Below are 55,389 nucleotides of genomic sequence, written 5' to 3'. Positions count from 1 at the left end.
CGGCCCGCGTCGTAGCGTCGAAGAATGGACGCCAGAGACGAAGCGGGCACCCCGCCCATTCCCGGATCATCGCCCACCGGCGGCCACCTGCCCGCCACACCGGAGGAAACAGGAGGGTCGCTCGGGGCCGACCACGCCCGCGTCCCCGAGCTGCTGGAGGCCACCCGCGCGTACGCCGTGCGCCTGCTCGGCGGGCTCGGCGACCGGCCGGTGGCGCGGACGCCGGTGAGACCCGCGCCCGTACCCCTGCCGGAGACGGGGATCGGCCTGGAAGGGGCGATGGAGGAGTTCGCGAAGCGGTGGGAGCCGGGCTTCGCGGCCGGCGCGGGCCCCCGCTATCTGGGCTTCGTCACGGGCGGCGTGACACCCGCCGCACTGGCGGGCGACTGGCTGACCGGCACCCTCGACCAGAATCCCACCTCGGGCCTGGACTCGCTCGCCCCGGACCTCGAACGGGAGACGGCCGCCTGGCTGCGCGACCTCTTCGGCCTGCCGCCCGAGCACGAGGGGACGTTCGTCAGCGGCGCGACCATGTCCACCTTCGCGGGCCTGGCGATCGCCAGGGAGTGGCTGGGCGAGCGGCGCGGCGTGTCGCCGGCCGAGGAGGGCGTGGCCGCGCTCGGGCCGGTGACAGTGCTGTCGGGAAGCCCGCACTCCAGCGTCGTCAAGTCGCTGTCCATGCTCGGCCTGGGACGGTCGGCGATCCGGCGGGTCGGCCTGCTGCCGGGCCGGGAGGCGGTGGACGTGGCCCGGCTCGCCGAGGAGCTCGACCGGCTGGACGGCGCCCCGGCGATCGTGGTCGCCAACTCCGGCACGGTGAACACCGTCGACTTCGACGACCTGCGCGCCATCGCGGCCCTGCGCGAGCACCACCCGTTCTGGCTGCACGTGGACGCCGCGTTCGGCGCCTTCGCCGCGCTCTCCCCCGAGCACGCCCACCTCGTCGCGGGCCTCGGCGAGGCCGACTCGGTCTGCGTGGACCTGCACAAGTGGCTGAACGTGCCCTACGACAGCGCGATCCAGTTCACCCGCCGCCGCGACCTGCAGGCCCGCGTCTTCCGGAACTCCGCCGCCTACCTGGGCCCGGTGGGCGACGACCCCGACTTCGTGCACCTCACGCCGGAGAACTCACGCCGCCTGCGCGCGCTGCCGGCCTGGTTCGCCCTGGCCGCGTACGGGCGCGAGGGGCACGCGGAGATCGTCCGGCGCGACGTCGCCCTCGCCGCCGGGCTCGGCGAGCGGATCGCCACGATGCCCGCCTACCGGCTGCTCGCCCCCGTACGGCTCAACGTGGTCTGCTTCACCCTCGCCGGCTCCCCCTCCCCCGCCCGGATCGACGAGGTGGTCGACGCGATCACCGCGTCCGGCGAGGCCTTCCTCACCCCGACCATCCACGAGGGGGTGCCCGCGCTGCGCGCCGCGTTCAGCAACTGGCGTACGACGGAGGCGGACGTGGAGCGGGTCGCGAAGATCCTCCAGGAGGTCGCTTCCCGGCCGTGAGACGGTCGACGCGGCCGTCCGCGATGTGAAGCGGCTCGTCGCAGAAGAGGGTGTGGTCGGGGTCTGCCGGTTTTCGAGGTCGCCGGCACGGGTTTTCACGCTCGGCCGCCCTCCTGTCCGGGCGCGACGACACGTGCGCCGGGAAACGAGCTACGCACCGTCGTTGCCGTCGCGCAGGGAACGGATCATGCTCTGCAGGATCCGGAACGCGTCTGACCGCTCGGTCTCTGTCATGCCGGCCAGCATTCTGACCTCGACGGACCGGACCGCCACGGATGCTTTCTCGAGGCTCCGTCGGCCGCGAGGCGTGAGCCGCGTGGGGAGAACCTTCCCGACAGGCGCCTCCGCGGGCCTGGTCACGTAGCCCTCTCGTTCCAGTGCCTGGAGCAGCACGTTCATCGACTGCCGTGTCACGAACGCGCGCCGCGCGAGCTCGGAGTTCGACAGGCCCGGTCGTTGAGCCAGCAGCTCGAGACAGGAGTAGCGCGTCACGCTCATCCCGAGCGGCCGCAGCACCTCCTCCATGGCCGCGCGGAGGGCGCTCGACGTCTCTTTCAGCAGGTAGCCCAGTGACGTCTCCAGGTCGACGCCGACATCGTCTTGACTCATGTCAGCATTCTGACATAGATTGACCCGTGTCAGAATCCTGACACGCAAATAAGGAGCATCGTCATGCCCGTCACCGGCCCCGACTTCATCTCGCTCCAAGCGCGCGACCTCGACGCTTCACAGGCGTTCTACGAGCAGTACCTGGGCCTCGTCCGCTCGCAGGCCGGACCTCCGCACGCGGTCGTCTTCGAGACGAAGCCGATCGCGTTCGCACTCCGCGACGTCGTTCCCGGCACCGATCTCGCATCCGTCGCCCAGCCCGGCGTCGGTGCCGCGATCTGGCTCCACGCCACAGACGTCCAGGCCATTCACGATGCCCTCGTCACCGACGGTCACACCATCGTCTCCGCACCGATCGACGGCCCCTTCGGCCGGACATTCACCTTCGCCGACCCCGACGGCTACCAGGTCACTCTCCACGACCGCGCCTGATCGGCCAAACGCCACCGGACGATCGACCACGGCGGCTTCAGGCCCCGGCCACACCCTCTTCTGCGATGGGCCTGTGAAGCACGGCCCCTTCCGGCCGACGAAGAACAAGCGACCACCCGGAGCAGACATACCTGATCGCCGCTACGCGGTGAGGAACAACGACCCGCCTGCCACGCGGGCGACCACCGGTGAAATCACGCGGGCAATCGCCGGTGGAATCACATGGCGAAGACATTCGAGAACGGCCTGCCCCAAACGCCGAACTTGCCGAACAACGTACAGCGGTCGAGCGAGTGGCGGAACAGCGGTCGATGACCCACTCACCTCGTTCTCCAATCGGCGGCCGGCTCGATCTTCTCGCGGAACGGAAGCGGGCACCGATCACAGCGGCAGTGACCGGGCAGATCGACGTGACCACGACACGATGGACCGAAGCCTGAACGACAGCCTGAACGGCCGGCGCCCCCCGATGGCCGCAGCACATAATGGGCATTGGGCGGCCGGAGCCCTCAACTCCTCGGGATGAGGGCTCCGGCCGCCCAGGGCCTGTTTCGCGCCACTCCTACTCGGCGGCAGATGCGAATCCCGCGTGCGCCCGCGTCGAGATTGAGCGCGCGCTGATCGTCAATAACCGGGGCATGGATTGTTTCGTGTGTTCTCGCCGAGGTTGTCCAGACGTTCGCCCCACTTCTCTCGGCCTTCGGGGGTCTTCAGGCTGTTGATCTCGTCCCGGACCTTCTTGCCCGCGTAGGCACCTCCGAGCGCTCCGGCTACTGGTTGCCCGGTGGCAACGCCGAGGGCCGCGACTTTCACCCCGACCGTTGAACCGGCAACCGTGGCTACGGCGTCGATGATGTCGTGAGCCAAGGGGGTCTTCTTTTTCTTTCCCATATCACCCCTTCTTTCGCGACCACTATGGTCGATTGAACGTACCTGCACGGTAAAACATAGAATGATTTATGGCGACGACAGGCCATGTGTTTATAACTTCCCGGCTAGGGTGCTGAATATTGACATAGATCATGTAATTTGCTGACAGCGATGCGACATTAACTCGATTCCCCTTTGCGCCTGCCCGCCCGGTCATCGACGCGATTATCGATTCCAGCGATTGGCCGCAGCCATCAGACTTCTCTCGCGTATGGCGACGGAAATCTCGATACGGTCGACGATGTCGACGGTGTCATCGTCGTTGTCGTCGATGATCCGTCCGGCATGGGCCGATCGCGTGTCGTCGTGTTCGCGTGTTCCCGTCACCCCACCGGACTCGAAGACACCGTCGCGCCCCGCTCGCCGTCCACCTCGCCCTCCACCTCGCCCTCCACCTCGCCCTCCACCGGGGCCCACCGGCTCCTGACCGCCCCGAGAACGGACCCGGCGAACATCCGATTCGCCGCCCGGGACTATCCGACGGCCCTGGACGACTTCGAGGAGTCGATCCCGGCCCTTTACGCGATGCTCCGGGCAGGGCACCGGGCCGTCCTGGAATGCCGCCACAACCACTACCGCCGATCCGGCCATCGGGATGGCCGGGTCGGCGGTAGTGGTCCCGGCCTGTACGGAACCGCTGAGAAACGGGGCTGCCGGGGAACAGGACCTCTAGGGAACCGTGTCCGCGCCGCCGACACCGGCGCCCGCCGACGGCGGGGTGGCGGACGCGGATCCCGCCGAGTAGGAGTACGACGGCCGCGAGACGGCGCCGTCGGCGCGCAGCCAGTCGCTCATGGTGCTGCCGCTGCTCTGCGCCCGCCGGATCGTGGCGATGTCGTAGTAGTTGCTGCCCGCCCAGGTGAGGCTCGCGTTGCCGAAGTCCTCGGTGATCGTCTTGGCGCCCTTCACGTGGTTGCTCTCGGCGTAGATCTTTCCGTTCACGCCCAGGCCGATGAAGTAGTCGTCGACGTCCACGTAGTTGGCGAACACGTGGGCGTACCCGAACCGCACCCTCGGGTGGCGGGTGTTGGACCCGTCGAACCAGTTGTGGTGGTAAGTGACGTTCAGATAGCCGGTGTCCTGGGAGCCGTTGCTGTCGCTGTGGCCCAGCAGCATCGACTTGTCCGTACCGACATAACGGTTGTACGAGACCGTCGCCAGGTCGGATCCCCGCTTGATGTCCACCGAGCCGTCGGCGGCCGGGTAGAACGTGTTGTGGTCGATCCACACGTGGTGGGAGTAGCACTGCACGTTGACGGAGTCGTCCGGGGAGTTCCTGAACGAGAGGTTCCGGATGATCACGTTCTGCACGTGGGTGAACCTGTCCCGTTCGGCGGGGTCGCAGAGGTCGCCGCCCCAGGCGACCTCCTCCGGGCCCCAGCCGTTGACGTCGAGCCCGAACCCGCTGATCGTCGCGTTCGTCCCGACGCCGATGATGGTCTTGTTCGACCCCACGTCCAGCATGTCCGCGCCGGTACCGGTGATCGTGCCCGACACCCGGACGATCCGGGGGGTGTCGTCGGCGACGGCCGCCGCCAGCTGCGCGTAGGTGCCGACGGTCACCGTCTGGCCGCCCGAGCCGCCGTTCGTGCCGTTGCGGCCGTACTTGTCAAGGGTCGCGAAACCCACCAGGCCGCTCGCGTTGCCCGGATTGCCGGGGGTCGGAGTGACCGTGGGAGTGGGGGTCGGGGTGGGGGTGGGGGTGGCCGTCGGGTCGGGGTTGCCGCCGCCCGCGGGGGCGAACCGCCACTGCTTGGTCGCCACCGAGTCGCAGGAGTTCTGCTGGATCAGGGCGCCGGAGGAGGTGGAGTTGTCCTTGGTGTTGAGGCACTTGCCGCCGTTGGCGTTGACCACCCGATAGTTCGACCCGGAGGCGGCCAGGCTCCAGGTCTGGGAGGAGGCGCCGGTGCAGCTCTCCTGCTGGACCGCCTTGCCCGCGGAGGTGCTCGCGCCCTGGACACCGGCGCACTTGCCGCTGTGCGCGGCCTTGAGCTGGAACCCGCTTCCGGCGGCGGCCAGGTTCCAGGTCTGACCGGCGGCGCCACAGCCGGACTGCGTGAGTTGCACGCCGTCGGAGCCGCCGGCACCGGGGACGGTCAGGCACAGGCCGCTGCTCGCGTTGACGAGGGTGTAGGCGCCGGGTGCCGGATCGGCCGCGGCGGCGGAGGTGCCGAACGCCCATCCGGACGCGGCGACCGCGCCGACGATGACGACGGCCGCGACCCTCCTGACGAATCTGCTCTTCACAGCCGAACTCCTTGCTGGTCCGGCAGGTCCGAATGACCTGCGCTCCGGATTCCCCCCAGCGAGTGCGCACCGCTCACATGTGTGAACACGTCCGTGTTGGCGGACAATGAACACCATAGGAAAGCGCTTTCCAACTGTCAACGAACACCGTCGGCGAACCGGGAAACTTTCACTCGGACCGCCGTTCGCGGGGTCGCGGCTTGGCAGGTCTGGCCGTCACGATCCTCGTGACGTGCTTCTACCGTGCTGTCATGGACACTCCGGACCTCCTCATCAGGAACGCCACCCTGCGCGGCCGCCCCGGCAGGTGGTCGCTGGCCGCCACGGACGGGGTCATCAGCCTCGTCGCCGAGGACGACCCCGATCTCGGCCCGGCGGCCGACGTGACCCTCGACGCCGACGGCGCCCTGGTCACCGAGCCGTTCGTGGACGCCCACCTGCACCTGTGCAAGGTACGCACCCTCGACAGGGCCGGGCCCGCCGCGCTCTCGGAGTACACCGGGGGCACGATGGGGGCCGCGATGGGCGCCATCGAGACGGCCGCCGCCGTCAAGACCGGCCAGACCGCGAAATCCGTCCTCGAACGCGCCCGGCCGGTGCTCCTGGAATCCGTCCGGCACGGCGTCCGGGCGGTGCAGGCCTTCGCCGACATCGACCCGAAGGCGGGACTCAGCGGGGTGGAGGCGCTGCTGGCGCTGCGCGAGGAGTTCCGCGGCCTGGTCGACGTCCGGGTGGTGGCGTTCCCGCAGGACGGCCTGCTCCGCGAACCCGGGACCGAGGAACTCGTCGCCGAGGCCGTACGGCGCGGCGCGGACGTGGTGGGCGGCATCCCCTGGATCGAGTGGACCGACGCCGACGCCGCCGAGCACGTGAGACGCATGGTCGGCCTCGCCCAGCGGCACGACCTGCGCGTCGCCATGCTGGTCGACGACGCGGGGGATCCGGGGCTGCGCACGGCCGAGATGCTGGCGCGGGAACTGCTGGAGCGGAACATGATCGGACGCGGCAGCGCCCAGCACGCCAGGGCGATGGCGCTCTACCCGGAACCGTACCTGCGCCGCCTGGCCGGACTGTGCCGCGCCGCAGGACTCGGTTTCGTCAGCGATCCGCACACCGGGCCGCTCCACCTGCCGGTCTTCCGGCTGGCCGACGCCGGGGTCCCGGTCGCGCTCGGCCAGGACGACATCGAGGACGCCTACTACCCGTTCGGGCGGCACAACCTCCTGGAGGTGGCCTTCCTCGCGGCCCACCTGCTCGACGCCCGCACCGACGCCGCCCTGGAGCGGCTGTACGACATGGTCACCGTCGACGCCGCCCGGGTCGCCGGCCTGCCCGTCCACCGCCTGGAGCCCGGGGCCCCCGCCGATCTCGTCGTCCTTGAGGGACGGACCCTCCGCGAGGCACTGGCCCGGCACGCGCCACCCCGGCACGTCGTCGTCGCGGGCCGGGTCGTGGCCTCCTCCACCCTGCTCACCTCTTTCGGCCCCGGTGTTCCTCGCTGACGGGCACGGGCACGGGCACGGACTCCGGGCACCGTACCGGCCCGGAGGTGGAGAGCCCCGCACGGCGGGGGGAACGGGCAAGGCTGGGGAAACCAGGGCGATGACGAACCCGCGAAGCCGGAAAAACCAGCAGGGCGACGGACTCGCGAAGCCGGGAAAACCGGCACCGGGGCGCCGCAGGGCCTCGGATCAGCGGGATTCTTCCCGCGAAAACCGGCATTCGAGCGGAGACGATCTACTGAACTCTGGCGGTTCCGGCGCCGAGAACATCCTTTCGGGGCACGAGCCTCCGGCGGGACCCGGTAGCCGAGCGTTACCGACCGCCCCCTTTCCGCTCCTTTCCGCTACCGACGGGTAATCCGACCGCCCCAAGGCTTGGGAATCCGCTAGCAGACTCCCCCACCCCCCTCCACTTACCGTGAGGGTAGGTTACGCATCGTGTCGGCGTCTTCCTCGACGCGGCACGGCGCTCCGCCAGCCCGGGCATCGCCCAGGGCTCGACCGATTCGACACCGATTCGACGTGGAGTGATCTGCCATGACCATGATCAGGAACGCCCTCGCAGCCGGAGCCGTGATGGCCTCCGCTCTCATCATCCCCGCGACGATGCCGACCTCGTCCGCTGTCGCGGGCACCGTGACCGTGACCACCCCGGCCGTCGCCTCCTCCGTCCTGAAGCCCTGCCGCGAGCACAAGGACCCCGAAAGGTGCCGAGCCCGGCGCGAGTACCGGCGTGAGCACGGGCGGCACCACCGGCACGAATACGGACGCGAGGAGAGGCGCAGGCACAAGGGCATGCACGAGTACAAAGGCGAACACCGACGCAAAGGCATGAGCGAATACAAAGGCGAACGCCGACACGAGGGCATGAGCGAGCGCACCGGCAGAGGCGCGGGTGTCGGCAGCGGCATCAGCGACAACGTCGGCGGCCGCGGCACCGGCCGCGGCGTCAACAACTGACAGGCGGCCTACAGGCGACCGGCACGGCGGCCACCGGCGGCCAGGCCGGAAAGCGGGGAAGCCAGGAGGCCGGAAAGCCGGAAAGGCGGAAGACCGTCACCGTGACCACGAGCCGCGCGCTCACCTCGCCGTGAGGCAGATCCGGCCCGAACGCTCGCCCCCTCAGGGGGCAGTCCCGGACCGCACTTTCGCCTCGCCGTGAGGCGGGCCGGATCGCACACTCGCCTCCCTGTGAGGCAGATCCGGCCAGGCTCGCGGAAGATCCGTCCCAACGACGGGCGGCCCGCCCACCGAGCATTCGGGGGCGGACCACCCGTCGTCCCGTGCCCGCCGCCCCTGCCGCCCCGTGGTCCGTGCCCGCCCCTGTCGCCTCGTGGTCCCGTGCCCGTCACCCCGTCACCTCATACCCGGTGAGCTCGCCCGCGTGCGCCCGTCGCCGCGAAACGAAACCGGTCACGGTGAATCCCCGCGCCCGCTGTGCTCCCTGCGCGTACTACGGCCGGTGCACGGCCTCGTGAGCGTCGACGAGCCGTTTGGGAGCCGTCAGGCACCAGGCCTCGGTGACCAGCTCGAACAGCTCATCCGCGTCGATCTTCGCGAGGTGCACCACGACCCAGCCGAACCGGCCGATGGTGAACTGGACCTCGAACACCTCCGGCCGCTCCGCCACCAGCGCGATCTGCTCGTCGATCGTCGCCTTGAGCCCCACGGTCTCCGTCTTCTCCCACAGGTAGCCGAAGCCCTTGCCCCGCACCTTCAGCGAGACCCAGTCGCCGCCGTCGCTCTGCTCGGTCTCGGGGAGTTGCTTCAACATCTCCAGGAATTCATCCACGCTCACACCCATGGCCACGGTCTACCAGAACGCACCGACATTTCTCCCCGCTCCCCTCTACCCCGGCCATCCCCGGGGCCGTCAGCCCGTGATGCCGGGCTCGCCGTTCTCGATGTGTCCCATCAGGCGGCGGGCGAAGGCGGTGTCCCCGGCGTCCCCGGCGTCCCCGGCGTCCCCGGCGTCCCCGGCGACGGTGATCCACAGGTCGTACCATCCGGTCGCGGCCCGCCACGGCACCCGCGTGGTCTCCCCGGCCGCGAGCCGCAGCGTCCGCGCCGTCCCGCCGTAGGCCAGGGGCGAGATCGTCACGTCGGCCGGTTCGTCACCGGTGTTGACGACGACGATCTCGATCGTCCGCGTGGCCGCGTCGATCACGCTGGACGTCTCCACCGGGTCGTCCGTCCCGCCCCGGAACTCCCTGCGGAAGCCGTTCGGCCCGGTGAGGACGAGGGCGTAGGTGGGACACGGGAAGTAGACCACCTCGCGGGCGTGGCCGAGCACGTCGAAGTGCAGCGGCCGGACGAGCTCGCCCATGTAGCCGTACAGCGCCAGGTGTGCGCTCTCCGTACCGGTGTTGCTCATCGCGATCTCGACGGCGCGGCCACTGGTCCGCGCCGAGGCATCGGGCCGGTACGGCAACGCGCGGGCGGGCCTGACGCCCGGTTCCCTGCCGGGCATCCGCTGCTCGGCGGGGGCTTCGGGGTACCAGCGGCCGGTCGGTACGCCCTGGATGGCCGAGATGCTCCGGGCGGGCGAGGTCCCCTCCGGGCCGCCGGAAACCGGCACTTCCCGCCCTCCCGGTGCTCCCGGCGTTTCCAGCGGGTCCGGCGAGTCCGGTGTGGGCCACGCCTCCGGGCGGGCGAAGTCGAAGGCGGAGGTGAGATCCCCGGCGACGGTCCGCCGCCAGGCGCTGATGTCGGGGGCCCTGATGCCGAGCCAGGTCTCCAGGAACCGGACCGTCGAACTGTGGTCGAAGGTCTGGGAACAGACGTGGCCCCCCACGCTCCAGGGCGACACGACGATCATCGGGACGCGCATGCCCAGCCCGATGGGCCGCCCGGCGACGAACTCCCCCGGCGTTCCCTCGGGCGGGACGGGCGGGGGGACGTGGTCGAAGAAGCCGTCGTTCTCGTCGTAGGTGATGAAGACCGCGGTACTCGCCCACACCTCCGGACTCGACGCCAGCGCGTCGAGGATCCGGTAGACGACCTTCCCGCTCTCCACGGCCGAGGACCCCTCCGGGTGCTCGGAGTCGGCGAGCGAGGTCACGACGTACGAGACCGCGGGGAGGCGTCCGGCCGCCACGTCGGCGGCGAACCAGTCGCCCAGCCCGCCCGTCCGGGTGCGGCGCAGCGCCCGGTCGTGGAGCAGCCGGTCGGCCGGATCGAGGCGTGCCACCCTCTCCTCCAGCTCGGCGAGCATCGGCGCGGGGTCCTCGGACGCGCGTACCTTCTCGTAGAAGGAGTGCATGCTGCTCTGTCCCAGCTTCGCCATGACCGCCTTGAACGTGGCGAAGAACTCCAGGTTGTTGCACTGGTAGTTGTCCCACTCCTGGTAGACCTGCCAGGAGTGCCCGGCCCGGGTCAGCAGCTCGGGCACCGTGGTCCACGAGTAGCCGGGGTGCCCGTCCTCCTCGCAGGCGCCGTTGTCGACGGCCCGCTGTTCGGTGCCGGGCTCGTGGCCCGTGTGGCCGGAGACGTGGTAGTTGCGGTTCGGTGTCGTGGAGCTCAGCGCCGAGCAGTGGTAGGCGTCGCAGATCGTGAACGCGTCCGCCAGCTCGTAGTGGAACGGGATGTCGTCGCGGTCGTAGTACGCCATCGTGGACGGGCCCTTGTTGGGCACCCAGGCGTCGTTCCAGCCCGTCGCCCAGGCGTTCTGGGTGCCGAGCCAGCTGTGGTCGTGGGTGTCGAGCAGCATCGGGTCGGCCCCTGCGCGCTCGGCGGCCTCCCTCAGGGAGAAGGGCAGGATCCCGTCCTGCTCGAAGACCGGCCGCAGGGCCCGGGTGGACACCGCGTTGCGGTCCTCGTAGCCGCGCACCCCGCGCATCCGGCCGAAATAGTGGTCGAACGACCGGTTCTCCTGCATGACGAAGACGACGTGCTTGAGGTCGGAGAGGGTTCCGGGAGGTGCGGGCCGCGCCAGCAGGCGCACGAGAGAGGGGGGAAGTACGGACGGTGCCGACATTGACGCATCCCTTTAACGGCATTTCAGGCAAGCCTCAACCTAACAACCCGGCTCCATCCTTCCTGCACCCGGGACGCGGCCTCGCTATCCCGTCCGCTCTCACCACCATGGCGACGGGAACGTGGTGGATCTTGTCGGCATGGATGGTCGAGGCGGAGGCGTGTGGTCAGTTGTCCGGATGCTGTAGCCGCCGGATCTGGAGGCGCAGCTCCTGTTCGCGCCTCAGGTGCCGCTGCTCGCGGCGTAGCTCCGATTCCTCGGCGGCACGCTCGTCCCAGCGCGTCCGGGTCCCCTGGATCTCGTACATGACGAGGCGGGACAGCCACATGACGCCGATCGCGACGGCCATGAGCACGGTCATGTGACCGGCGAGGAGCAGTACGAAACCGGCGACGAAACACATCCAGTACGCGGTCTTGGCAGCGATTTCTATCGCGTCGATGTGCTTTTCGAACAACGACATGCGTTACTCCGAGGATGGTGGGTGGAGTAGTCGTTCCAGCATGAGAGGGAATGACCGAAATACCAGTTCCGTCCGCTCGTGTGGCAATGGCTCCACCGGCGGAAGCGCGATGCCGAGCGGGTACGGGACTTGCCGACCTAGACGATCAATACCTACTCTGGTATGCGACTTTCTTCCTTCAATACGGGGTCACGAAAAGGGCGGGGGTGGCGTGGCCGAGCGGATGGTGCCCAGTCCCCGGTACGAAAGGCTGAGGCAATTGCTCGTCGAAGCCGAATACCGGGCCGACGAGGTGCGGCAGGCATACCAGCGCGCCTCCTCGGCGATGCGGTCGGGACAGGTCTGGACGGGGCCGACCGCCGCCACCTGGACCGCCGAGCTGGAAGACCGGCACCAGCGGCTCGGACGGCTCGCCCAGAGCGTGGTGGACGCGGTCGAGGAGGAGCTGCGCCGCTCTCCCCCGCTGGTGACCGAGGCCGAGGCGAACGCCATGCGCCGGGAGATGGCCGGACGCACGTGACCGTCATGAGCATGAGGGGGAACGTTCCATGGCACCGACCGCCGAGTTCTGCGGCATCGACCCCGACCAGATGGGTCAGCTCGCCACCTCCCTGCGCGGAGCCGCCGACAGGCTGACCGCCTTCAGCAGGGAGTTCGAGGGAAAGCTCCGCCAGAACGGGGTCGAGACCCCCGCGCTCCGGGAGATCACCGACATCGCCGACTGGGGCGGGCGGCAGGTCTCCATGCTCCACGGCCGGATCGACCTGATCAACGCCCTGGGCGACGGCGCCCCGGAGCTGGGCGGGGCGGGCGGCACGGCCTCGACGGCGGCGGGCGGGCGGGGGCTCATCCGCCTCCCCGACGAGCTGAAGGACTACGACCTCGCCCAGGGCCTGGCCAGGATGTACGGCGAGGACATCCTCGTGAACTTCCACAGCGACCTGCAGGCCAAGCTCATCCACGAGCACATCGACGACGTCGCCAAACTCGCCGAAAACCCCCAGGCCGCCGCCGCCTTCTTCGCCCTGCTCTCCCCGAAGGTCCGCGACGCGCTGCCCAGCGTCATCGCGGCTACCGGCAGTAAGACCGCTAAACAAGATCTGGCCGCCTTCAGCAAGGCCCTCGGCGCGGCCCTGAACGCCCCCGCCCTCATCCCGGCCTTCGCCAAGGTCAGAGACGACCTGGTCAAACCGGTGGACGGCAATATCGTCGCGTGGAACCGGCTCGCACTGCTCAAGGGCGCGAACGCCCCCTCTTCCATCCGCAGCGCGGCGGCCCGCGCGCTGGTCCTGGACGAGTTCGCGAAGAGGCCCGCACAGGAATGGCGCGCCGGATCTCTGGGCGGCAAGAAGTACGACCTGCCTGACGACCTGGTCGCCATGGGCCTGGAGGTGCTCAACGGAGACGGTGTGGCTGTGCGCGACGCCTTCTCCAAGATGGGCGGGGCCGACGTCAAACTCAGCCAGGCCGACAAGATGAAACTGTTCCTCGACTACGCCAAGGGCGTGGGCACCGGGGACGAGGTGGCCGACGCCTTCGGCCGGGCGATGGAGGCGGGCACCGAGGCCAGGACCGAGAAGGCCGGCCAGCACAGCCCGGAGGCCGCCACGTTCGCCCTGGACTTGATAAAAGTCGCGGGCTCCTTCGGCGCCGACCTGCCATGGCCTGCCAAGGATTCCATGGGCGTGGTCGCGAATTCGTATGTCCATGAGTTGGTCTCGGGCGGACGCTTCGACAGGGCCGCCGACCGCTCCTCCGGCATGCAGGTCCCCCAACATTGGGAAGCCTTTCCCGGGGTGACCCCCGCTTTCTACCTCAGCCCCGGCGACACCTATCAATTCATGAAAACCTTCGTCGGAGAGGACAAGGTCGCTGACGCGTTCGACTCGACGGTGGCGAAGTTCCGCCATGACGCCTTGTTGGGCGCTGCCAGATTGGACGCACAGGGCAACAGCGATTACTTCCGCGATATTTCACTGATGTTCGGTGATTTCGGTAGCGTCGCGTTCAAGACGGCAAAAGACGTACTCGGCGAAGAAGACGCTATCGCCGATTTGACCCGAGACATCACTAAGAACACCGTCGGTTTGATGCTCGGCGGGGTCAGCTTCGTGCAGCCGGTCGCCGAAGTTGGCTGGGAGTTCGCTCAGGCGTACATCGTCAGCACCGCATCGGATATGTGGGCCGACAGTTTCGAGACACAGGTCCAAGCGGCTACCGAGACTCGGGCCGACTTGGCCAAACGCATAAAGTACGAGATGGCATACCTTCTCCACAGTGGCGGCTACCCGGCGAGCGAACCTCCCAACGAACTCCTCAGCGCGACCACTGGCACTCTCAAAACATACGACGAGCTCGTGGCCGAGGCCAGGCGCGAAGCCACCGGCGGCAAGAAATGGGAGCAGCTACTTCAAGGGAAGTTGGACGCTTACGAGAACTGGATGGACGATAACGCAAACCTCGACAAAAAGGTCGAGCATTCCTCGCGTTTCCAAACCAGCGACCTGGCCGAAAATCTACTGAAGACCCGGAACTGACATGGAAAGATCTCTTAGCGTGGAAGGCAAGCGGTCTGTGCGTGCAGTCGCCAGGTAGGTGCCTCCGGCGCCACATAAACGTTCACCACCACCCCCACTTCCTTGCTGCCATAGATAAACCGCCCCTCTGGATCATCTACCTGACTTATGTCGTACTCCACCTTGTAACCCAAGATTCGAGAAAGCGTATTCTCCATGACTCTTTGAGCTTTATCTAGGCGAGAATCTAGTGATTCGTCGATGCGTTCCTCATCGGCTGTTGCCCGCAATACGCGCTTGACCTTATCTTCCCCGCAAGGAAGGTCTGTATCCGGGCGCTGCACGATTCGTAGATTCATAAGCGGGTTCTTGAAGACGTCGTCGGTTTCCAGTCTCTGCGTGTCCTTCTGCAACTCCGCTGCTGCATCCTTCAAGGATGGTCCGGAAGCACATCCCGAGGCCACTATCACCAGCGCCAGACCGACGGCCAGTAACCGAGTGGAGCGCATTCAGGACCTCCAGGGGTGGTGGACGCCGGGACCTACCAATCTTTACCCACCCGGCCCGCCTTCGCCACACCCTTCCCATACTTGTTCGTCGAACAAGGGCAGTTGCCAGGTCACGCCGATCACTGTCGTCAGCCAGGGCAGGAACATGCCTTCGCGGGTTGGAGCCGTGATCCGCTCGGCCGACGGCTTGCTCGTCGTCATGGTTTCGCCTTTCGAATGCTTTCCGATGCTCGCGACAGGAGACCAAAAGAGGGCTATCTCATTCATATCCGACCCGACTCGCCTCCGGCCGGAAAAGTGGTTTACCGCTTTCTTGTCAACACTTTCACGAAGAGGATTCCTGTGCCTAGAATGCCTTATCGGTAGTCGATCGACTACTGGATAGGCAACCCAGGATAGAGCGGACCATGACAGCCGCTGGTTTGCCTGGGCTGGATTCGATATCACCAGCCGACCATTGAGTCCGTTTTTTCTAATTCGGGAGGAAATGTGATGGAAGGTGTGCCGCCCCTCGATCCTGGATCTCCTCGCGTGCGGTTCGGTGCCGAGATGCGTCGGCTGCGGGAGGCGGCGCAGCTCTCGCAGTCCGCCGTGGCCAGGCGCCTCGGCTGCACCCAGACTCAGGTCAGCCGTCTGGAGGGTGCCACACGCACGCCGTCGAAGTCCGACGCCGAGAAGCTGGACCAGCTCTTCGGGACCGCTGACGGCAACGCCTTCACTCGCCTCCGTCAGCGCATCCTGGCTCAGCCCGGTGGCCCGATCTGGTTCCAGAGCTGGGTCGAGGAGATCGAGCCGACCGCCCTCGTCCTACGCTCCTGGGATCCTCTCCTCGTTCCCGGCCTTCTCCAGACGGAGTCCTACGCCCGTCACGTTCTCAGCCAAGAACCCCGCATGACCTCTCAGGAAGTGGAGGAACGCATTGAGGCCCGAATTCAACGTCGCTCCATCCTGGAGCGGGACAATCCACCACTATTCCTGACTCTCATCGACGCCAATGTGGTGCGCCGTCCAGTTGGGGATCCTGAGGTTATGCGCGGTCAGCTCGACTACCTGCTGGAGGTTGGCCGGAATCCCGCTGTTTCTATCCAGCTCGTCGATCAGCGATGCCTGTCAGGCTTGCTGGGGGCGTTTATGATCGCTGAGCTTCCGGACGGGCAGCCGGACGCGATCCACGCCGACTCCTCAGCAGAGGGGCACGTCTCAACCGATTCGAGTCTTGTAGCCTCTATATGGAACCGATATGAGGCGATACGACGATGGGCTTATCCTGATCACATGTCCCTCAAAATGATCGAGGATGTGAGGCAGGAATGGACCTGAGTGCCGCCGTGTGGCAGAAGTCATCACGTTCCGGATCGAACGGGGGTCAGTGCGTGGAAGTGGCTGCCAACCTGCCCGGGGTGGTCGCCGTTCGCGACAGCAAGAATCCCAATGGTCCCAAGCTGCTCTTCGCCCCCGCCGAGTGGAAGTCGTTCATCGGCGGCGTCAAGACCGGCGAGTTCGACACTCTGACCTGACCTTTCATCCCTTCGGCCCGTCGATCGCCACGTCTCCGGACCGGTCCTAGGTCCATGGTCCGATGTGGCAGAAGCGGGATGGGACATAACGTCGGCCTCTCGTCCACAGAGAGGTAAGACAATGACGTTTCTGGTGACCGGAGCGACGGGCAAGGTCGGTCGGCATGTGGTCGGCCACCTGCTCCGCGCGGGTCAGAGGGTGCGTGCGCTCACCAGGGATCCGGCCGGGGCCGGCCTGCCGGAGTCCGTGGAGGTGGTGCGGGGCGATCTCACCGATCCCGGCACGCTGAGGTCGGCCTTCGACGGTGTCGAGGGCGTGCACCTGCTGACCGCGGGCGGCGACGACTACGCCACGCTGCGGACCGGACCGGAGTTGGCCAAGCTGGCGGAGAACGCCGGAGTGCGGCGGGTCGCGCTGCTGTGGAACGGCCAGGTGGGTCCGGTGGAGGAGGCCTTCGCGGCGAGTGGCGTCGAGTGGACCAGGCTGCAGCCGGTCGACTTCATGAGCAACACACTGGCCTGGGCGTCGGCCATCAGAGCGGAGGGCGAGGTACGCGAGCCGTTCGCCGACGTTCCGGGCGGCGTCGTGGACGAGGCGGACGTCGGCGCCGTTTCGGCGACGGTGCTCGTGCGCGGCGGCCACGCGGGGAGGACATATGTGCTCACGGGGCCTCAGGCGCTCAGCCAGCGTCAGCGCCTGGCCGCGATCGCGGAGGCGACAGGCAGTCCGCTCCGCCTCGTCGAGCTCACCGAGGAGCAGGCGCGCCGGCGCTGGCGGCAGGCGGGACACGGTGAGGAGCTCATCGAGCTGCTCACTTCCTGGCAGCGCAACCCGCCGCCCGAGTCCACCTCCGTCTCGCCCGCGGTGCGTGAGATCACCGGTCGCGAGCCGCGTTCGTTCGCGGAGTGGGCCGCCGAGCACGCCGCCCACTTCGGCGCGCAGGCCGCGAAATCCTCGAATGCCTCAGAGGCACCGGAGGCACCGAAGGTGTAGGACCTGGGTCTGGGCCTCCGTGCCGATGTGGGTCGTGTCAGTGAGCCACTTCGAGTGGCAAGTATCAGTGAGCCGCTTCGAGCAGGTCTAGATCCAGCCCCGCCGGGTGGCCTCCATCGCGACCTGGAAGCGGGTCTGCGCCCCGACCCGGTTCATCAGCTTGGTGACGTGCCGTTGCACGGTGCGCTCGCTCCAGCCCAGGGCCCGGCTGGCGGCCTTGTCGGTCGCTCCCGACGCCAGCAGCGTGAGCAGTCTCGCCTCCTCCTCGGAGAGCACCTCCGAATCGGGTGAGTTCAGCTGGACCGGGACGCTGCGCGTCCACGTCATCTCGAAGAGGGCCACCAGCGCGTCCAGGAGCGGGGAGGGGTGGATCACATAGGACGCCGCGACCATGTCGTCCACGGGGCGGAGCAGCGGGATGATGGCGAGGCGGTCGTCGGAGATGGCGAGTTTCATCGGCAGGTCCGCGGCGATCCTGGCCTGCTCCCCGTGTCGCATCCCGGCCGTGACGTCCTCCAGCCAGCCGGGAAGCGCGAGCGCGGTCCTGTCGTAGATGACCCGGTACTTCACCCCCCGCTTCAGCAGGGCGAGCTCCACGTGGTTCGGTTCCGTGTGCGCCTGCGGGGCGGCGTAGGGCGGGCGGTCGAACCCCCGCATCTGGGTCCGGGTGTTCTGCTGCATCTGCACCCAGTGGTGGTTGACCTCGTCGCGCCCCGAGACCATCTCTATCAGGTCGCCCGGATGAGCGAACCGGGTGCCCGCGCGGTACATCTTGACCAGTGTCCCGATGTGCAGGCGGACGTCGCGCAGCCCGGCCTCGCGCTCGCGCAGCACGGCCTCCAGCCCGCTGTCGGGTGAGACGGCGACGTAGCGAACGGGGCGTCCCGTCGAACGGGTGGCGAGGCCGAGGTCGACGAGCGACCGCAACGTCCGCCTCGCGGCCGACACCGGGAGATGACAGTCATGAACGAGTTCGGAGACCGTCGCCTGCGTCCTGCGGACGAGTGCGTCGTACACCGCCTCGTCCTGCTGACTCAGCCCGATCGCCTCAAGCATCACACTCTCCTTGCCTGTTCGGTGAGTTCCGGCACCGGGAACAGCCCGCCACTTCGCCTGTCGTGTTTACGTCACCTGACAGGAACTCGCCTCTGACCCAGCTTGTCAGGGGATGACCGCTGATGCCAGCGTTCAGGGGCACCACAGCGCGCACCTGAACGAAGGAGCCCCTCCATGTCGCTGTCCGCCCTGCGATCTCGCGGGCAACGCCTGTCACTCGCCGCACTGCTCGTCCTGGGCTCACTCGCCACAGTTCTGCCCTCGACCCCGGCCACGGCGGCGAGCCCGGCCACGGCCGAGACGCCCCCCACTGAGCCGGGCCGGCGAGGAAAGATCGCCCCCGAGCTGATCGACCGGACGAAAACCGCCGGAGCCCGTGCCGACGGCCGTGTCGAGGCCGTCGTCGTGCTCGGCGCGGCCTCCGGCCTCCGGTCGACGGCCCCCTCGCCGAGCGAGGCGCGGAAGGCCCTGGCCGAGACGGCCGACGCCGTGCAGGCTCCCGTCGTCCAGCTGGTCGAGTCCCACGGGGACCAGGTGCTCAACACGTTCTGGATCAAGAACATGGTCCTCGTCCGGGCCAGGCCCGCCACCCTGGAGGCGCTCGCCGCGCTCGACCTGGTGGACCGGATCATCCCCAACTTCGAGCTCAAGGCCCCGCCCACGCCTCGCCGCGCCGCGAAGGCCGGGGAACGGGAAGGGGAGTCGGCCTGGGGCATCGAGAAGATCGGCGCCGACCGGGTGCGGAAGGAACGCGGGCTCACCGGTGACGGCGTGCGCGTGGCGGTTCTCGACACCGGTGTCGACATCGCCCACCCCGACCTCACCGGGAAGCTCGTCACCGACGACGCGTCCGACCCGTCCTACCCGGGTGGCTGGATCGAGTTCGGTCCGGACGGCAGGCCGGTGCCCTCCTCGCCCCACGACAGCAGCTACCACGGCACGCACGTGGCGGGCACGATCGCCGGCGGGAACGCGTCGGGCACGCAGATCGGCGTCGCGCCCGGCGCCGAGCTGATGGCGGGCCTGGTCATCCCCGGCGGCAACGGGACGCTCGCCCAGGTGATCGCCGGCATGCAGTGGGCGATCGCGCCGTACGCCGCCGACGGCAGCCCCGCCGGGAAGCCCGCCGACGTCGTCAGCATGTCGCTGGGCGCGGAGGGCTACGCCGACGAGATGGTCGAACCGGCCAGGAACATCTACCTGGCCGGTGCCTTCCCCTCCTTCGCCATCGGCAACGAGTGCCTCGAAGGCGGGTCGGGCAGTCCCGGCAACGTCTACGAGGCCGTGTCCGTCGGCGCCACCGACGCGGGCGACGACGTGCCGGAGTTCTCCTGCGGCGGTGTGGTCCGCAGGACCGACTGGATCGACGCCCCCGCCGAGTGGCCCGAGTCGTACGTCGTCCCCGACATCTCGGCGCCCGGGGTGGACGTGCTCTCGGCCCTGCCGGGCGGCGAGTACGGAATGCTGAGCGGCACCTCGATGGCGACCCCGCACGTCTCCGGCACGGTCGCGCTGATGGTCGAGGCCCGCCGCGACCTCGGCGTCGACGAGACGCTGGACATCCTGGCCGGTACGTCCTTCTTCGACGGGCGTTACGGCGAGCGCCCGAACGCGCGCTTCGGCGCGGGCCGGATCGACGCGTACGCCGCCGTCGCGGAGGCGGCTCTGGCGAGCGGTGTCCGGGGCGTCGTCACCGACGAGAAGACCCGCAAGCCGCTCGCCGGGGTGACGGTCACCCGGACGGACACCGGCCGGGCCGTCGAGACCGACGAGCTCGGGCGGTTCGAGATGCGGCTGGGCGCGGGCACGTACGACCTGAAGCTGTCCAGGTTCGGTTACCGGCAGGAGCCCTCCAGGGTCCGCGTCACGGCGAACCACTTCTCCGACGTCAAAATCGCGCTGGAGCAGACCCGCAGGGGGGAGATCTCGGGACGGGTCACCTACGGCCCGACCGGCTCGACGGTGCCTGGCGCGACGGTCACCGTGCTCGGCGTGCCCGACAGCCTCGTGGCGACGACGGACCTCAACGGCCGGTACACGATCCGCGACGTCCCCGAGGGCGACTACCAGGTCGCCGCGTCGGCTCCCGACGTGTCGAGGTCGGAGCCCGCGAAGGTCACCGTACGCGGGACCAAGGGGCCCGCGCGGGCCGACTTCGCCCTCCCGCGGCCCTCGGCCACCGAGCGCGTCTCGTTGACCTCGGACGGCCGTCAGGGCAACGGCGAGGCGTGGTGGCCGAAGATGAGCACGGACGGCGAGGTGGTGACGTTCGCCAGCCCGGGGTCCGGTTTCGTCTCCGACGACACCAACAACGACCTCGACATCTTCGTGACCGACCTGCGTACCCGGGCGGTCGAGCGGGTCTCGGTGGCCTCCGACGGCACCCAGAGCGACGGCTTCTCGCTGAGCCCGACCCTCAGCGCGGACGGGCGCCTCGTCGGGTTCGGCAGCGGGGCCACCAACCTCGTACCCGGGGACACCAACGGTCAGACAGACGCCTTCGCGCACGACCGGGAGACGGGGAAGACCGAGCGGGTCTCGGTGGCCTCCGACGGCACCCAGAGCGACGGGCTCTCCTCGTCCCCCTCGTTCAGCGCCGACGGCCGCTTCGCCGTCTTCAACAGCGACGCCACCAACCTCGTGCCCGGGGACGTCAACGGGAAGACCGACGTCTTCGTCCGCGACCGGACCACCGGGAAGACCGAGGCCGTCTCGGTCGGGGCGGGCGGCGTCCCGGCCGACGGGAACTCGCGCGAGCAGTCGATCAGCGCCGACGGCCGCTTCGTCGCCTTCGAGAGCCAGGCCACCGACCTCGTACCGGGGGACACCAACGGGCACGGCGACGTGTTCGTCCGCGACCGGCAGACCGGGAAGACCGAGCTGATCCCCGCGCCGGAGGCGAGGGAGGCGAGCAGCCCGTCGATCAGTGCCGACGGGCGGATGGTGGTCTTCACCGCGAGCGGCGGGCTTGAGGGGTACCAGATCTACGTCCACGACCGGCAGACCGGCACGCGGAGGCTCGCGTCGGCGGCGTCCGACGGGAGCATGGCCAACGACTGGTCCTTCGCCCCGTCACTGAGCGCCGACGGGCAGACCGTGGCGTTCTACACCTACGCCACCAACCTCGCCGGTGGTGACACCAACGGGCGGACGGACGTGTACGTGCGCGACTTCGAGGCGGGCACCACCACGCGGATCTCCGGTGGTCCCAAGGACGTCGAGGGTGACGGCTCGGCCGGCATACCGTCGATCAGCGGGGACGGGCGGTACGTCGCCTTCGAGAGCAGCTCCGCCAACCTCGTCGGTGACGACACCAACCGGAAGTCCGACGTCTTCGTCCGCGACCGGACCCCGGGCCCCGAGCCCCGCTTCGCCCTGACCGGTCTCGACGTCAGCCCGTCCACCACCCGTCCCGGCCGCCCGGTGCGGATCTCCGCGTGGGTGAAGAACGTGGGCGAGCGCGCGGGCGGGTACGACGCCGTCCTGCGGGTCAACGGCGAGGTCGAGCGGCGGCAGACCGTCCAGGTCCGCGCCGACAAGGCGGTACGGCTCTCCTTCGACGCGCGCCGGAGCGGTGCGGGGACGTACACCGTGGAGCTGGGCCCGCTCACCGGCCGGTTCGTGGTGACGGGCCACTGAGGGACCGCTGGGGGCACTGAGGGGCCGCTGATGAGCGACTGAAGGACCTCTGAGTGGCTCATTCGCCCAAGCAGTGCCGGGCCCCCGGACGGACCGGATATACCGGATATACCGGACGGTGGCCGGACATCATGACACGCTCTCGACCGGCCGCGGCGCACCAGGCCCGCGGCCGGTCGGGGGTTTGGTGCGCCGTGGCCGCATTCCTGGCGGATCGCCCCGGCCACACCGGAGGGGAGGCCCGGGATGAGGTTCAGGACCTTCTGCCGCGTCGCTGGGCGATCCACAACAGGGTCATCGGGATGAGCGCGCCCACGGCCGCGCCGGTGAGCAGGCCAAGGACGGTGCTCAGGTCGCCGTCCAGCTCGCCGAACCGGAGCAGGGCCGCCACCGCCAGCGCGAGCACGACGAGGACTCCGGCGACGAAGGCGTAGAACCTGGGGCTGAGGAAGATGCCCCGGTCGGGAGCCCCGGGAGGAGCGGTCAGTTTCGCGGCGGGTCCCAGGCTGGCGGCCCGAAACCGATCCGGGCGCAAGGGTGAGGGTTCCCACGCCGAGAAAAAGGGTTGAGCGGGAGCGACGGACGCGAGCAGGATCGGCTCATGGATCTCGTCGCGTCCCTGCCCGCCTTCGCCGTCGCCGTCGTGCTGATCTCGGCGTCACCGGGTCCCGCGATGGCGTTGATCCTGCGTCGTGCCGCGCTGCACGGCTTCAGGGGAGCGGTGCCGACGGTGCTGGGCCTGGAGGCCGGTCTGTACGCCTGGGCGCTCTTCGCCGCCGTCGGCCTGGCCGCCCTGGTGGCCGCCTCGGAAGTGGCCTTCGTCGTCCTGCGCGTGGTCGGCGCGGGCTTCCTGCTCTACCTCGGACTGAAGGCGTGGCGTACCGCGTGGCGGATCCGGAAGGCCGGGCCCGCGCAGGAGTTCACCGAGGACACACCGCCCGGCCGGAAGCGAGGATGGTGGCGGGCCTTCGGCGAGGGCGCTCTCGTGATGCTCGCCAACCCCAAGGCCGCGGCCTTCATGATCGCTTTCTATCCCCAGTTCGTACCGGCCGACCAGCCGCTGTTCTCCACCACCGCGCTCCTCGCGCTCCTGCAGGTGGCCATCGAGATCGTCCTGTACCTCGCCCTGGCGGCGGTGGTGGGGCGCGCGGGCGCGTGGTTCCGCAGGCCCGTGATCCGCCGCCGTCTGGAGGCCGTCAGCGGCACCGTTCTCGTCGTCCTGGGCCTGCGCATGGCCGCCGCGACCCGCTGACGCCGCGCGGGCGAACGGGCTCGCACCTCCCTGAGGCGCTTGCACCTCCCCAGGATGCTGCGCCTCCCCAAGACGCTGCGCCTCCCTAAGACGCTTGCGCATCTCCCTGGAGCGCTTGCATCTCCCCCAGAGGGAGGCGCGAGGGTGGGGGGCATGGACGGCGACACGCTCTACTCGATCGGTGATCTGGCCCGGCGGACCGGGCTCACGGTCAAGACCGTTCGGTTCTACTCCGACCGCGGGATCGTGCCGCCGACCGGCCGCAGCCCGGCCGGTCACCGCCTCTACGGCATCGACGCCGTCGCACGCCTGGACCTCGTACGGACGCTGCGCGACCTGGGAGTGGACCTTTCCACGATCCGCAGGGTCGTGGACCGGGAGGTCTCGCTTCCCGAGGTGGCCGCGGCGCACGCCGAGGCACTCGCGGTGCAGATCCGGACGCTGCGCCTGCGGCGCGCGGTGCTGACGGCGGTGACCAGGCGCGGGTCCACCCCCGAGGAGATGGATCTCATGCACAAGCTGGCCAAGCTCTCCGAGGACGAACGCCGACGCCTGATCGGCGACTTCCTCGACACCGCCTTCGGCGGCCTGGACGCCACCCCCGAATTCACGGGGGTCAGACGCTCGATGACCCCCGAACTGCCCGACGACCCCGCACCCGAGCAGGTCGAGGCCTGGGTGGAACTGGCCGAGTTGTCGCAGGACCCGGGGTTTCGCGGCGTCATGCGACGCCTGGCCGAGCAGCACGCGGCCGAGCGCGCCCGGGGCGACGCCACCGGCCCGCCGCGCCGCGATCCCATCGCGATGGTCCGTGACCAGGCGGGCCCCGCCATGGTGGCCGGTCTCGACCCGGCCTCGTCTGGGAGTGACCCGGTCGTCGCGGCTGTCACGGCCCGGTACGCGCACGTCGTCGGCCTCCCCGACGACGCCGACCTCCGGCGCCGGTTGCTGGTACGGCTGGAGAGCGCGAACGACCCTCGCAGGGAGTCGTATCTCTGGCTGCTCGCGGTGATCAACGGCTGGCCCGCGCCGGAGAGCCTGACGCCGGTGCTCGACTGGTTCATCCGGGCCCTGAGTGCCCGGACACCGGCGTAACGGACCGCTCACGAAGGCGTCACTAGGCCGTACGGGACGCCGGGCGACGGAACAGCGGACGGAACATGAGACGCGGAGCGGACGGAGACGGGCGAGACCGTGAACGCCGGATTTCCGGGTGGAACAATCAGCGCATGACAGGCTTCAAACGGCTCACCGTCGAGGAAGCCCGCACCCTCGGCCGCGCAGAGCTCCTGCCCCTGATCGAGGACGAGCAGAAGCACTGATATCGGCTCATGAACCACATGGAGGTGCAGCGGGTACGCGACCGCTGGTTCTCGGGGTCGCGGAATCCGTACACGTCCCGGGCGACGTCCAGATCACCCGGCCGGCGCCCCCGGAACCCGCGTTGGTGATCCCGGTCCGCAGGAACACGAGGATCCCGGTCCGCCGGATCCCGGCCGTGGAGGCGAGCCGATCTCGGCCGTGGAGGCGAGCCGGGCACCCGGCGCTTCACCGTCATCGAGACCGCGTCGCGCGGAGGTCATGGAGTCTGATCGGCGGGGCGGGACCACTCGTTCCACCGTGCCCACCTGTACGGCGGTGCCACGCTAAGATCGCGTCCCATGCTCTCGGCTGGCTTATGGCGAATTATCAGGATCGGATTAGTAAGCCTGGTTCTTGCCGCGGCGGTCACGGGCCTGGTGCTCGGCGACGCCTGGCTCTGGGTGGCCGTCGAATGGTCGCCACCGGCTTATGCGGAGTTCTACGCGCGCGACGGCTTGGACACTCTGACGACCGTGGCGCTGCTCGTGGCCGCCCTGGTGAAGGCCGCGCTCCTGTGGCTGATCCTGCGTACCCCCGCGCCGGGACCCCTGGACCGCCGGGAGCAGGCGCTTCGCCGGCTGCTGTATCTGGCGGTGGCATACACCCTTGTGCTGTGGTATCCGCTCGGCCTGCTCCCCGGTGCGGTCGAGGCGACGATCCAGCTCGCGCTGTGGACCGCGATCGACGTCCTCTACCTGCTCGTCATCCGCTGGCGGTCCCGCACGCTGCGCGCGGCGGCCGGAGCGATGTTCGCGGTCGAGCTGGCCGGGATGGCCAACGAACTGCTCGACGAACTCGACCTCCCGGAGTTCGGATCGGGCTACGTCGTCGAACTGGGCTTGATGCTGGCTGGAGTGGCGGCGACCGTCATCACGATCGTCGGGCAGCGGCGCGACGGCCGGTGGAGCCGCGGCACGCTGGTCGCCGGGGGGTTGTCGATGGGCGTCTACGCGCTGGCGATCCCGTTCAACATCTTCTTCTTCACAAGGATCCCCAGCGGCAATCTCGCGATACCGGTCATGATGGACGCGGTGGGGCTCGTCGGCACCGTGTGGATGGCGGCGACCGCCCGCGAACTGCCCGTCGAGGACCGCCCGGCGGCCCCTCCGCCCGCGCCGCGGCGCGCGGTCCGCGTCACGGTGGCGGCCGTGGCCCTGCTACCGGTCATCGCACTGATCCACCCGGAGCAGACCCCGCACCTCACCTACACCGGCTGGTCGATGGACTGTTACAACCGGCCCAGCTTCGGCGACCTGAAACCCGCGGAACGCGACGCCGCGTTCCTGTGCCGGGCGCGGAGCACAGATGGCGTGGGTCCGCCCATGTTCCCGGAGGACCTGTCGGACCAGCAGATCCTCGCGTCCGGGCGGGCGCTGTGCCGTGCGAAGGACGACGAGGAGCAGAAGGCGATCCTGACGCGGGCCGGGAGCGCGCGGCCCGCCTGGGGCGCGAACCCGTGGGACCTCGTCTACGTCTGCCCGGAGATCGTCGGCGCGACCCATCCCGAGCTGCTGCGGTCGTCCGCGGAGACAAAGGCGGCGAACACCGCCTACATCGCCGAGAAGAACGCGGCGTGCCGCGACCCGTGGCCCCGGACGAAGGGGGTCGTCCAGGCCACGGCCAACTACTTCCTGTTCGCCGACGGCGACCACGGCTATCAGGTCCACGACCCCGAGGACGAAGTGACCGAAGAGGCTTGGGAACAGGCGATCGACAAGATGTACGACGACGGCACCCTCATCGGGACGACCCGCACCGCGGTACTCGTCGGGCACGTCGAGGACGTCATCGATCTGTGCCTCACGGTGAAGGCCTTCCGCACCGCGCCGCCACAGCGGACGGCCGGGTGGAAGCAGGTCAACGAGGTACCGGTCGTCAGCCGCAGCGGCCGGCTCACCGTGCCGGAGAAGGGCGAGGGCGGGGACGTGGGCGCGGGTGCCCCGATGCCGAACCTGGCGATCGCGGGCAAGGGCCGCTACCGGCTCCGTGTCTACGTACGGCTCGGCGACACAGGGGAGGAACACCTGGTCGTCGTGTTCCCGGGCGCGTCGAGGAAGAGGCTCAAGCTGAAGCCGTGAGCGGCGGGGCGCGCGTTCTCCTTCGTCGCCCTTCTACCGGCGGCCGGAGACGGCCCCGGATCATTCCTACCTTGCCGAAGGCGAGGACCTCACAGCCCGCCGCCTCCTTGGTGATCGTCAGCCGGGCGGTCAGGACGCCGGGCAGGTCGTCGGCCTGGGCAGGCACGGACGCGAGACCCACGCTCAGCGCCGTGGCGGCGGCCGGCGCCGCCCGCCGGCGCACCCAGGGGCCGTACGGTCACCCGCCGGCTCGACGAGACGGCGCGGACCCGCGATGTCCGGGTGGGAGGCCACGCGGCACCGTCATCGGAAACACGAAGGGTCCTGACCTGTTCACACAGGTCAGGACCCTTTTCCGAACTCGTTCGTCACCCGTCCACGACGTCCGCGGCCTCCCTGGCGTCCACGACTTCCACGACGTCCGTGACGTCCGCAGGCTCCCAGCGCAGCAGGTCTCCCGGCTGGCATTCCAGCACCTCGCAGAGCGCGGCGAGCGTCGTGAAGCGCACCGCCTTGGCACGGCCGTTCTTGAGCACCGCCAGGTTCGCGGGCGTGATCCCGACGCGCTCCGCGAGCTCGCCCACGGACATCTTCCGCCTGGCCAGCATCACGTCGATGTCGACGGTGATCGGCATCAGATCACCTCTTCCAGCTCGGCCCGCATCCGCGCCGCCTCGACGTCGCGCGCCACGGCCTGGGCGAGCAGCATCCGCAGCACGAGCACGATGAGCGCGACCCCCAGGATCGCCACGACGACCCCGCATATCAGGAGGACCACCCCCGGGGGGACGGGTTCGCCCGGGGCCAGGAGGATCGCGAACGCGAACACCAGGAGGGCGGCCGCCACGAGCGCGCCGATCACGATGTGCACGTACCGGAAGGCGGCGTGGGAGAACACGGTCCCGCGTCGCACCATCGTCACCAGCCTCCATACGCAGACCAGGACGACCTGGGCCGCCACGACGCCCAGGACCGTGAGCATGAGGAACGGGGTGCGCAGGTACGCGTAGTCCGGGCTGAGCTCCTCCATGTCGGCGGCGAGCAGCGGCACCATCACTGTCTGCACGAACACCGAGCCCGCGAGCAACGCCACGAGCACGGCGCGCAGCGCGAGCACTGTCAACTTCCCCATCATCTCCCCTTCGATCGACTAGCGATGAAAATCTATCGATATTCGATGCATCAAGCAAGAGAGTAGTCATGAAGGCAGGGGGAAGCGGCCTGAATCTCCCGGTTCCGACCGGTCTTCGCGGTGACACGAAAGGCCCCCGGCCATGACGGGGTCACCCATGCATGGCCGGGGGCCCTTCGCCTCCGGAGACCACGTGCTCACGCACTCACTCACCCGCCGGCCTGGCGACGCCAGGAACGTCCGGCCGTGTCCGTACGAGGTCGTTCGCCCGGAACCCTAGGGCGCCGTGACCCGCAGGTCGTCGAAGGTCGCGGTGCTCGAGTGCATGCGGAGGCCGATCTTGCCGGCCGTCAGCTCGGCGGCGGGGGCGGTCCAGGTGAGCACCTGGTTCCCGTCGACGAAGCCGGTGACGGTCGAGCCGGACACGGTCGCCTTGAGCGTGCGGAACGCCCCGGGGGTGATCGGGACGGAGACCCCCGCGACCTGGGTCAGCGTGCCGCCGACCTTCCTGTACAGGTCGGCGGTGTCGGTTCCGTCGTTGAGGCGGAACAGGTAGAAGTTGGCGGCGTCGGCGTACCGGAAGACCAGGCCCGCGTTGGCGCTCGCGTTGTCCAGCCGGACCCGGCCCTGGACGGTGTAGTCGGTCCAGGTCGCGGAGCCGGTGACGGCGAGGCTCTCCGCGGCGGCGGTGGAGGTCTGGGAGTACGCGCCGTTCGCTACCGACCACGAACCGCCGCCGCTCGTCCAGCCCGCCGCGTCGCCGTCGCCGAAGTCGTCCGACAGCAGGGTGGTGACGGGGGCCGCGGCCGACTCGTGCGCACCCCGGTCGGGAGAGCCCTGGTAGAGCGCGGTCCCGAAGAAGTCCTGGGCGCCGGGTGAGGAGACCGCGACGCCGCTGTCGATCCCGGGCGAGCCCGGCTGGAGTTTGTAGGCGCCCGCGGAGGCGAGCCCCGACGCGCCGCCCGCCGCGACGAACTGCGGGCTGGCGATGATCTTGTTCGGGTCGTTCGGCTGGGAGGCGTTGGTGCCCGAGTAGAGGTTGTGGTCGTAGGTGACGCTGCCGCTGATGCTGTAGGCCCCGCTCCCCTGGTTCACGAAGATGTTGTTCGTGTAGGCCACCTGGCCGGTCGACGTCCCGGTCATCTGGCCGGTCTGCCCGGCCGAGCGGTAGAAGACGTTGTTGTGGACCTTCAGGTCGCCCGACCCGCTGACCAGGTGGAACACCCCGACACTGCGGTCCAGGTCGTTCTGGGAGATGTTGTAGCGGAACACGTTGTCGTCGGTCTGGTCCATGACGAGCAGCGTGCCGCCCTCGTTGTCCTGGCTGTAGTTGTACTGGTAGACGCTGCGGTAGACCATCTGGTCGAAGTCCCAGGGCTGGCCGTCGCCGTCGAGCCTGCGGGTGCGGAAGGCCTGGTTGAACTGGAAGACCGCGTCGGTCGTGGCGTACATCCACTGCGCGGCGACGACCGCGATGTCGTCCAGGTAGGGCAGGGTCGAGGTGGTGGACTCACCGATACGGTCGGTGGTGTTGTACTCGACGAGCGGGGCCCGGCCGGACCGGACGAGGATCCCGTCGCGGTGGATCCGGGTGACGGTGTTGCCGCGGATCACCAGGTTCTTGAAGGCGTCGAAATCATGCGCCCACGTGGTGTTGAGCAGCGCGTCGGTCATGGTCTGGATGCCGGTGTCGGCGACGTTGTCGACGGTGTTGCCCTCGATGAGCACGTCCGTCCAGGTGCTCTCGGGCCCGGTGGAGGTCCCGCGGGCGTGGAAGTTGATCCCGCCGGTGCGGCGGTCGGTGCCGAACACGTCGTGGACGTAGGTGTTCTTGACGTGGATGTGGGTGAAGTTCCCCGCGCCGGAGCCCTCGCCCACGACGAGGACGCCGCTGCGCCGCCGGTCGGTGGGCTGCTGTCCGCTGGTGATCTCGAGCCCGCCGATCTCCCAGTACGAGACGTTCTTCAGCCGCACCCCGAAGCCCTCGCCGTCGACGGCCGTGTCGGCGAAGTCGATGCGGGGTTTCGCGCCGGTGCCGTACTGGCCGAGGACGATCGGCGCCCCGGCCGCGCCCGAGCCGTGCAGGTCGAGGTACTGACCGGTCCAGACCCCGCCGGACTTGAGCAGGATGCTGTCGCCCGGACCGAAGGTCTGGGCGTTGACCTTGCCGAGCGTCTTCCAGGCGGCCGAGGACGAGGTCCCGGCCGCGCCGTCGGAGCCGCCGGTCGCGTCGACGTAGTAGGTGGTCCCGGCGGCGCGAACGGTCCCGGCGGCGTTGACGCCATGGACGGTTCCGGCGGCGTCGACATCGGCGCCGTGGACGGTCCCGGCCGCGCCGGCGACGGCGGAGGCGCTGCGGACGGTCCCGGTCGCGTGGGCGGGCTGGGGCAGGAGCAGGACGGCGGCGAGTGCCAGGACGGCCGAGGCGTTGGGAAGCCCCACGCTGATACCTCTAATTCGTATTAGTAATACTTGACCTGCGGAAATATCCGTGCCCCCGATTCGTAACGGGAAGATAATCCGCGATCTTCACAGCCGTCAAGAGCAGATTTCCGGCATGTTTCAAGATTCTTTCGCCGAGAGTGTTGACAGCGCCCCGCTCGACTTGCAACGGTTTCGCCAATACGAATCAGCCAGTTGCTCTCCCCTGGCTGTTCCCCCAGTACTGATACGAATCAGGAGATCGCGATGGACGGAGTTCGGCGCCGGGCCCGCCAGGCCGACGTGGCCAAGCTCGCCGGTGTCTCCCAGGCGACGGTCTCCGCGGTCATCAACGGCCGGGGCCCGGAGGCCGGGATCCCGGAGCAGACCGTCCAGCGCGTCCTGGAGGCGGTGCGCCAGCTCGGCTACGTCGCCAACCCGGCGGCCCGCAGCCTGCGCGGGAAGCGCAACCGGCTGCTCGGCGTCTACACCTTCGAGTCAATCTTCCCGCTCGACCAGCTGGACTTCTACCACGAGTTCCTGGTCGGCATCGAGCAGCAGGCCGTCGCCGACGGCTACGACCTGGTGCTGTTCGCCTCCACCGAGGACCTCGACGGCCGCCGCCGGGTCTACAGCGACGGGGTGAACCGGCTCGCGCTCGCGGACGGCAGCGTGCTGCTCGGCGTCGAACCCGGCTCCACCGAGCTGGCCAGGCTCGCCGCCGAGGGATACCCCTTCGTCCACATAGGGCGCAGGACCGTGCCCGGCACCGAGGTGGCCTGGGTCGGCGCCGACTACGCCAGCGCCACCAGGGACACCGTCGGCAGGCTCGCCGCGCTGGGCCACCGGCGCATCGCCTACGTCACCGGACCGGACCGGATGGAGGTCTTCCTCGACAAGGAGGCCGGCTACCGGGCCGGCTGCGCCGACGTGGGGCTGCCCGAGCTGATGTACGTCACGTCGCAGCTCGACCCGGCCTGGGTCGACGCCGCGCACGCCGGTGGCGTCACCGCCGTGCTGGCCGAGAACGAGCCCCTGGCCAGGCAGCTCGTCGCCGCGCTGGGCGAGCGCGGTCTGACCGCTCCCGCGGACATGTCGGTGGTCGTCCTGGTGACGATGACCGAGAGCGGCTGGAGCAGCCTGCGGATCCCCCGCAACGAGATGGGCCGGGGCGCGGTGAAGATGCTCACCCGGATCCTGGCCGGTTCCGACGCCCCCGGCGACCACCAGCAGTTACTGCCCTGTGGCCTCCCCGAGGACCACATGATCGGCCCGCCCAGGGCCTGACCGCACATCACGCCATCAGCTCCCTCGGACCCCGGCCACGAATCACACGATCGGCCCCTCGGCAGCCCGGCCACGGATCACACGATCGGCCCTCCCGGAGCCTGTCCGACGGTCACACAACCGGCCCCCCAGAACCTGACCACAGTTGAATAGTCCCAGCTCCCGGCGGTCCAGCGCCGGGAGCAGACCTCTCACACCCCGAGCCCCCCATACTCCGAAACAGGAGAAAACCATGATCACCAATCGGTGGACAGCCGTCAGCAGGCGCGGATTCCTCGCCGCCGCCGTCAGCGCGGGCGTTCTTCTCGCCGCGACGGCCTGCGGGACGGGCGGCGGAGGCAGCGGGAGCGGCGGCGGCACGGCCGACACGCTCACCGTCTGGTTCCCCGGCAACTCCGCCCCGGAGATCGAGCTCGTCACCAAGAAGCTGGTGCCGGAGTTCGAGTCCGCCAACAAGACGAAGGTCCAGGTGACCTTCGTCGACTGGGCCCAGATGTCGCCCAAGCTCAACGCCGGCTTCGCCGGCAACAACGCCCCCGACGTGTTCGGCCACGGTCCGGCCGCCGCCGCCGGCTTCGCCGCGGCCAAGCGGATCGAGCCGCTCGACGCCCGGATCGCCGCCCTGCCCGAGGCGGACAGGACCGACCTCGCGCCCTACCTGGCGAGCGGCCAGGTGGCCGGCGGGCAGTACCTGATCCCGCTGGGCGGCAGCGGCGTCCTCGTCGCCTACCGCAAGGACCTGCTCGACAAGGCCGGTGTCACCGAACCGACCACCTGGACGGAGGCCGCCGAGGCGGCGAGGAAGCTGACCGTCCGCGACGGTGGAGCGATCCAACAGGCGGGCCTGATGCTCCAGTCCGCCAAGATCCAGCGGGTGCAGAGCTTCCAGGGGCTGATCGGCTCCGAGGGCGGCGAGCTGCTGTCGGCCGACGGCAAGGAGGTCACCTGGAACTCGCCCGAGGGCGTGAAGGCACTGGAGTACTTCGCCGGGCTCTACAGCGGCGACGGCAAGGTCAGCGACCAGCTCGGCCTCGACTTCGCCAACCAGCCCGCCGGGCAGAACCCGCTCGCCACCGGCAAGGCGGCGATGGTCACCGCGACCACCGGCCAAATACTCCAGATGGTCAAGGCCGTGCCCGAACTCTCCTCGAAGATCGGGGTGCTGTCCCCGCTGAAGGCCGTCGACGCCAAGACCTTCGGCGGTGCGACCACCGGCCTGTTCGTCAACGCCGACTCGGCGAAGAAGGACCTCGCCTGGAAGTTCGTCGAGTTCATGGTCTCCAAGGGCGTGAACGAGCGGTACGCCGAGACCGTCGGCGGGCTGCCGGTGCGCGCCTCGGCCGTCCAGGGCTCCTACGTCACCGGGCAGCCGCTGCTGAAGCCGTTCATCGACGCCGCCCCCGCCTACGTGGGCAGCCCGAACGTCCCGGCCTGGGTGCAGGTCCGCGACGTGCTCGACAAGCACCTGGAGGAGGCGCTCGCCGGGAAGGCGACCGCGAAGCAGGCGCTGGACGACGCGGCGGCCGAGGCCGGACCGCTGCTCGCGGCCCAGTGATGACCCTCCTCACCAAGCACGGCGAGACCCGGTCCGCGGCGCCGCCCCGGGCCGGGGCCCGCGGGAGCGGGAGGGGCCCGACCGGCCGCCGCAAGCTCGTCGGGCTCGCCTTCACCGCCCCGGTCCTGGCCTACATGGCGATCTTCCAGCTGTTCCCGGTGCTGTACGGGTTCTACCTGAGCTTCACCAGCTACAGCCCGCTCGACCGCGGCGCGCCCCGGCTGGTCGGCGCAGACAACTACGCGGCGCTGCTCGGCTCGGCCGACTTCCTGAAGTCCCTGCGGGTGACCGCCCAGTTCGTCGCGGAGGTGCTGCCGTTCGCGGTCGGCATCGCGCTCGGGCTCGCGCTGCTGGCCAACCGGAAGATGCCCGGCATCGGGCTGTTCCGTGCCGGGTTGTTCCTGCCCCGTATCGTCCCGCTGACGGCCGTCAGCCTGGTGTGGCTGTGGATGTACTCCCCCGACGGGTGGTTCAACGACCTCGCGGGCTCCCTCGGCCTCGATCCGCGCGACTGGCTCCTCGACGAGGACACCGCCCTGCACTCGGTCGCGGTCATGCGGGTGTGGAAGGCCCTCGGAGGCAACATGGTGCTGTTCCTCGCCGGGCTCCAGGCGATCCCGGTCACCCTGTACGAGGCCGCGAAGATGGACGGCGCGGGCGCCTGGGCCAGGTTCCGGCACGTGACGCTGCCCGGTCTGCGGCCGGTCATGGTCTACGTGATCACGATCAACATCGTCTACCTGTCGCAGTCGTTCGCCGAGATCTTCATCCTCACCGGCGGCGGGCCGCTCGGCTCGACGACGACCACCAACTACCTGATCTACCAGGAGGCGTTCCAGAACAACCGGTTCGGCTCCGCCAGCGCCATGGCCTTCGTCCTGTTCGCGGCGATCTTCGCCTTCGCGCTCGTCGCGATGCGCGGGAACGGGCGGAAGTGATGCGCAGACCAGGATCCGTCCTCGCGCTGGTCATCGCCACGCTGCTGGTGCTCGTGCCGTTCTGGTGGATGGTCTCGATCGCCTTCAAGCCCGAGTCCGAGGTGTTCTCGGCCGAGCCGCGGCTGCTGCCGCGGAACCCGGTGCTCGACAACTTCTCGACCGCCCTGGACGCGGGCAACCTCGGCACGGCGATGACGAACTCGCTGATCGTCGCCCTGCTGGTCGTCGTCGCCAACTGCGTGTTCGCGCTGCTGGCCGGATACGCCTTCGCCAAGCTCCCCTACCGGGGAAGCAACGCGATCTTCATGACGATCGTCGCGACCACGATGGTGCCGGTGGCGGTGACCCTCATCCCGCTGTTCCTGATCGCGAAGGGGATCCCGCTGGCGGGCGGGAACGACATCACCGGGCAGGGCGGTTCCGGGCTGCTCGACTCGCTGGGAGGGCTCACCCTGCCGCACCTGATCGGGCCGCTCAACGTCTTCCTCGCCCGGCAGTACTTCCTCGGGCTCCCCGACGAGCTGGGCGAGGCCGCCCGGGTCGACGGCGCGAGCGAGTTCAGGCTCTTCTGGAAGATCTACCTGCCGCTGGCGAGACCGCTGGTCGCGACCGTCGCGGTGTTCGCCTTCACCGCCGTCTGGGACGACTTCCTCTGGCCGCTCGTCGTGACGAGCTCACCCGAGACGCAGACCGTCCAGCTGGCGCTGAGCAAGTTCCTGACCGGCGGAAACGTCGCCTACGGGCCCGCCATGGCCGGATCGGTGCTGGTGCTGCTGCCGATCCTGGCCGTCTTCGTCTTCAACCAACGCAGTTTCGTCGCCGGCCTGTCCGAGGGCGGCGTGAAGGGATGATCATGCAGGAGACGCACACGCCGGTGCTGGTGGTCGGAGGGGGTCTCGGCGGTGTCGCCGCGACGCTGACCGCCGCGAGGCTCGGCCGGCGGGTGGTGCTCACCGAGGAGACCGACTGGCTGGGCGGCCAGCTGACCAGCCAGGCGGTCCCGCCGGACGAGAACCCGTGGATCGAGTCGCGGTACGCCTCGTCGAGCTACCGCAGGCTGCGCCAGGGCGTCCGCGAGTACTACCGCCGCAACTACCCGCTGCGCGCCTCGGTGGCCGCGCAGCGCCTGCTCAATCCGGGTCTCGGCGTGGTGAGCGGGCTGTGCCACGAGCCTCGGGCGGCGCTGGCCGTCATCGAGGAGATGCTCGCGCCGTACCGGACCGCCGGGCTGGTCACCGTCCTGCTGCGGCACACGCCCGTGGCGGTCGAGGTGACGGGCGACCGGGTCGAGGCGGTCACCTTCACCCGGCCCGACGGGACCGAGCTGGTCGTGGCGGCCGACTACGTCGTGGACGCCACCGAGCTCGGCGACCTGCTCCCGCTGGCCGGGGTCGAGCACGTGGTGGGCGCGGAGGGCGTCGCCGACACCGGGGAGCCCCACGCCGCCCCCGTGGCGAACCCTCTCGACCAGCAGGCCGTCAGCTGGTGCTTCCCGCTGGAGTACCGGCCGGGCGAGGACCACACGATCGACCGCCCGGCGGGCTACGACTACTGGAGCACCCGGCGGGCCCCGTTCTGGCCGGGGTCCCAGCTGTCGTGGACGGACGTGGAGCCGATCGACCTGTCCGTACGCTCGCGCGGCCTGTTCCACGACAACGGGCACATCCCAGGAAAGCACGACCTGTGGCACTTCCGCCGGATCGTGGCCGCGGAGCAGTACGAGCCCGGCACCATCTCGAACGACGTCACCCTGGTCAACTGGCCGCAGATCGACTACTGGGACCAGCCGCTGATCGGTCCCGGCGCGGACCGGGAGGGCGCGCTCGCGGGTGCCCGCGACCTGTCGCTGTCGTTCCTGTACTGGATGCAGACCGAGGCCGGATACCCGGGCCTGCGGCTGCGCCCCGATCTCGTCGGAACCGGGGACGGCCTGGCCAAGGCGGTGTACGTCCGGGAGTCGCGGCGGATCAAGGCCGAGTTCACCGTACTGGAGCAGCACGTCGGGGTGCAGGCGCGCGGCCCGCTCGCCGGGTCCGAGGTGTTCGCCGACTCGGTCGGGCTCGGCTCCTACCGGATCGACCTGCACCCCAGCACGTCCGGACGCACCTACGTGGACGTCGACTGCTACCCCTTCCAGATCCCGCTCGGCGCGCTGCTGCCCCAGCGCGTCGACAACCTGCTGCCCGCCAACAAGAACATCGGCACCACCCACGTCACCAACGGCTGCTACCGGCTCCACCCCGTCGAGTGGAGCATCGGCGAGGCCGTGGGCGCGCTCGCCGTCCAGGCCCTCGACGCCGACCTGCCGCCGCGCAAGATCCGCGCCGATCCGGCCCGGCTCGCCGACTTCCAGCGGACGCTCACCGACACCCTCGGTGTCACCCTCGCCTGGTCGCAGGAGATCAGGACCACCCCGTGCGGCCGCCAGCCCGCCGTACCCCAGCTCGTGGAGGACTGACATGACCGCAGCGACCGGCCCGGCCTTTCCCGCCGGGTTCGTCTGGGGCGCCGCCTCCGCCGCCTACCAGATCGAGGGCGCCGCCCGCGAGGACGGGCGCGGGCCGTCGATCTGGGACACCTTCTCCCGGACGCCGGGACGGGTGGCCTCCGGGCACACCGGCGACGTCGCCTGCGACCACTACCACCGCCACGCCGACGACGTCGCGCTCATGAGGTCGCTCGGCCTGGCCGCCTACCGGTTCTCCGTCGCCTGGCCGCGGATCCAGCCCGACGGCTCGGGCCCGGTCAACCCGCGCGGCCTCGACTTCTACGACCGCCTGGTCGACTCCCTGCTCGCGGCGGGCATCGACCCGTACGTGACGCTCTACCACTGGGACCTGCCCCAGGCGCTGGAGGACCGGGGCGGCTGGACGGCCCGCGACACCGCGTACCGCTTCGCCGACTACGCCGCGGCCGTGCACGCCCGCCTCGGCGACCGCGTCCGCACCTGGACGACGCTCAACGAACCCTGGGTCGCGGCCTTCCTCGGCTACGGCAGCGGCGTCCACGCCCCCGGCAGGACCGACGCGGGCGACGCCTTCCGCGCCGCCCACCACCTGCTCCTCGCGCACGGCCTCGGCGCCCGGGCGCTGCGCGAGGCCGGTGCCCGCGAGCTCGCCCTCACCCTCAACCTCTCGCCGGCCGTCGGCGATCCGGCCGCGGCCGAACGTGTCGACCTGCTGCTCAACCGCCAGTTCCTCGATCCCGCCCTGTGCGGGGAGATGCCCGAGGACCTCCTGAAGATCATCGACCGGCACGCGGGGCTCGACCACCTGCGCGACGGCGACCTCACGCTGATCCACCAGCCGATCGACCTGCTCGGCATCAACTACTACTGCCCCCAGTACGTCGCCGACGCCCCCGGCACCCCCGCCGACCCCGCCTGGCCGGGGAGCGAGGACATCTCCTTCGTCCACCCCGGCGGTCCCAGCACCGCGATGGGCTGGCCCATCGACCCCGCGGGTCTCACCGCCCTGCTGACCCGCCTGTCCCGCGACTACCCCTCCGTCGGCCTGCTCATCACCGAGAACGGCGCGGCCTTCGACGACGACGCCCCCTCGGGCGGCCGGGTCGCCGACCCGGACCGCGTCGCCTACCTCGACTCCCACCTCAGGGCGGCCCACGCCGCGCTGGCCGAGGGCGTGGACCTGCGCGGCTATCTCGTCTGGTCCATCCTCGACAACTTCGAGTGGGCCGAGGGCTACCACAAGCGCTTCGGCATCGTCCACGTCGACTTCACCACCCAGCGACGCGTGCCGAAGGACAGCGCCCTGTGGTACCGCGACCTCGTCACCACGGGGGTGATCCCCGGCGTGACCTCCGGCTGACCTCCGGTCCTGCCGCCCGGCCGCCGGTCCCCGGCGGCCGGGGGGCCGGGGCGCGTGACCGCTGGACGGGTAGGTCCTGAGGCCGATGAGCCCACCCCTGGAGCGCGTCGGCAGTGGGGTGGGCGTCGCCCACCGGCTCATCATGCCCTGCCGTGCCGGTCAGGTCGGTCACGCTCAACGTCACGGCGAAAAGATCCGGTTGTCACGCTATTAATTCCACTTAATGCCTGTTTGTCGTTATGTGTCACACCAGCCTGGCCTTCCGTCTCCGCCAGAGCTATCTGCTCGCACTGACGCTCTCGGCTCCCAATACATTCAGAAGAGCCAGAACCTCGGCGTCCCGGGACCCCGGCGGCGCGCTGTAGAGCACGAGGCTCTGGTCGCGGTCAGTGAGCGTGAGCGAGTCGCAGTCGAGGGTGATCTCCCCGACGACCGGGTGACGGAAGGTCTTCGTGAGCATCGGCGCGGCCCGCACGTCGTGCCGCTCCCAGAGCCGGGCGAACTCGGGGCTGCCGTCGCGGAGTTCGTCGACGAGGTCGATCACCGCGGAGTCGGAGGGGTACCGGGCGAGGGTGGAGCGAAGTCTCATGACGACGTGGTGCCGGAACTCCGCGGCGTCGGAGATCCCGTACAGCTCCGCGTCGGCGCGCGCCGACCCGAAAAACGCCCGGCGCGCGAGGTTGCGGTCCTTGGGGGCGAGTGTGGAGAAGTCCTCCATGAGCGCGGCCGCGAGGTCGTTCCACGCGAGCACCTCGAACGCGGCGGATGTCACGAAGGCGGCCGTCTGCGGCAGCCGTTCGAGGAGCGCGAGGATGCTCGGGCGGACGTCGCGCCGGTGCGGTCCGCCACGGCTTGGCGCGGTGCCCGCCAGGACGTGGAGGTGATCGGACTCGGCGTCGGTCAGCCGCAACGCGCCTGCGATCCCGGAGAGGACCTCGCCAGACGGGCGCGGCGCCCTGCCCTGCTCAAGCCGGACATAGTACTCCGTGGAGATGTGCGCGAGGACCGCCACCTCCTCGCGGCGCAGACCCGGTGTCCGGCGTCGCGAACCCGGGGGCAGACCGACATCACGCGGCCGGAGCCGCTCGCGGCGGCTCCGGAGGAAGGCTCCGAGTTCCTGCTTGTCCATACTCCCAGTCTGCACGCCGCGCGGCGACCGATCCTGGTACCGCCTGTGCCTGCCTCCGGCCTGGTAGCCGACCTGACACTGTCGTCATGAGGAACAGCACCGACATCGCACCCATCGGCCTGCTCACCGGCAAGGTCGTGTTCATCACCGGCGCCAGCCGCGGCATCGGGGCGGCCGCGGCCCGGCTCTTCGCCTCCGAGGGGGCCGCCGTCGTGCTCGCCGCCCGCGGCACCGACGCCCTGCAGCGGATCGTCACCGAGGTCCGCGCCGACGGCGGCGTCGCGGATGCCGTGACAGTGGACCTCGCCGACCGGGCGAGCATCCGCGCGGCGGTCGACCATGTCGGGGAGCTGCACGGCCGGCTCGACGGCGCGTTCAACAACGGCGCGGCGATCCAGCGGCCCGGGCCGCTCGACACGACAAGCGACGAGGACATCGAGGAGCAGTTCGCGGTGAACTTTCGCGCGCACTGGACCGCGATGACGGCCGAGGCCGCGCTCATGCGCCGGGGCGGTGGCGGGGCGATCGTCAACACCTCGAGCATCGGCAGTCGCCGCGCGAACCCGGAGCTCCCCGCCTACGGCGCGATGAAGCGCGCGCTCAACGGCATCACCGAGACCGCCGCCGTGACCTGGGGACGGCACGGGATCCGCGTGAACGGCATCACCCCCGGCGGCACCGCGACGCAGATGATCGACACGTGGGAGGCGGCGTCCCCGGGTACCGTCGAGCGCATCAACGCAAGCATCCCGCTCGGCCGGATGGCCGAGCCTCGCGAGGTCGCCGAGGTGGCCGCGTGGCTGCTCAGCGACCGGGCCTCGATGGTGACCGGCGCGATCGTGCCGGTGGACGGCGGCGCCGGCGCCTGATCGGGGGGAGACCGGGCGCCCCGCCCCCGGACCGCGTTCGGTGGCCTCGCGGTGGATCCGGGGCGGCCCGGATCCCATGGGGGCCGGCGCCTGCAGCCGCCCGGCACCCGATCACCGATCGCCTGCGACCACGGACCGGACTTCGGACCTACCCGTCCAGCCGGGGTGCGTGACCGCTAGCCGGGGTGCATGAGCAGCGTGAACAGCTGCTCCAGCGTCCGGGCCAGTGTTCTCTCGTCGGCGCCGTTCAGGGCGGTGCTGCCGATCATCTTGCGCATCAGCCAGAAGCCCGCGACGAGCGAGAGGACCATGGCCGCGCGGTCCGTGCCGCGCAGTTCCGGGGCGATGTCGAGCAGATGGGCCTCGACGTGTTTCTCGATGCCGGCCCGCAGGATCTCCGCGGCGCGGGGGTTGGGTGCCGAGCGCAGCATGAGCAGGAACGGGTCGAGGCCGTCGGCGTGCGGGGCGGTGCGGCGGACCAGGGCCGCGGCCACGTCGCGGGCGAGGGTGGCCGGGTCGTCGGTGAGGACGGTGCGGTCGGCCATGGACGCCTCCACCACCTCGGCGAAGAGCCCTTCCTTGGAACCGAAGTAACGGTTGACCAGCATCGCCGTGACACCGGCTGACTGGGCGATCTCGCGGACCCCGACGCCGTCGTAACCGTGGCGGGTGAAGCCCTCGACACCGGCCCGCAGGATGGCCTCCCTGGTGGCGGCCGCGTCGCGGCGGCGCGTTGTCGTCATGTCTACGAGTGTAGACTATACTCATGTATACAGTCGTAGACATGAGTGGAAGGACAGCGTGATGGACCTGAGACTGACAGGCCGCCGGGCCCTCGTGACCGGTTCGAGTTCCGGCCTCGGCGAGGCGATCACCCGGCTGCTCGCCGCCGAGGGCGCCGAGGTCGTGGTGCACGGGCGAAACGAAGATCGGGCCCGCAAGGTGGCGGAGGACATCGGCGCGGTCGCCGTGGCGATCGGCGACCTCGCCACGGACGAGGGCGCCGACGCGGTGGCCGCCACCGCCGGCGAGGTCGACATCCTGGTCAACAACGCCGGAGCGTACGACCACCTCGGCTGGGCCGACGCCACCCCGGAGGTGTGGGTCAGGACGTACGAGGTCAACGTGGTCTCCTGCGTACGCATGATCCAGCGGCTGGTGCCGGGGATGCGCGAGCGCGGCTGGGGCCGGGTGATCCAGATCGGCGGCGGCCTCGCGTCGCAGCCGATGCCGACGCAGCCCCACTACAACGCGTCGCTCGCCGCGCGGCACAATCTCGCCGTCTCCCTCGCGCGGGAGCTGAAGGACACCGGCGTGACGTCCAACGTGGTCGCTCCCGGGGCGATCCTCGTCGACTCGGTGGAGAGGCTGCTCACCAGGATCGCGCCGGAGCACGGCTGGGGAGAGTCGTGGGAGGAGATCGAGCGCGCCGCCGCCCGCGACTTCGTCCCCAACGACATCGGGCGGTTCGGCCGTCCGGAGGAGATCGCGGGTGCCGTCGCGTACCTGGCCGGCCCGTACGCCGACTACGTCAGCGGCGCCACGCTCCGCGTGGACGGCGGCACGGTCCGCTCGGTGACCTGACCGGCGCCCCGGAGCGGGGCCACGCCACGACACCGGAAGACTTCAGGGAGGAAGCGGGGGCGCTGGGAAGCGAGAAAGCCGGGAAACGGGGGAGATGGGGGAAACGGCGGGAAGCGGGAAGCGGGGGGCGAGAGGCGAGGGGGCGGGGACGCTGCCGGTCGGCTCCCACGCGGCCGGAAAATGTTCCAGGTGGCCAAGAATGTGGGGTGGCACCCGTAGGACCGAAGCCCCGGAGCCCCGAAGAGAAGGCCCGGAGCCGCGAAGAAAGGCCGGCAAATGAAAATCGTGCTCGACGACCTCTCCGGTCCGGAGATCACCGAATTCCTCGACGAGCATGTCCGGGAGATGCGATCCATCACCCCCCTGGAGAGCAAGCACGCCCTCGACCTGGACGGGCTCCGCAAGCCCGAGATCACGTTCTGGTCGGTCATGGACGGTGACACCCTGGTGGGCTGTGGCGCGATCAAGAGGCTGGACACGAGCCACGCCGAGGTGAAGTCGATGCGCACCGCACCGGCGCGCAAGCGGAGCGGGACCGCGTCCCTGCTGCTGGAGCACATCATCACCGAGGCGAGGCGCATGGGGTTCACCCGGCTGAGCCTCGAGACCGGCGCGACCGAGTTCTTCCTGCCCGCCCGGAAGCTGTACGAGAAGTTCGGGTTCGACTACTGCGAGCCGTTCGCGGACTACCGGCCCGACCCGTACAGCGTGTACATGACACGGGTGCTTTGAAAGACCTCGATCCGCGGGCCCTGACGATGGCTCGGTGACGGGCGCGGGTCCCGTCTCGCCCGGGCCGAGCCGCCAAGGGCGGAAAGGCACAGACGTGCCCGTTCCCGAACCGGAGCATGACCGGGCGACGTGGCGGAGGAGACCCGTTCGAAAGGCGAAGCCCCGGCCTGTCCCACCAGGTCAGGGCTTGTGGCGGGCACCGGCGAACCGGTGGCGTCTCGTTCGCGGGGAGCCGCGCGCCTGCCGGCGAGGCGTTCTCCCGCGTCCCGGCCCGGTCCGGCCCGGTCCAGCCCCGTCACGGCCTGGTCATTGTCGAGGCAGAGGCAGAAGGGATGGCCGGCCGGGTCGAGGAGCACCCGGACGTTCTCCCGCGGCTGTTCCGCGACCGGCGAGGCTCCCAGGGCGATCGCGTCGGCGACGGCGGAATCGAGGTCGCCGACCTGGAAGTCGAAGTGCATCATCGGGCGCTGCTCGCCGTCGACGGGTGGCCAGGTGGGGGCCCGGTAGCCGGTGGCCTGCTGGAACACCAGATAGACGCCTCCCTGAGGAGGGGCGACGATGGCCGTTCCCGGCTCCTCGTGGTTGACGGGCCAGCCGAGCAACTCGGAGTAGAACCGCGCCAGGGCTCCGGGGTCGGGCGCTTCGACAGCGGCGCCCCACCACATGCCGGCCGTTCGAGATCGCATGTTCGTATCCTGTCGTGGCGGTTCGAATACATCCACGTCCACCGGGCGATCCGTGCCGTGACGCGCGCACGACACCGGGTCGCGGCCGTGCCCGCCCGCGTGGCCGTCCCGCGAATCCGGCTCACCGACATGGTCACCGGCGTACGAGCGCGCGCAGGGCCACTTCGGGGGCCTGGGTGCGGGAAGCGGACGGCGGCCCTCCCGGGTCGCGAGCAGGGTGCGAAAACCGCGAAGTCGCGTCACGAGGGGAGCCAGGACGGCCACCAGGGCGGTTCGCAATCATTCGTGATCCCTTCGGTGGCGACATCATGAACGATCACGACTATCGGCCCGGCGATCGAGACGAGGACGGCGAGAAACGTCAGGATCGCCTTCAGTGAACCGTTGTTCGCGAGCCACGGCAGCCGGGAAAGCAGAATGATCGGCAACGAGGCGAGCAGCGAGATGCCCGAGATGACGGGGAAAACAACGAACCTGCTCGCCGCCCAGATCAGCCCGGCCAAACTCTCCCCGGCGCTCAGATCACCGAGACAGTAACCCTGCGCCCTGGCCACCAGAACGATATCCAGGCAGGTTCCCAATGTCGCACACGTCAACGCGACCATCGCCGAGACCCCACAGCCCGTGGCCCAGAGCACATCACTTTTCCCTGAGGAGTTCCGCTCAGTCACGGCGCAATCAAAACAGAAGGCCATGCTCTTTGAGCGCAGAGAATGTGAGGATACGGTGCAGATCCCTCTCGGCCGCCTCCCATGGATGTCCTGTGCGCCTGACTTCGCATACCCCTGAGAAGCCGACCTGCCGGTCCCCACCCATCGGGTGACGAGAAACGGCGCGATCCAACGCCACCCCCTGGTTGAAATTCGCACCCAACGCACCGCCCTTCATCCGTGGGCGATACCGTGATTTCCGGAGAAGGGTCCGGCGGCATGGAAACAAGGAATCCGGAGACGCACAAAGCGATTTCCCCTGACCACGTCCTCTGATATCGAGGCGTTTTCGACCGGCGATCATCCCCAGATTAAAAGCGATGAGATCTCGCCCGCGACAAATCCCGGAAGAAACATCTATCGTTTATCCGCCGATCCTGTCGATCATCGCGTGAGGGCTTCTCGGCACCCCTCCCCCGGCGGTGCCCTCGTCGATCTCGGGTACCATAATTCGGATATGGATTACGGAAGAGTTCACGAAGCGGTCGCCAAGAGCTGGAACGAAGACGTGCTGCCCAGCCTTTCCGGTCTGGTGGAGATACCCGCCTTGTCGGCCGCCTTCGACGCCGACTGGGAGCGGAACGGCCACCTGCGAACCGCCGTCGACCACGTACGGGACTGGATCGCGTCGCGCGGCCTGCCGGGCGCCCGGTGCGAGGTCGTCCAGTCCGACGGCCGCGCCCCGCTGCTTCTCGTGGACGTTCCCGCGACCCCCGGCACCACGGCACGCGGCACCGTGCTGCTCTACGGCCACCTCGACAAGCAGCCCCCGCTCGGCGACTGGTCCGACGGCCTCGGCCCGTGGCGGGCGGTGGTGCGCGACGGACGACTCTACGGCCGTGGCGCGGTCGACGACGGATACTCGGGCTACGCGGCGGTGACCGCGTTGACCGCGATCCAGGCCGCAGGCGGCGAGCACGCCCGGACGGTCCTGCTGCTGGAGACCGGCGAGGAGTCCGGCAGCCCGGACCTGCCCTGGTACCTGGAGCATCTGTCCGACCGCCTCGGCGAGGTGTCCCTGGTGGTCTGCCTGGACGGCGGCGGTGGCGACTACGAGCGGTTGTGGCTGACCGAGAGCCTGCGTGGCGCGGTGCAGGCGACCGTCACGGTGCGGGTCCTGGAGACGTCCGTGCACTCCGGGGTCGCCAGCGGCATCGTGCCGAGTTCCTTCCGCGTCATGCGCCTGCTGCTCGACCGGCTGGAAGACTCCGCGACGGGTGAGATCACCATCCCCGAGATGAACGTGCCGATCCCCGAGGAGTCGCGGGCCAGGGCCGAGGCGCTCGCCGCGCTGGAGCCGGGAGCCGCCGCCCGCCGGTATCCCCTCGTCGACGGGATGCGCGCGGTCTCGGACGACGACGTCGAACTCATCCTCAACAACACCTGGCGGCCGACGCTGTCGGTGATCGGCGCGGCCGGGCTCCCGGACCCCGCCGTGGCGGGAGCCGTGCTGCGTGCCTCGACGTCCCTGCGGCTGAGCTTCCGGACCCCGCCGACGGCCGACGCCGAGGCCGCGCGAGCCGCGCTGGTGAGGATCCTGACGACCGAGGTGCCGTACGGCGCGCAGGTCGAGGTGGGCGACTTCCTCGTGCTGAACGGCTGGCAGGCCCCGGCGGCCGCGCCCTGGCTCGCCGCGGCGCTGGAGGAGATCGGCGACCGGGTGTTCGACGAGCCGTGCCGCGGTTTCGGCATCGGCGGCGGGATCCCGTTCATGGAGATGCTCGGCCGCCGCTATCCGGACGCGCAGTTCGTCGTCACCGGCGCGCTGGGGACCGACTCGAACATGCACGTGCCCGACGAGTGGCTGAACCTCGCGTTCGCCGAGCAGGTGACCGAGGCGGTCGCCCACATCCTCGACGCGCACGCCCGCGACTGACCACTCGCCTTCCCCCGCGCCGGCGGCGACGGTGGTGGCCGGCACCCAGCCCGCGGTGACGAGACCGTAGGCGGCCCACCGGCCGCCACCGCTCGGCCTCACGAGGTGAGAACGCTTCGTCCCCGCCCTCTAACCTTACAGGTTACGAAATATGAGCCCTCGTCACAGGATGTCCCTGCACCTGGAAGAAATGAACGGGTCAAAGGAATGACGAACCGAAACCCGCCGGTGCGGAATGACTGTTTACCGCCCATCACCCAACCCCAAAGGGAAGTGATCTTGGTGACGAAACGGCGTACGATCAGCGTGCTGTTGGCGACGGCCGCGGCCGCGGCAATGAGCCTTGCCAGCACCCCGGCTCCGGCCAGCGCCCTCGCGTGGGAATGCGCGTCGGGCTATTCCTGCTACTACGACGGCGCCAACGGAGTGAACAGGATCTGGATCGCGCCCAGTGGCGGTAAGTGTTTCGACCTGGGGACGATGGGCCTCAACGACCGGGTCTCCTCCGTTTACAACAGAGGCAACGGAGCGGTCCATCTCTACAACTGGTTGGGCTACTGGGACTACCTGGAGTCGGTCCCCAGGGGCTCGACGAGGAACCTGGGCTCGGCCAGCAGCAACAAGGTGGACCGGGTCTGCGTCGACGCCTAGGGTCCTGCGCCGGAAATTCGCCGGCGATATCGGGCGAGTGATTCGACAATCTTTTCGGCGGTCTTCCACACGAACGGCCGAGAGTTGTCATTCCACTGGCTGATCCAGGCGCGGATGTCCTTTTCCAGGGCTTCGACGCTCTTGTGGGCTCCGCGCCTGATCAGCTGGCCGGTATCGACGCATCGCCCGCCGACGCCGCGAGCCGTCGTCGCCGGCGGCCGCTCCGTCGTCTGGGCAGCCCCTCTCCACCCCGGCGCCCGCTTCACCGACCTCGGCCCCGGGCCGGCCCTGCCCCGCGGCAACGGCTTCCGGACGGCACCGACACCAAGGTCGAGCCGCTGAAACGCCGGAGGTACGGCCGAGCCGGCTTCGCCCTGCCCCCACAGCGACTCGCGCTGTCCCGGCAACGCTCCCTCACCACCGGATCCGTACCGGAGCCGCTTGTTTGACGGACCCTCAGGCGGGGTCAGGCAGCATGATCGGCTTGATCAAACCGGCCATCGTCTCGAGCCGAGCCATCTGCTCGTCGTCCAGGGGTGGCGGCGTCTCGCCGTCCCTGGCGGGCATCGCGTGGTCGGCGAAGACCTGCTCGGGCCCGGGCGGGGTGAACATGAAGAGCATCCTCGCGGCGTGCATACGCTTGTTCTGGAAGCTGTGGCGAATGCCCCGCGGAACGTGGATGAAGTCGCCCGCGACGTCGGCGAACCGATGGTCGCTGTCCAGGAACTCCAGCTCGCCGTCGAGCATGTAGAAGGTCTCCCCCTGCTCGGGGTGGCTGTGCGGGGCCGGCCCACCGTCCGCGGGAACGGTGGCCTCTATGAGGCCGAAACCGCCGTTCGTCTGCGCTCCCGTCGCCTTGATCGTGTAGACGTCGCCGACGGCCCACACGGCCGGGCCCTGCCTGGAAGGTACGTAGAGGGCGTCGCGGGTGGTGTACCGGGAGTCGCCGGAGGTCTGGAAGGTGAGATCTCCTGCTCTTTTCACAAGGTAAGTTTCGGGACGTCGGGAACAAGCTGCCGTTCACCCGAGACACCCACAAGAAGGCAATTGTGTGTGCTGTAGCACCAAGGAAGAAATCGACCTGGTGGAAATCGCCGCGCAGGCCGCGGAATCGGAGTCCTCCTGCGACGAACTCCGGAGCATTCTTTCGCGTGCGGGCGAGAAGCGGGTGCCCCCGGTGATGGCGGAGCTCGTCTCCGGGCCGCGGCGCTTCAACCAGTTGCGGCGGCTGCCGGCGCCGATCACCCAGCGCATGCCGACGGCCACACTTCGCGGCCTGGAGTGCGACGGGCTGATCACGCGCACCGTGCACCCCACCGTCCCGCCACAGGTCGAGTACGACCTCACCGACGCGGGGCGGGAGCTGCCGGACATCAAGCCGGGTCGCGCGCTGGACCGACAAGCACCTCGAGGCCATCCACAGCGCCCGGGCGGCATGCCGTGGCCGATGAGCAGGCATTTTTTCACAGATTGAAACCGGATATCTAGTGTCCAGGTTGTGCGAACGGGCAAGGGCGTCGAGTGGGCGATGCATGCGCCACTCTTCCGCTGCACCGAGATCCGCCGGTGCGGCACCATCGGTTAGCGATGCCCCGATGCCGGCTTCGCTCAGCCGTGTGCGGTGAAGATCGCCATGGGGCGAGCCGATTTCACCGCCGTCGGCACGGGCGCGGTGGATCTTGAGATCGTCACGCTCGATTGGGTTCACACCTTCGCGGCGACCTGCGGTCGCCGGCCGTACGTGCTCTTCCCTGTTCTCCTGGAAGGAGGATGTAGCTTCTGCCCATGACGCGGAACTTGTCCAGGATCAGGATATCTCCGATGTTGATCCTGGCGTGCTTGGTGGGCTGCACCTCCACGCCCCGGGCCGTGCGGCCCACCGCGGCGGCCCCGCAGGTCACGGCGAGCCCCGCGCAAAGCCGCTATGGCCCCTTCTCCGGACAGCCGCTCGGCCCCGATAGCGGGATTCGCCTGCTCGTCGGCGGCGACGGCCCGGCCGACCGGGCCCCGGCGATACTGGACGTCGACGCCGGCGCCTCGACGCCCGTCACGGGCCTGCCGGATCCGGACCCGCGCGTCACCCTCTCGACCTTCGTCCACGGCAGGCACACCGTGATCGTGGTGAGCGGACCGGCGGTCGACCAAGGACGGCTGTACCTGCTCAAGGGCGACAAGGCGCGCAAGCTGGCCACCGGCTGGTACGCGTTCCCCGCCTTCGACGACTCCGGCTTCTGGATCACGGACCGGCCGGTCCACGACGGTCCGTGCACCGTGCGGAAACAGGCCGAGGACGGGAAGGTCCTGCGCCGTCCCCGCTGGAGCCACTGCGGCGCGCTGCCGTTCCTCGACACGCCGTACGGCCTGCACACCAGGCACAGGGACGAGTCGATCCTCCTCACTCATGACAGCCTGCGGAAGACCGGCAGATACCCCCAGATCATCGCGGCGACCTCCCAGGAATTGCTGGTGCGGCAGCGGGGCGGGAACCTCGCCCTGGTGACCCCCGGCGCTGAGGAGGAGCGACCGATCGGCAGGCCGACCGGAGCGGGCGAGATCAAGGACGGTGAGGTCAGCCCCGACGGCAGGTACATCGCCGTCCCGTTCCTCGCCCCCACCACGGGACCGCACGAACGTCTCGACGTCCGGGTGCTGGACACGAAGACCCTGCAATGGGCACACCTGCCGTCGATGCCCGTGCCCGTCGACGTCAAGACCCGCAGGATGCGCTGGACGCCGGACGGCCGGTTGGTGCTCGCGGGCGCCTTCGTCACGACCACCGACGCCTATCCGCGGGAGAGCGACCACACCAGCATGATCGCCACCTGGAGGCCCGGCGAGCAGACGCTGTCCATCAGGCGACTCCCCGTGAACCGGCAGACCAGCCTGGCGATCATCATCCCGTAGGAAACGGAGCCGGTTCTTCACCGGGCGGTGCGCCTCCCGGCAACCCTGGCCGGGCGAGCCGTGCAAGTAGCCCCGGCGGTCGGGGCTGGGCCGGCAGTTCAAAACCGAGACGTCGGATGGGTTACTCAGCGAGACGGTGGCGGCAGCCCGAAGGCGCGTCCGAGGCCGGAAACGTGCGGGATCTCAGTGTCTAGCGTTGCTTGAGGCGGAGTGCCTCTTTGCGGACCTCGACCTGGAGGGCCTGCTCGCGCTCCAGCCACGCCGGGTTCTCCGCCCTCAGCGCGTCGATCTCGGCGGTGGTGAGCGGTCCGGTGATCCCACCCCTGAGCACACCGGCGACGGAGATCTTGAGCTTCGCGGCGATGACCTGCTTGGAGTGCGGGCCGTTGCGGCGCAGGTCGACGAGCCAGTCGGGCGGCGTCGACTGCATCTCGTTCAGCTCGTCCCTGGAGACGACACCCGCCTGGAACTCGGCGGGAGTGGCCGTGAGGGGGACGCCCAGCTTCTTCGCCGCGGTCGCGGGCTTCATCGTCTGGACGCTCTTCGGTTTGGACGAGGTCATGGCGTCAAGAGTAGCCAGCCGGAACGGGTTCCCCTGACATCGGTACCCTGAGGAAGTGACTGATGGAGAGACCGGCAGGACGTTCCGGCTGGCGTACGTGCCCGGGGTGACTCCCGCCAAATGGGTCAACGTCTGGACCGAGCGAATGCCCGACGTGCCGATCACCCTGGTCGCGGTTCCCGCCGCCGAGGCGGCGGGACTCCTGCGGAACGGCGGCGCCGACGCCGGATTCGTCAGGCTGCCGGTCGACCGGGACGGGCTCAGCGTGATCCCCCTCTACGTGGAGACCACGGTGGTCATGGTCTCCAAGGACCACGCGGTGGCCGCCGCCGACGAGGTCTCCATCGCCGACCTCGTCGACGACGAGGTGTTCCACCCCCTGGACGACGCCATCGAGTGGACGGCCCCGCCCGGGCTGCCCGCGTCCACTCGCCCGGCCACGACGGCGGACGCGGTCGAGCTCGTGGCGGCCGGCGCCGGGGTCCTCGTGGTCCCGCTGTCGCTGGCACGCCTCCACCACCGCAGGGATCTCACTCACCGGCCGGTGGCGGACGCCCCGCAGTCCCAGGTCGCGCTGACCTGGCCCGCGGACGCGACCACCGACCTGGTGGAGGATTTCATCGGCATCGTCCGCGGCCGGACGGCGAACAGCTCGCGGGGCCGTACCTCCGCCGCCCCCGCCGCTCCCGCCACCCCAGCCGCCCCCGCGAAGAAACCGGCACAGCGGCAGGCACAGAAACCCGCGCAGAACGGCTCCGGCCGCCGGACCGTGCCGACCGGCCGTAAGAAGAAGGGCAACCGCCCCCGGTGACCCGCGGGCGGACGCGCCGATGTGACGCCGCGCACGCGAAGGCGGTCATGGCCTTCGCCTCGCACTCGAAGCCACGGCCTGACCGGCCGACCACGCCACACCCCTGACGAAGGGACCTCATTCGAGGTGCGATCCTCACCGCCCCCGTGGGCCCGGACGGAGGAGACGAGGACGGTTCCGCTCTGCGCGAAGCCGGCGGGACTCGAACGCACCGTCTACCTATGGTGAGGTATGGCCTCCTCTGTCCCGCCGCTGCGTCCGGCGATCGATCGGACCGCTCCCAAGCCGTCTCCGGTTCGCGAGCCCCTGTGGCGGCACGTGCTCGGTGACTGTCTCAGAGATCTTCGTCACGAGCGGGGCGAGAAACTGAGCGAGACGGCGCGTCGCGCCGGCGTCTCGCCGCAGTATCTCTCGGAGATGGAACGAGGCCGCAAGGAGCCGTCGAGCGAGATGATCGCCGCGGTCGCCGGCGCACTGGATGTCACCCTGGTCGATCTGACCCTCGCCGTCGCCGAGAGCCTGCGGTCCGCTCAGAACAGCACGTCGAGAGGCGCTACCTGCTCGGCGGCGTACGCCCTGGCCGCTTAGCGTGGCCTGCCGGGATCGTCCACGAGCCTACGAACGCTCCTCGATGATCTCGTCGAGGAGCCCGTACTCCAGGGCCGCTCTCGCGGTGAACACGCGATCGTGATCGGTGTCGGCGCGCAGGGTCTCGACCGTCTGGCCCGTGTGCCGTGACAGTATTCGCTCGATGTCCGCCCGGACACGTACGACCTCGTCGGCCTGCAGGATGAGGTCGGGGATCGTTCCGCGCCCCTGGGCAGCCGGTTGGTGCAGGACCACTCGTGCGTGCGGGAGAGCGGCGCGTTTCCCCTCGGCGCCCGCGGCGAGAAGGACGGCACCCACCGCGATGGCCTGTCCGACGCAGGTTGTCTCAACCCGGGGACGGATATAGCGCATGGTGTCGTATATCGCGAGCATCGCGCTCGGGTCCCCGCCCTCACAGTTGATATAGAACTGTATGACGCCATCGGGATTGTCCGACTCCAGGAAGATAAGCTGTGCGACGAGCGCGTTCGCGACGCCCGCGTCGATCGCGGTTCCCAGATAGACGATTCGCTCGGTGAGAAGATGCGAGTAGACATCCATGATCCGCTCGCCACGAGGATTCCGGGCGATGACGTTGGGGATCGTGTAAGTGGTCACTGGCCTGCTCCTTCGGTGACGCCGAATCCGAGCCGCGGGCGGTCGGGGGGCGCGATCTCGTCGAAGCTCTGGACGATCGCGTCGATGAAGCCGTAGTCCAGTGCCTCCTGCGCCGTGTACCAGCGATCGTGCAGGGAATCCTCGAATATGCGCTCCACGGGCTGTCCCGTGTCCTCGGCGATGAGGGCGAGCACCGTGTCGCGAGTATGCCTGAGGTCGTCGGCCTGCAGCTCGATGTCGACCGCGGTGCCGCCGATCCCGGCCGAGCCCTGGTGCATCAGGACACGCGCGTGCGGCAGGGCGCGGCGCTTGCCCCGGGCCCCCGATGACAACAGGAACTGCCCGGCGCTGTAGGCGATGCCCAGCACGAGGGTAGACACGTCACAGGGAATGAGCCGAATGACGTCGCGGATCGCGAGCATCGACGGAACCGAGCCGCCCGGGGAATGAATCCACAATGCGATATCGGTCGACGCGTCCTGCGTGGCGAGTGCTATCAATTGCGTGGCGAGCAACGTCCCGTTGTCATCGTCGAGAGGACCGTCGAGAACGAGAACACGCCGTTCGTAAAGCTGATTTCTCACCCGCGCGTTGAACAGTGGAAGTTTCGATTCTTCACCCATGCGTCCATCATGTGGGGCGGTCCGGATCGGCGTCGCCGCGATCCGCCTGGGGCAGATCTGCTCTGAGCAGAGGAAACCCGGTTTCCGGCCCGGCTCACAGCACCTTCGCAGTGCCTTCCGAGCGCCTTCGTAGCACCTTCGTGGCACCGCGGCTGGGGACCGGCCGGGATGAGCCGCACCCTCCCGCTCCCCCGGCGGCACGACCCGAACGATCGTCACCTCGGCAACGGCCACCGGCCGGTCGGCGGAGTCCACCACGGACCGCTCACCCCTCCGCGGCAGCGGCCCCCCTCCGCGCTCGTACCCGACGACCAGACCGGTCGTAGCGATCTTGCAGCCATCGAGGATCACGACGACAAGATGGTGATGAAAGTTTCAGGTGCTTTTATCGGCGACATCCTGCGCCGACACACCATAGGACGCGTATTACCCAGAGTCGGTCACCGAAAGTTTTACACGGATCTTGACACATTTCAGAGATGTTTCCACACTAAGTTCCCGGAGCGGTTTCCGCTGCCGGCCGGTGATGCAGGGGTCGCCGATCACGGCGCCTCGCGGTGTGCGTTCCGGTGCCGGGACGAGGGGGCGACCGGTGCGGTGCGGAGCCGCCGCACCGAAGACCACTCGGCGATGGCCGTCACGTGCTGATCCCGATGAGGGGCTCACCCGGAGAGAAGGAACGCCACAGTGCGACGACGTGTGAGTGAGACTCCGGCGCCTCGCGCCGCCTGGAGGGGCCGATCGGAGCCCGGACCACAGGGCGGATGGGTGAAGCGTGCGATAGCCGCGGCGGTCGCCGTCCTCGGGCTGCTCGCGATGACCGTCGCGACTCGGCCGGCATCGGCCGCCGACAATCCCTATCAGCGAGGCCCCGACCCCACCCTGGCCAGTGTGGCCGCCACCCGGGGCAGCTTCGCCACCGCGCAGGTCAGCGTGCCATCCGGGAACGGCCTCGGCGGTGGGGTGATCTATTACCCGACGGACACCGGCCAGGGGACTTTCGGCGCGGTCGCGATCGTGCCCGGCTACTCCGCCCGGTTCGCCGACGAAGAGGCCTGGATGGGCCCCTGGCTCGCGTCGTTCGGCTTCGTCGTCATCGGAATCGAGACCAACAGCCGCACCGACGGCGCCGACGCCCGAGCGACCCAGCTGCTCGCCGCCCTGGACTATCTCACTCAGCGGAGTTCGGTACGCGACCGCGTCGACCCCAGCCGGTTGTCGGTGATCGGCCACTCCGCGGGTGGCGCCGGCGCCCTCACCGCGGCGCTCCGGCGGCCCTCGCTGAAGGCCGCGGTCGGGCTCGCACCCGGCTCGCCCACGGGGAACCTGAGCCTGGCCGATGACCGGGTGCCCACGATGTTCATCTCCGGGCAGAAGGACACGGTGGTCACGCCGTCCTACCTCAACGGGTTGTACAGCACTCTCCCGGCCACGGCGCAGAGCGCCTGGGTGGAGATAACCGGCGTGGACCACCTGTTCGCGACGAGGGCGAACACGACCGAGATGCGGACGCTGATCCCGTGGCTGAAGATCTTCGTTGACAACGACACCCGGTACACCCAGTTCCTGTGCCCGTTGATGGACTCCACCGGCATCTCGATGTACCGCAGCAAGTGCCCGCATGTACCGCCAGGCGGCCCGTCACCCTCGCCTTCGATCACTCCGTCACCCTCGCCTTCGGCCACCCCGTCACCTTCGCCTTCGATCACCCCGTCTGCGGGCGCCTGCACCGCGAGCTACCGCACCACGAACTCGTGGCCGGGCGGCTATCAGGGCGAGGTCACGGTGACGGCGGGCGGCTCGCCGATCAGCGGTTGGACCGTGAAGTGGACGCTGGGCAACGGCCAGACGGTCAGCCAAGTGTGGAACGGCACGCTGGCCGCCAACGGCTCCGCGGTAACGGTGACGAACGCCTCTTACAACGGCTCGATCCCGGCGTCCGGCACGACCGCCTTCGGCTTCCTGGCCGGCGGTACGCCGTCATCCCCCTCCCTCACCTGCAGCAGCCGCCCCTGACACCTGAGCTTGATCCGGTTTGACGGATATCCGAGAACACCGGAATCATGATGCATCCTGCATAGGCGCCGTCACCCCGTACGACGACCGCGAGGCATGTCGAGCACCATGGCCGAGTCTCCGAAGTCGGCCACGATCTTGAGCTGGCCTCCGAGCGGCGCCACGTAAGCAGCCAGAGTGGCCACTTCGCTGATCACTCCACTCTCGATCTGTGAGACGCGGGCCTGTGACACGCCCATCACCTGAGCGACATCCTCCTGCCGTAGACCGAGCTTGCGTCTGGCTTCAGGGAGTTGGTAAGCGCGCTGACGAGCTACGAGCCCATCACGGAGTTGAGCGACCTCCCGCTCATCACCGGGCCGGACAAGCTCGGCACGCAGTTCCTCTCATGTCACCACCTGATCGCTCCCTTGAGGTATCGGGTAAAACGCACCTCTGCCGCTTTGATCGCCGCGTCATATCAACCGTTCCAGTCACCCGACTTGTCCCCGGCGACCAGGAATACGGCTTGACGCCAAGGGGCGAAAACGAAGAGCAGCCGCACTTCGCTCCGTCCGCTGGACCCAGGGGTTCAGTTCCTTGAAGTTACGGATGATCGACCCTTGAAGCCGTTGTACGGAGATCGGTGATGACACGGAAGCGTTCCAGGACCACCGAGGTGGTGTCGTCGACGGCGAAGGTGGCATCACCCAGCGCCGAGCGCATCTCCTCACCGTGCCAGAACGCCTCATGAGCCGCGCGCCACTGCACGACGGTCGCATAGCCCTCACCCTCGTCCACCGCATGGGCCGCGTCCACCTCCCCCAGCGGTACGACCCGAACGCTCGTCACCTCGACAACGGCCACCGGCCGGTCGGCGGAGTCCACCACCACGGACCGCTCACCCCTCCGCGGCAGCGGCACCCCTTCCCGCTCGTACTCGACAGCCAGACTGGTCGTAGCGATCTTGCGACCGTCGAGGATCGCGGCGACAAGCCTGTCGCGCAGCGGGCCAGGGAAGGCGAACTCCGCCTTCGGCAACGACGCGAGATCGACCGGCGTGCTGGAATCAGACGTCACGCTGCATCACACTAACGACCTCACTCCCACGAACCGCACTCCAGGCATGAAAACTGCCGAGGCTCCCCTGCTCTCCGGCGACCTGAAGTCACCCTTGATCAATGGAGATGATGTCCTCTCTGCCTGCACCACAGGTTGCGTCCACGGAGGTGGTGTACGAGTTTCCCCAGCTAGTGGGCGTGGCGCCGTGAAATGAGGACGGCCATCGCGTGATCCTTCGAGTGCGAAG

53 protein-coding genes and 1 pseudogene are annotated in these 55,389 nt (G+C 69.3%); 30 read left to right on the top strand and 24 right to left on the bottom strand.

The features are described from left to right. Positions 1-24 precede the first annotated feature (24 nt). Complete coding sequence (locus ACFFRH_RS27825) at positions 25-1,500, top strand: pyridoxal phosphate-dependent decarboxylase family protein (protein WP_386160673.1); 1,476 nt, start codon at positions 25-27, stop codon at positions 1,498-1,500. Positions 1,501-1,650: 150 nt separating this feature from the next. Here the strand turns inward: ACFFRH_RS27825 and ACFFRH_RS27820 are convergent, their stop codons facing one another. Next, positions 1,651-2,109, bottom strand: coding sequence for a MarR family winged helix-turn-helix transcriptional regulator (locus ACFFRH_RS27820; protein ID WP_386160671.1), 459 nt, complete (start codon positions 2,107-2,109; stop codon positions 1,651-1,653). A 63-nt stretch (positions 2,110-2,172) separates the two neighbouring features. Between ACFFRH_RS27820 and ACFFRH_RS27815 the strand changes: the two genes are divergently transcribed. Then, positions 2,173-2,541 (top strand): VOC family protein, encoded by a 369-nt coding sequence (locus ACFFRH_RS27815; RefSeq protein ID WP_386160669.1) that lies wholly within the window; start codon positions 2,173-2,175, stop codon positions 2,539-2,541. A gap of 624 nt (positions 2,542-3,165) precedes the next feature. Here ACFFRH_RS27815 and ACFFRH_RS27810 read toward each other — a convergent pair. Together ACFFRH_RS27810 and ACFFRH_RS27805 are read right to left on the bottom strand one after the other, a co-directional pair. Then, on the bottom strand, positions 3,166-3,432 hold the full coding sequence (locus ACFFRH_RS27810) for a hypothetical protein (protein ID WP_386160667.1): 267 nt from the start codon (positions 3,430-3,432) through the stop codon (positions 3,166-3,168). 708 nt (positions 3,433-4,140) lie between these two features. Then, positions 4,141-5,718: an RICIN domain-containing protein gene (locus ACFFRH_RS27805; protein WP_386160665.1), complete on the bottom strand. Its 1,578-nt coding sequence runs from the start codon at positions 5,716-5,718 to the stop codon at positions 4,141-4,143. Positions 5,719-5,969: 251 nt separating this feature from the next. Here ACFFRH_RS27805 and ACFFRH_RS27800 point away from each other — a divergent pair, with 251 nt between their 5' ends. Both ACFFRH_RS27800 and ACFFRH_RS27795 read left to right on the top strand, forming a co-directional pair. Further along, positions 5,970-7,220 carry an amidohydrolase family protein gene (locus tag ACFFRH_RS27800; protein WP_344747813.1) on the top strand — a complete coding sequence of 417 codons (1,251 nt, stop codon included), beginning with the start codon at positions 5,970-5,972 and terminating at the stop codon, positions 7,218-7,220. Positions 7,221-7,757: 537 nt separating this feature from the next. After that, a complete protein-coding gene (locus ACFFRH_RS27795; RefSeq protein ID WP_344747815.1) occupies positions 7,758-8,180 on the top strand; it encodes a hypothetical protein in 423 nt (140 codons plus the stop codon). 493 nt (positions 8,181-8,673) lie between these two features. Here the strand turns inward: ACFFRH_RS27795 and ACFFRH_RS27790 are convergent, their stop codons facing one another. The 3 genes from ACFFRH_RS27790 to ACFFRH_RS27780 form a co-directional block, all read right to left on the bottom strand. After that, positions 8,674-9,024, bottom strand: a complete 351-nt coding sequence (locus tag ACFFRH_RS27790) for an MmcQ/YjbR family DNA-binding protein (protein WP_344747816.1) — start codon at positions 9,022-9,024, stop codon at positions 8,674-8,676. A 69-nt stretch (positions 9,025-9,093) separates the two neighbouring features. After that, positions 9,094-11,196, bottom strand: a complete 2,103-nt coding sequence (locus tag ACFFRH_RS27785) for a phosphocholine-specific phospholipase C (RefSeq protein WP_386160662.1) — start codon at positions 11,194-11,196, stop codon at positions 9,094-9,096. A 166-nt stretch (positions 11,197-11,362) separates the two neighbouring features. Further along, the gene (locus ACFFRH_RS27780; protein WP_344747817.1) at positions 11,363-11,659 is read right to left on the bottom strand and encodes a hypothetical protein; all 297 of its coding nucleotides are present in this window, start codon (positions 11,657-11,659) and stop codon (positions 11,363-11,365) included. Between the two features lie 259 nt (positions 11,660-11,918). Between ACFFRH_RS27780 and ACFFRH_RS27775 the strand changes: the two genes are divergently transcribed. Together ACFFRH_RS27775 and ACFFRH_RS27770 are read left to right on the top strand one after the other, a co-directional pair. Next, positions 11,919-12,179, top strand: a complete 261-nt coding sequence (locus ACFFRH_RS27775; protein WP_344747818.1) for a hypothetical protein — start codon at positions 11,919-11,921, stop codon at positions 12,177-12,179. A 28-nt stretch (positions 12,180-12,207) separates the two neighbouring features. After that, positions 12,208-14,196 carry a hypothetical protein gene (locus ACFFRH_RS27770; protein WP_344747820.1) on the top strand — a complete coding sequence of 663 codons (1,989 nt, stop codon included), beginning with the start codon at positions 12,208-12,210 and terminating at the stop codon, positions 14,194-14,196. A gap of 14 nt (positions 14,197-14,210) precedes the next feature. Here the strand turns inward: ACFFRH_RS27770 and ACFFRH_RS27765 are convergent, their stop codons facing one another. Together ACFFRH_RS27765 and ACFFRH_RS27760 are read right to left on the bottom strand one after the other, a co-directional pair. Beyond that, complete coding sequence (locus tag ACFFRH_RS27765; protein WP_344747821.1) at positions 14,211-14,684, bottom strand: hypothetical protein; 474 nt, start codon at positions 14,682-14,684, stop codon at positions 14,211-14,213. 42 nt (positions 14,685-14,726) lie between these two features. Beyond that, a complete protein-coding gene (locus tag ACFFRH_RS27760; RefSeq protein WP_344747822.1) occupies positions 14,727-14,885 on the bottom strand; it encodes a hypothetical protein in 159 nt (52 codons plus the stop codon). Positions 14,886-15,176: 291 nt separating this feature from the next. On the opposite strand from ACFFRH_RS27760, the gene ACFFRH_RS27755 reads away from it, so the two are divergent. The 3 genes from ACFFRH_RS27755 to ACFFRH_RS27745 all read left to right on the top strand — a co-directional run bounded on the left by ACFFRH_RS27755 (position 15,177) and on the right by ACFFRH_RS27745 (position 17,195). After that, complete coding sequence (locus ACFFRH_RS27755; protein ID WP_386160658.1) at positions 15,177-16,004, top strand: helix-turn-helix domain-containing protein; 828 nt, start codon at positions 15,177-15,179, stop codon at positions 16,002-16,004. Beyond that, complete coding sequence (locus tag ACFFRH_RS27750; RefSeq protein WP_344747824.1) at positions 15,995-16,201, top strand: DUF397 domain-containing protein; 207 nt, start codon at positions 15,995-15,997, stop codon at positions 16,199-16,201. Before ACFFRH_RS27755 ends, ACFFRH_RS27750 begins: the two co-directional genes overlap by 10 nt. Positions 16,202-16,322: 121 nt before the next feature. Further along, positions 16,323-17,195, top strand: coding sequence for an NmrA family NAD(P)-binding protein (locus ACFFRH_RS27745; RefSeq protein ID WP_344747825.1), 873 nt, complete (start codon positions 16,323-16,325; stop codon positions 17,193-17,195). Between the two features lie 87 nt (positions 17,196-17,282). On the opposite strand, the gene ACFFRH_RS27740 is transcribed toward ACFFRH_RS27745, so the two are convergent. After that, positions 17,283-18,251 (bottom strand): helix-turn-helix transcriptional regulator, encoded by a 969-nt coding sequence (locus tag ACFFRH_RS27740; protein WP_344747826.1) that lies wholly within the window; start codon positions 18,249-18,251, stop codon positions 17,283-17,285. Positions 18,252-18,425: 174 nt separating this feature from the next. Here ACFFRH_RS27740 and ACFFRH_RS27735 point away from each other — a divergent pair, with 174 nt between their 5' ends. After that, positions 18,426-21,890, top strand: coding sequence for a S8 family serine peptidase (locus ACFFRH_RS27735; protein ID WP_344747827.1), 3,465 nt, complete (start codon positions 18,426-18,428; stop codon positions 21,888-21,890). 253 nt (positions 21,891-22,143) lie between these two features. Here ACFFRH_RS27735 and ACFFRH_RS27730 read toward each other — a convergent pair whose 3' ends face one another. Continuing rightward, positions 22,144-22,425 carry a hypothetical protein gene (locus ACFFRH_RS27730; RefSeq protein WP_344747828.1) on the bottom strand — a complete coding sequence of 94 codons (282 nt, stop codon included), beginning with the start codon at positions 22,423-22,425 and terminating at the stop codon, positions 22,144-22,146. Positions 22,426-22,491: 66 nt separating this feature from the next. Here ACFFRH_RS27730 and ACFFRH_RS27725 point away from each other — a divergent pair, with 66 nt between their 5' ends. The 3 genes from ACFFRH_RS27725 (at position 22,492) to ACFFRH_RS27715 (ending at position 26,582) form a co-directional block, all read left to right on the top strand. Next, positions 22,492-23,142 (top strand): LysE family translocator, encoded by a 651-nt coding sequence (locus ACFFRH_RS27725; protein ID WP_344747830.1) that lies wholly within the window; start codon positions 22,492-22,494, stop codon positions 23,140-23,142. Between the two features lie 153 nt (positions 23,143-23,295). Beyond that, on the top strand, positions 23,296-24,237 hold the full coding sequence (locus ACFFRH_RS27720) for a MerR family transcriptional regulator (protein WP_344747832.1): 942 nt from the start codon (positions 23,296-23,298) through the stop codon (positions 24,235-24,237). A gap of 566 nt (positions 24,238-24,803) precedes the next feature. Beyond that, a complete protein-coding gene (locus ACFFRH_RS27715) occupies positions 24,804-26,582 on the top strand; it encodes a hypothetical protein (RefSeq protein WP_344747833.1) in 1,779 nt (592 codons plus the stop codon). Between the two features lie 368 nt (positions 26,583-26,950). Here ACFFRH_RS27715 and ACFFRH_RS27710 read toward each other — a convergent pair whose 3' ends face one another. The 3 genes from ACFFRH_RS27710 to ACFFRH_RS27700 all read right to left on the bottom strand — a co-directional run bounded on the left by ACFFRH_RS27710 (position 26,951) and on the right by ACFFRH_RS27700 (position 30,156). Continuing rightward, positions 26,951-27,217 (bottom strand): helix-turn-helix domain-containing protein, encoded by a 267-nt coding sequence (locus ACFFRH_RS27710; RefSeq protein WP_344747834.1) that lies wholly within the window; start codon positions 27,215-27,217, stop codon positions 26,951-26,953. Beyond that, entirely contained in the window at positions 27,217-27,714 is a 498-nt protein-coding gene (locus ACFFRH_RS27705; protein WP_344747835.1) for a DUF2975 domain-containing protein, read from the bottom strand. Before ACFFRH_RS27705 ends, ACFFRH_RS27710 begins: the two co-directional genes overlap by 1 nt. A 276-nt stretch (positions 27,715-27,990) precedes the next feature. After that, positions 27,991-30,156 carry a 3-keto-alpha-glucoside-1,2-lyase-like domain-containing protein gene (locus ACFFRH_RS27700; protein ID WP_344747836.1) on the bottom strand — a complete coding sequence of 722 codons (2,166 nt, stop codon included), beginning with the start codon at positions 30,154-30,156 and terminating at the stop codon, positions 27,991-27,993. Positions 30,157-30,402: 246 nt separating this feature from the next. Here ACFFRH_RS27700 and ACFFRH_RS27695 point away from each other — a divergent pair, with 246 nt between their 5' ends. From ACFFRH_RS27695 to ACFFRH_RS27670, 6 genes are all read left to right on the top strand, one after another. Further along, on the top strand, positions 30,403-31,422 hold the full coding sequence (locus ACFFRH_RS27695) for a LacI family DNA-binding transcriptional regulator (protein ID WP_344747837.1): 1,020 nt from the start codon (positions 30,403-30,405) through the stop codon (positions 31,420-31,422). Positions 31,423-31,654: 232 nt separating this feature from the next. Further along, positions 31,655-32,977, top strand: a complete 1,323-nt coding sequence (locus ACFFRH_RS27690) for an ABC transporter substrate-binding protein (protein ID WP_344747838.1) — start codon at positions 31,655-31,657, stop codon at positions 32,975-32,977. Then, positions 32,977-33,915, top strand: coding sequence for a carbohydrate ABC transporter permease (locus tag ACFFRH_RS27685; RefSeq protein ID WP_344747840.1), 939 nt, complete (start codon positions 32,977-32,979; stop codon positions 33,913-33,915). Before ACFFRH_RS27690 ends, ACFFRH_RS27685 begins: the two co-directional genes overlap by 1 nt. Next, positions 33,915-34,766 carry a carbohydrate ABC transporter permease gene (locus ACFFRH_RS27680; RefSeq protein WP_344747841.1) on the top strand — a complete coding sequence of 284 codons (852 nt, stop codon included), beginning with the start codon at positions 33,915-33,917 and terminating at the stop codon, positions 34,764-34,766. The genes ACFFRH_RS27685 and ACFFRH_RS27680 overlap by 1 nt, the downstream gene beginning before the upstream one ends. 2 nt (positions 34,767-34,768) lie before the next feature. After that, complete coding sequence (locus ACFFRH_RS27675) at positions 34,769-36,373, top strand: FAD-dependent oxidoreductase (RefSeq protein ID WP_344747842.1); 1,605 nt, start codon at positions 34,769-34,771, stop codon at positions 36,371-36,373. A 1-nt stretch (position 36,374) separates the two neighbouring features. Next, positions 36,375-37,742 carry a GH1 family beta-glucosidase gene (locus ACFFRH_RS27670; protein WP_344747843.1) on the top strand — a complete coding sequence of 456 codons (1,368 nt, stop codon included), beginning with the start codon at positions 36,375-36,377 and terminating at the stop codon, positions 37,740-37,742. Between the two features lie 277 nt (positions 37,743-38,019). Here ACFFRH_RS27670 and ACFFRH_RS27665 read toward each other — a convergent pair whose 3' ends face one another. Next, the gene (locus ACFFRH_RS27665; protein WP_344747844.1) at positions 38,020-38,871 is read right to left on the bottom strand and encodes a helix-turn-helix transcriptional regulator; all 852 of its coding nucleotides are present in this window, start codon (positions 38,869-38,871) and stop codon (positions 38,020-38,022) included. Positions 38,872-38,957: 86 nt separating this feature from the next. Between ACFFRH_RS27665 and ACFFRH_RS27660 the strand changes: the two genes are divergently transcribed. Beyond that, on the top strand, positions 38,958-39,740 hold the full coding sequence (locus ACFFRH_RS27660; protein ID WP_344747845.1) for an SDR family NAD(P)-dependent oxidoreductase: 783 nt from the start codon (positions 38,958-38,960) through the stop codon (positions 39,738-39,740). 176 nt (positions 39,741-39,916) lie between these two features. Here the strand turns inward: ACFFRH_RS27660 and ACFFRH_RS27655 are convergent, their stop codons facing one another. Beyond that, positions 39,917-40,483, bottom strand: a complete 567-nt coding sequence (locus tag ACFFRH_RS27655; protein WP_344747846.1) for a TetR/AcrR family transcriptional regulator — start codon at positions 40,481-40,483, stop codon at positions 39,917-39,919. Positions 40,484-40,544: 61 nt separating this feature from the next. Here ACFFRH_RS27655 and ACFFRH_RS27650 point away from each other — a divergent pair, with 61 nt between their 5' ends. Together ACFFRH_RS27650 and ACFFRH_RS27645 are read left to right on the top strand one after the other, a co-directional pair. After that, positions 40,545-41,324 carry an SDR family NAD(P)-dependent oxidoreductase gene (locus ACFFRH_RS27650; RefSeq protein WP_344747847.1) on the top strand — a complete coding sequence of 260 codons (780 nt, stop codon included), beginning with the start codon at positions 40,545-40,547 and terminating at the stop codon, positions 41,322-41,324. A 276-nt stretch (positions 41,325-41,600) separates the two neighbouring features. Continuing rightward, a complete protein-coding gene (locus ACFFRH_RS27645; RefSeq protein WP_344747848.1) occupies positions 41,601-42,056 on the top strand; it encodes a GNAT family N-acetyltransferase in 456 nt (151 codons plus the stop codon). Here the strand turns inward: ACFFRH_RS27645 and ACFFRH_RS27640 are convergent. Next, complete coding sequence (locus tag ACFFRH_RS27640) at positions 42,011-42,742, bottom strand: VOC family protein (protein ID WP_344747849.1); 732 nt, start codon at positions 42,740-42,742, stop codon at positions 42,011-42,013. The two genes, ACFFRH_RS27645 and ACFFRH_RS27640, sit on opposite strands and share 46 nt — an antisense overlap. Before the next feature lie 239 nt (positions 42,743-42,981). Continuing rightward, positions 42,982-43,413, bottom strand: coding sequence for a hypothetical protein (locus ACFFRH_RS27635; RefSeq protein ID WP_386160647.1), 432 nt, complete (start codon positions 43,411-43,413; stop codon positions 42,982-42,984). A gap of 496 nt (positions 43,414-43,909) precedes the next feature. On the opposite strand from ACFFRH_RS27635, the gene ACFFRH_RS27630 reads away from it, so the two are divergent. Together ACFFRH_RS27630 and ACFFRH_RS27625 are read left to right on the top strand one after the other, a co-directional pair. Next, entirely contained in the window at positions 43,910-45,328 is a 1,419-nt protein-coding gene (locus ACFFRH_RS27630) for a M20/M25/M40 family metallo-hydrolase (protein ID WP_386160645.1), read from the top strand. A 282-nt stretch (positions 45,329-45,610) separates the two neighbouring features. After that, the gene (locus ACFFRH_RS27625) at positions 45,611-45,979 is read left to right on the top strand and encodes a peptidase inhibitor family I36 protein (RefSeq protein ID WP_344747854.1); all 369 of its coding nucleotides are present in this window, start codon (positions 45,611-45,613) and stop codon (positions 45,977-45,979) included. A gap of 456 nt (positions 45,980-46,435) precedes the next feature. Here ACFFRH_RS27625 and ACFFRH_RS27620 read toward each other — a convergent pair whose 3' ends face one another. Then, positions 46,436-46,963, bottom strand: a complete 528-nt coding sequence (locus tag ACFFRH_RS27620; RefSeq protein WP_344747856.1) for a cupin domain-containing protein — start codon at positions 46,961-46,963, stop codon at positions 46,436-46,438. Between the two features lie 67 nt (positions 46,964-47,030). On the opposite strand from ACFFRH_RS27620, the gene ACFFRH_RS27615 reads away from it, so the two are divergent. From ACFFRH_RS27615 to ACFFRH_RS27605, 3 genes are all read left to right on the top strand, one after another. Then, positions 47,031-47,453: a winged helix-turn-helix transcriptional regulator gene (locus ACFFRH_RS27615; RefSeq protein WP_386160642.1), complete on the top strand. Its 423-nt coding sequence runs from the start codon at positions 47,031-47,033 to the stop codon at positions 47,451-47,453. Between the two features lie 147 nt (positions 47,454-47,600). Then, on the top strand, positions 47,601-47,768 hold the full coding sequence (locus tag ACFFRH_RS27610; protein WP_344747858.1) for a hypothetical protein: 168 nt from the start codon (positions 47,601-47,603) through the stop codon (positions 47,766-47,768). Between the two features lie 32 nt (positions 47,769-47,800). Continuing rightward, on the top strand, positions 47,801-48,883 hold the full coding sequence (locus ACFFRH_RS27605; RefSeq protein ID WP_344747859.1) for a hypothetical protein: 1,083 nt from the start codon (positions 47,801-47,803) through the stop codon (positions 48,881-48,883). Between the two features lie 190 nt (positions 48,884-49,073). Here the strand turns inward: ACFFRH_RS27605 and ACFFRH_RS27600 are convergent, their stop codons facing one another. Then, positions 49,074-49,445 carry a DUF5997 family protein gene (locus ACFFRH_RS27600; protein WP_344747860.1) on the bottom strand — a complete coding sequence of 124 codons (372 nt, stop codon included), beginning with the start codon at positions 49,443-49,445 and terminating at the stop codon, positions 49,074-49,076. A 55-nt stretch (positions 49,446-49,500) separates the two neighbouring features. Between ACFFRH_RS27600 and ACFFRH_RS27595 the strand changes: the two genes are divergently transcribed. Both ACFFRH_RS27595 and ACFFRH_RS27590 read left to right on the top strand, forming a co-directional pair. Then, complete coding sequence (locus ACFFRH_RS27595; RefSeq protein WP_386160639.1) at positions 49,501-50,256, top strand: LysR family substrate-binding domain-containing protein; 756 nt, start codon at positions 49,501-49,503, stop codon at positions 50,254-50,256. Positions 50,257-50,487: 231 nt separating this feature from the next. Next, a complete protein-coding gene (locus ACFFRH_RS27590) occupies positions 50,488-50,844 on the top strand; it encodes a helix-turn-helix domain-containing protein (protein WP_344747863.1) in 357 nt (118 codons plus the stop codon). A 27-nt stretch (positions 50,845-50,871) separates the two neighbouring features. Here ACFFRH_RS27590 and ACFFRH_RS27585 read toward each other — a convergent pair whose 3' ends face one another. The 3 genes and pseudogenes from ACFFRH_RS27585 to ACFFRH_RS44820 form a co-directional block, all read right to left on the bottom strand. After that, a complete protein-coding gene (locus ACFFRH_RS27585; protein WP_344747864.1) occupies positions 50,872-51,462 on the bottom strand; it encodes a ClpP family protease in 591 nt (196 codons plus the stop codon). Then, on the bottom strand, positions 51,459-52,112 hold the full coding sequence (locus ACFFRH_RS27580) for a ClpP family protease (protein ID WP_512701135.1): 654 nt from the start codon (positions 52,110-52,112) through the stop codon (positions 51,459-51,461). Before ACFFRH_RS27580 ends, ACFFRH_RS27585 begins: the two co-directional genes overlap by 4 nt. A 180-nt stretch (positions 52,113-52,292) precedes the next feature. Continuing rightward, a pseudogene (locus tag ACFFRH_RS44820) lies at positions 52,293-52,436 on the bottom strand (ASCH domain-containing protein); the annotation flags it as partial. A gap of 417 nt (positions 52,437-52,853) precedes the next feature. On the opposite strand from ACFFRH_RS44820, the gene ACFFRH_RS27575 reads away from it, so the two are divergent. Continuing rightward, positions 52,854-54,101, top strand: a complete 1,248-nt coding sequence (locus ACFFRH_RS27575) for a poly(ethylene terephthalate) hydrolase family protein (protein WP_344747866.1) — start codon at positions 52,854-52,856, stop codon at positions 54,099-54,101. 71 nt (positions 54,102-54,172) lie between these two features. Here the strand turns inward: ACFFRH_RS27575 and ACFFRH_RS27570 are convergent, their stop codons facing one another. After that, complete coding sequence (locus ACFFRH_RS27570; RefSeq protein WP_344747930.1) at positions 54,173-54,481, bottom strand: helix-turn-helix domain-containing protein; 309 nt, start codon at positions 54,479-54,481, stop codon at positions 54,173-54,175. Positions 54,482-54,686: 205 nt separating this feature from the next. Further along, positions 54,687-55,160, bottom strand: a complete 474-nt coding sequence (locus ACFFRH_RS27565; RefSeq protein ID WP_344747867.1) for an ASCH domain-containing protein — start codon at positions 55,158-55,160, stop codon at positions 54,687-54,689. Positions 55,161-55,389: the final 229 nt, after the last annotated feature.

Origin of the sequence: Streptosporangium vulgare, assembly GCF_042428775.1 — a bacterium.
Lineage (GTDB): Bacteria > Actinomycetota > Actinomycetes > Streptosporangiales > Streptosporangiaceae > Streptosporangium > Streptosporangium vulgare.
Note: the sequence above shows the minus strand (reverse complement) of the source record. Positions and strands in the feature narration are given on the sequence as shown.

Bases quoted from the DNA above. Each gene is read 5' to 3' on its own strand.
- ACFFRH_RS27825 (WP_386160673.1), top strand. From the start codon at position 25: ATGGACGCCAGAGACGAAGCGGGCACCCCGCCCATTCCCGGATCATCG.
- ACFFRH_RS27820 (WP_386160671.1), bottom strand. From the start codon at position 2,109: ATGAGTCAAGACGATGTCGGCGTCGACCTGGAGACGTCACTGGGCTAC.
- ACFFRH_RS27815 (WP_386160669.1), top strand. From the start codon at position 2,173: ATGCCCGTCACCGGCCCCGACTTCATCTCGCTCCAAGCGCGCGACCTC.
- ACFFRH_RS27810 (WP_386160667.1), bottom strand. From the start codon at position 3,432: ATGGGAAAGAAAAAGAAGACCCCCTTGGCTCACGACATCATCGACGCC.
- ACFFRH_RS27800 (WP_344747813.1), top strand. From the start codon at position 5,970: ATGGACACTCCGGACCTCCTCATCAGGAACGCCACCCTGCGCGGCCGC.
- ACFFRH_RS27795 (WP_344747815.1), top strand. From the start codon at position 7,758: ATGACCATGATCAGGAACGCCCTCGCAGCCGGAGCCGTGATGGCCTCC.
- ACFFRH_RS27790 (WP_344747816.1), bottom strand. From the start codon at position 9,024: ATGGGTGTGAGCGTGGATGAATTCCTGGAGATGTTGAAGCAACTCCCC.
- ACFFRH_RS27785 (WP_386160662.1), bottom strand. From the start codon at position 11,196: ATGTCGGCACCGTCCGTACTTCCCCCCTCTCTCGTGCGCCTGCTGGCG.
- ACFFRH_RS27780 (WP_344747817.1), bottom strand. From the start codon at position 11,659: ATGTCGTTGTTCGAAAAGCACATCGACGCGATAGAAATCGCTGCCAAG.
- ACFFRH_RS27770 (WP_344747820.1), top strand. From the start codon at position 12,208: ATGGCACCGACCGCCGAGTTCTGCGGCATCGACCCCGACCAGATGGGT.
- ACFFRH_RS27765 (WP_344747821.1), bottom strand. From the start codon at position 14,684: ATGCGCTCCACTCGGTTACTGGCCGTCGGTCTGGCGCTGGTGATAGTG.
- ACFFRH_RS27760 (WP_344747822.1), bottom strand. From the start codon at position 14,885: ATGACGACGAGCAAGCCGTCGGCCGAGCGGATCACGGCTCCAACCCGC.
- ACFFRH_RS27755 (WP_386160658.1), top strand. From the start codon at position 15,177: ATGGAAGGTGTGCCGCCCCTCGATCCTGGATCTCCTCGCGTGCGGTTC.
- ACFFRH_RS27750 (WP_344747824.1), top strand. From the start codon at position 15,995: ATGGACCTGAGTGCCGCCGTGTGGCAGAAGTCATCACGTTCCGGATCG.
- ACFFRH_RS27745 (WP_344747825.1), top strand. From the start codon at position 16,323: ATGACGTTTCTGGTGACCGGAGCGACGGGCAAGGTCGGTCGGCATGTG.
- ACFFRH_RS27740 (WP_344747826.1), bottom strand. From the start codon at position 18,251: ATGCTTGAGGCGATCGGGCTGAGTCAGCAGGACGAGGCGGTGTACGAC.
- ACFFRH_RS27735 (WP_344747827.1), top strand. From the start codon at position 18,426: ATGTCGCTGTCCGCCCTGCGATCTCGCGGGCAACGCCTGTCACTCGCC.
- ACFFRH_RS27725 (WP_344747830.1), top strand. From the start codon at position 22,492: ATGGATCTCGTCGCGTCCCTGCCCGCCTTCGCCGTCGCCGTCGTGCTG.
- ACFFRH_RS27720 (WP_344747832.1), top strand. From the start codon at position 23,296: ATGGACGGCGACACGCTCTACTCGATCGGTGATCTGGCCCGGCGGACC.
- ACFFRH_RS27715 (WP_344747833.1), top strand. From the start codon at position 24,804: ATGCTCTCGGCTGGCTTATGGCGAATTATCAGGATCGGATTAGTAAGC.
- ACFFRH_RS27710 (WP_344747834.1), bottom strand. From the start codon at position 27,217: ATGCCGATCACCGTCGACATCGACGTGATGCTGGCCAGGCGGAAGATG.
- ACFFRH_RS27705 (WP_344747835.1), bottom strand. From the start codon at position 27,714: ATGGGGAAGTTGACAGTGCTCGCGCTGCGCGCCGTGCTCGTGGCGTTG.
- ACFFRH_RS27695 (WP_344747837.1), top strand. From the start codon at position 30,403: ATGGACGGAGTTCGGCGCCGGGCCCGCCAGGCCGACGTGGCCAAGCTC.
- ACFFRH_RS27690 (WP_344747838.1), top strand. From the start codon at position 31,655: ATGATCACCAATCGGTGGACAGCCGTCAGCAGGCGCGGATTCCTCGCC.
- ACFFRH_RS27685 (WP_344747840.1), top strand. From the start codon at position 32,977: ATGACCCTCCTCACCAAGCACGGCGAGACCCGGTCCGCGGCGCCGCCC.
- ACFFRH_RS27680 (WP_344747841.1), top strand. From the start codon at position 33,915: ATGCGCAGACCAGGATCCGTCCTCGCGCTGGTCATCGCCACGCTGCTG.
- ACFFRH_RS27675 (WP_344747842.1), top strand. From the start codon at position 34,769: ATGCAGGAGACGCACACGCCGGTGCTGGTGGTCGGAGGGGGTCTCGGC.
- ACFFRH_RS27670 (WP_344747843.1), top strand. From the start codon at position 36,375: ATGACCGCAGCGACCGGCCCGGCCTTTCCCGCCGGGTTCGTCTGGGGC.
- ACFFRH_RS27665 (WP_344747844.1), bottom strand. From the start codon at position 38,871: ATGGACAAGCAGGAACTCGGAGCCTTCCTCCGGAGCCGCCGCGAGCGG.
- ACFFRH_RS27660 (WP_344747845.1), top strand. From the start codon at position 38,958: ATGAGGAACAGCACCGACATCGCACCCATCGGCCTGCTCACCGGCAAG.
- ACFFRH_RS27655 (WP_344747846.1), bottom strand. From the start codon at position 40,483: ATGACGACAACGCGCCGCCGCGACGCGGCCGCCACCAGGGAGGCCATC.
- ACFFRH_RS27650 (WP_344747847.1), top strand. From the start codon at position 40,545: ATGGACCTGAGACTGACAGGCCGCCGGGCCCTCGTGACCGGTTCGAGT.
- ACFFRH_RS27645 (WP_344747848.1), top strand. From the start codon at position 41,601: ATGAAAATCGTGCTCGACGACCTCTCCGGTCCGGAGATCACCGAATTC.
- ACFFRH_RS27640 (WP_344747849.1), bottom strand. From the start codon at position 42,742: ATGCGATCTCGAACGGCCGGCATGTGGTGGGGCGCCGCTGTCGAAGCG.
- ACFFRH_RS27630 (WP_386160645.1), top strand. From the start codon at position 43,910: ATGGATTACGGAAGAGTTCACGAAGCGGTCGCCAAGAGCTGGAACGAA.
- ACFFRH_RS27605 (WP_344747859.1), top strand. From the start codon at position 47,801: ATGTTGATCCTGGCGTGCTTGGTGGGCTGCACCTCCACGCCCCGGGCC.
- ACFFRH_RS27600 (WP_344747860.1), bottom strand. From the start codon at position 49,445: ATGACCTCGTCCAAACCGAAGAGCGTCCAGACGATGAAGCCCGCGACC.
- ACFFRH_RS27590 (WP_344747863.1), top strand. From the start codon at position 50,488: ATGGCCTCCTCTGTCCCGCCGCTGCGTCCGGCGATCGATCGGACCGCT.